Origin of the sequence: Nesterenkonia sp. F (assembly GCF_000220985.1) — a bacterium.
In the GTDB taxonomy this organism is placed as follows: Bacteria; Actinomycetota; Actinomycetes; order Actinomycetales; family Micrococcaceae; genus Nesterenkonia.
In genome coordinates, this window is sequence record NZ_AFRW01000016.1 from 1 (window position 1) to 55429 (window position 55429).

At 72.1% G+C, this 55429-nt stretch carries 54 protein-coding genes, 1 tRNA gene and 2 pseudogenes (1 of these 57 cut by a window edge); 35 read left to right on the plus strand and 22 right to left on the minus strand.

Annotated features, from left to right (window positions below):
* The 4 genes and pseudogenes from GU5_RS0101605 to GU5_RS13480 all read left to right on the plus strand — a co-directional run.
* Positions 1–553, plus strand: a 553-nt coding sequence (locus GU5_RS0101605) for a molybdopterin-binding protein (protein WP_010523835.1), incomplete at its 5' end; no start/stop codon positions are given.
* Positions 541–1443: a formate dehydrogenase accessory sulfurtransferase FdhD gene (fdhD, locus tag GU5_RS13475; protein ID WP_010523836.1), complete on the plus strand. Its 903-nt coding sequence runs from the start codon at positions 541–543 to the stop codon at positions 1441–1443. The genes GU5_RS0101605 and fdhD, both read left to right, overlap by 13 nt.
* Before the next feature lie 69 nt (positions 1444–1512).
* A complete protein-coding gene (locus tag GU5_RS0101615) occupies positions 1513–3942 on the plus strand; it encodes an FdhF/YdeP family oxidoreductase (protein ID WP_050806548.1) in 2430 nt (809 codons plus the stop codon).
* A gap of 229 nt (positions 3943–4171) precedes the next feature.
* Positions 4172–4372, plus strand: a pseudogene (locus GU5_RS13480) (cold-shock protein); the annotation flags it as partial.
* A 293-nt stretch (positions 4373–4665) separates the two neighbouring features.
* Here GU5_RS13480 and GU5_RS0101625 read toward each other — a convergent pair.
* On the minus strand, positions 4666–6195 hold the full coding sequence (locus GU5_RS0101625; protein WP_010523839.1) for an MFS transporter: 1530 nt from the start codon (positions 6193–6195) through the stop codon (positions 4666–4668).
* 324 nt (positions 6196–6519) lie between these two features.
* On the opposite strand from GU5_RS0101625, the gene GU5_RS0101630 reads away from it, so the two are divergent.
* From GU5_RS0101630 to GU5_RS0101645, 4 genes are all read left to right on the plus strand, one after another.
* Positions 6520–7239: a fasciclin domain-containing protein gene (locus tag GU5_RS0101630; protein WP_010523840.1), complete on the plus strand. Its 720-nt coding sequence runs from the start codon at positions 6520–6522 to the stop codon at positions 7237–7239.
* Positions 7240–7376: 137 nt separating this feature from the next.
* Positions 7377–7979 (plus strand): sigma-70 family RNA polymerase sigma factor, encoded by a 603-nt coding sequence (locus GU5_RS0101635; protein WP_010523841.1) that lies wholly within the window; start codon positions 7377–7379, stop codon positions 7977–7979.
* Complete coding sequence (locus GU5_RS0101640; protein ID WP_010523842.1) at positions 7969–8760, plus strand: anti-sigma factor domain-containing protein; 792 nt, start codon at positions 7969–7971, stop codon at positions 8758–8760. Before GU5_RS0101635 ends, GU5_RS0101640 begins: the two co-directional genes overlap by 11 nt.
* Positions 8761–8806: 46 nt before the next feature.
* Positions 8807–10411, plus strand: a complete 1605-nt coding sequence (locus GU5_RS0101645; protein WP_237704643.1) for a molybdopterin-dependent oxidoreductase — start codon at positions 8807–8809, stop codon at positions 10409–10411.
* 25 nt (positions 10412–10436) lie between these two features.
* Here GU5_RS0101645 and GU5_RS0101650 read toward each other — a convergent pair whose 3' ends face one another.
* A complete protein-coding gene (locus tag GU5_RS0101650; protein WP_010523844.1) occupies positions 10437–11573 on the minus strand; it encodes an alkene reductase in 1137 nt (378 codons plus the stop codon).
* Positions 11574–11686: 113 nt separating this feature from the next.
* Positions 11687–12244: a MarR family winged helix-turn-helix transcriptional regulator gene (locus GU5_RS0101655; protein ID WP_010523845.1), complete on the minus strand. Its 558-nt coding sequence runs from the start codon at positions 12242–12244 to the stop codon at positions 11687–11689.
* Positions 12245–12310: 66 nt separating this feature from the next.
* Between GU5_RS0101655 and idi the strand changes: the two genes are divergently transcribed.
* The 9 genes and pseudogenes from idi (at position 12311) to GU5_RS0101700 (ending at position 19088) form a co-directional block, all read left to right on the plus strand.
* Complete coding sequence (gene idi, locus GU5_RS0101660; protein ID WP_010523846.1) at positions 12311–12886, plus strand: isopentenyl-diphosphate Delta-isomerase; 576 nt, start codon at positions 12311–12313, stop codon at positions 12884–12886.
* A complete protein-coding gene (locus GU5_RS0101665; RefSeq protein ID WP_010523847.1) occupies positions 12883–13776 on the plus strand; it encodes a squalene/phytoene synthase family protein in 894 nt (297 codons plus the stop codon). The genes idi and GU5_RS0101665 overlap by 4 nt, the downstream gene beginning before the upstream one ends.
* A complete protein-coding gene (gene crtI / locus GU5_RS0101670; RefSeq protein WP_010523848.1) occupies positions 13773–15341 on the plus strand; it encodes a phytoene desaturase family protein in 1569 nt (522 codons plus the stop codon). Before GU5_RS0101665 ends, crtI begins: the two co-directional genes overlap by 4 nt.
* On the plus strand, positions 15326–15661 hold the full coding sequence (locus GU5_RS0101675; RefSeq protein ID WP_010523849.1) for a lycopene cyclase domain-containing protein: 336 nt from the start codon (positions 15326–15328) through the stop codon (positions 15659–15661). Before crtI ends, GU5_RS0101675 begins: the two co-directional genes overlap by 16 nt.
* Positions 15658–16014, plus strand: coding sequence for a lycopene cyclase domain-containing protein (locus GU5_RS0101680; RefSeq protein WP_237704644.1), 357 nt, complete (start codon positions 15658–15660; stop codon positions 16012–16014). The genes GU5_RS0101675 and GU5_RS0101680 overlap by 4 nt, the downstream gene beginning before the upstream one ends.
* Positions 16004–16852: a prenyltransferase gene (locus GU5_RS0101685; protein WP_010523851.1), complete on the plus strand. Its 849-nt coding sequence runs from the start codon at positions 16004–16006 to the stop codon at positions 16850–16852. Before GU5_RS0101680 ends, GU5_RS0101685 begins: the two co-directional genes overlap by 11 nt.
* A 52-nt stretch (positions 16853–16904) precedes the next feature.
* On the plus strand, positions 16905–18125 hold the full coding sequence (locus tag GU5_RS0101690; RefSeq protein ID WP_050806549.1) for a ferrochelatase: 1221 nt from the start codon (positions 16905–16907) through the stop codon (positions 18123–18125).
* Positions 18126–18127: 2 nt separating this feature from the next.
* A pseudogene (locus GU5_RS15760) lies at positions 18128–18587 on the plus strand (pyrimidine dimer DNA glycosylase/endonuclease V).
* A gap of 120 nt (positions 18588–18707) precedes the next feature.
* Positions 18708–19088, plus strand: coding sequence for a VOC family protein (locus GU5_RS0101700; protein ID WP_010523853.1), 381 nt, complete (start codon positions 18708–18710; stop codon positions 19086–19088).
* Between the two features lie 63 nt (positions 19089–19151).
* On the opposite strand, the gene GU5_RS0101705 is transcribed toward GU5_RS0101700, so the two are convergent.
* Positions 19152–19227: transfer RNA gene (locus GU5_RS0101705), tRNA-Arg, on the minus strand.
* Positions 19228–19307: 80 nt separating this feature from the next.
* Entirely contained in the window at positions 19308–19964 is a 657-nt protein-coding gene (locus GU5_RS13490) for a hypothetical protein (RefSeq protein WP_010523854.1), read from the minus strand.
* 166 nt (positions 19965–20130) lie between these two features.
* On the opposite strand from GU5_RS13490, the gene GU5_RS0101715 reads away from it, so the two are divergent.
* From GU5_RS0101715 to sucD, 3 genes are all read left to right on the plus strand, one after another.
* On the plus strand, positions 20131–22713 hold the full coding sequence (locus GU5_RS0101715; RefSeq protein ID WP_010523855.1) for a UvrD-helicase domain-containing protein: 2583 nt from the start codon (positions 20131–20133) through the stop codon (positions 22711–22713).
* Between the two features lie 161 nt (positions 22714–22874).
* A complete protein-coding gene (gene sucC, locus GU5_RS0101720; RefSeq protein WP_010523856.1) occupies positions 22875–24041 on the plus strand; it encodes an ADP-forming succinate--CoA ligase subunit beta in 1167 nt (388 codons plus the stop codon).
* Positions 24042–24057: 16 nt separating this feature from the next.
* Positions 24058–24969 carry a succinate--CoA ligase subunit alpha gene (gene sucD, locus GU5_RS0101725; protein WP_010523857.1) on the plus strand — a complete coding sequence of 304 codons (912 nt, stop codon included), beginning with the start codon at positions 24058–24060 and terminating at the stop codon, positions 24967–24969.
* Positions 24970–25073: 104 nt separating this feature from the next.
* On the opposite strand, the gene GU5_RS0101730 is transcribed toward sucD, so the two are convergent.
* The 3 genes from GU5_RS0101730 to GU5_RS0101740 form a co-directional block, all read right to left on the minus strand.
* On the minus strand, positions 25074–25733 hold the full coding sequence (locus GU5_RS0101730) for a hypothetical protein (RefSeq protein WP_010523858.1): 660 nt from the start codon (positions 25731–25733) through the stop codon (positions 25074–25076).
* Positions 25734–25814: 81 nt separating this feature from the next.
* Positions 25815–26936 (minus strand): VIT1/CCC1 transporter family protein, encoded by a 1122-nt coding sequence (locus GU5_RS0101735; protein ID WP_010523859.1) that lies wholly within the window; start codon positions 26934–26936, stop codon positions 25815–25817.
* Between the two features lie 158 nt (positions 26937–27094).
* Complete coding sequence (locus GU5_RS0101740; RefSeq protein WP_010523860.1) at positions 27095–28027, minus strand: inositol monophosphatase family protein; 933 nt, start codon at positions 28025–28027, stop codon at positions 27095–27097.
* Positions 28028–28207: 180 nt separating this feature from the next.
* Here GU5_RS0101740 and GU5_RS0101745 point away from each other — a divergent pair, with 180 nt between their 5' ends.
* Positions 28208–29374 (plus strand): App1 family protein, encoded by a 1167-nt coding sequence (locus GU5_RS0101745; protein ID WP_010523861.1) that lies wholly within the window; start codon positions 28208–28210, stop codon positions 29372–29374.
* A gap of 44 nt (positions 29375–29418) precedes the next feature.
* Here GU5_RS0101745 and GU5_RS0101750 read toward each other — a convergent pair whose 3' ends face one another.
* Positions 29419–30678, minus strand: a complete 1260-nt coding sequence (locus GU5_RS0101750; RefSeq protein WP_010523862.1) for a glycosyltransferase — start codon at positions 30676–30678, stop codon at positions 29419–29421.
* Between the two features lie 199 nt (positions 30679–30877).
* Between GU5_RS0101750 and GU5_RS0101755 the strand changes: the two genes are divergently transcribed.
* The gene (locus GU5_RS0101755; protein ID WP_010523863.1) at positions 30878–31636 is read left to right on the plus strand and encodes a TSUP family transporter; all 759 of its coding nucleotides are present in this window, start codon (positions 30878–30880) and stop codon (positions 31634–31636) included.
* Positions 31637–31749: 113 nt separating this feature from the next.
* Positions 31750–33273 carry a DUF6350 family protein gene (locus GU5_RS13495; RefSeq protein WP_010523864.1) on the plus strand — a complete coding sequence of 508 codons (1524 nt, stop codon included), beginning with the start codon at positions 31750–31752 and terminating at the stop codon, positions 33271–33273.
* 51 nt (positions 33274–33324) lie between these two features.
* Here GU5_RS13495 and GU5_RS0101765 read toward each other — a convergent pair whose 3' ends face one another.
* Both GU5_RS0101765 and purN read right to left on the minus strand, forming a co-directional pair.
* Positions 33325–34236: a DUF4031 domain-containing protein gene (locus GU5_RS0101765; protein ID WP_010523865.1), complete on the minus strand. Its 912-nt coding sequence runs from the start codon at positions 34234–34236 to the stop codon at positions 33325–33327.
* Between the two features lie 76 nt (positions 34237–34312).
* Complete coding sequence (gene purN / locus GU5_RS0101770) at positions 34313–34894, minus strand: phosphoribosylglycinamide formyltransferase (RefSeq protein ID WP_010523866.1); 582 nt, start codon at positions 34892–34894, stop codon at positions 34313–34315.
* Positions 34895–34998: 104 nt separating this feature from the next.
* On the opposite strand from purN, the gene GU5_RS0101775 reads away from it, so the two are divergent.
* Complete coding sequence (locus tag GU5_RS0101775; protein ID WP_010523867.1) at positions 34999–35445, plus strand: hypothetical protein; 447 nt, start codon at positions 34999–35001, stop codon at positions 35443–35445.
* 135 nt (positions 35446–35580) lie between these two features.
* Here GU5_RS0101775 and GU5_RS16165 read toward each other — a convergent pair whose 3' ends face one another.
* Positions 35581–36465: a pilus (MSHA type) biogenesis protein MshL gene (locus tag GU5_RS16165; RefSeq protein ID WP_010523868.1), complete on the minus strand. Its 885-nt coding sequence runs from the start codon at positions 36463–36465 to the stop codon at positions 35581–35583.
* Positions 36466–36836: 371 nt separating this feature from the next.
* Here GU5_RS16165 and GU5_RS0101785 point away from each other — a divergent pair, with 371 nt between their 5' ends.
* The 7 genes from GU5_RS0101785 to GU5_RS0101815 all read left to right on the plus strand — a co-directional run bounded on the left by GU5_RS0101785 (position 36837) and on the right by GU5_RS0101815 (position 42920).
* Complete coding sequence (locus GU5_RS0101785) at positions 36837–37544, plus strand: histidine phosphatase family protein (protein WP_010523869.1); 708 nt, start codon at positions 36837–36839, stop codon at positions 37542–37544.
* 350 nt (positions 37545–37894) lie between these two features.
* Positions 37895–38494: a TlpA disulfide reductase family protein gene (locus GU5_RS0101790; RefSeq protein WP_029513929.1), complete on the plus strand. Its 600-nt coding sequence runs from the start codon at positions 37895–37897 to the stop codon at positions 38492–38494.
* Positions 38491–39246, plus strand: coding sequence for a cytochrome c biogenesis CcdA family protein (locus tag GU5_RS0101795; RefSeq protein WP_010523871.1), 756 nt, complete (start codon positions 38491–38493; stop codon positions 39244–39246). Before GU5_RS0101790 ends, GU5_RS0101795 begins: the two co-directional genes overlap by 4 nt.
* Positions 39246–41036 (plus strand): cytochrome c biogenesis protein ResB, encoded by a 1791-nt coding sequence (locus tag GU5_RS0101800; RefSeq protein WP_010523872.1) that lies wholly within the window; start codon positions 39246–39248, stop codon positions 41034–41036. The genes GU5_RS0101795 and GU5_RS0101800 overlap by 1 nt, the downstream gene beginning before the upstream one ends.
* Before the next feature lie 11 nt (positions 41037–41047).
* Positions 41048–42187 carry a c-type cytochrome biogenesis protein CcsB gene (gene ccsB, locus GU5_RS0101805; RefSeq protein ID WP_010523873.1) on the plus strand — a complete coding sequence of 380 codons (1140 nt, stop codon included), beginning with the start codon at positions 41048–41050 and terminating at the stop codon, positions 42185–42187.
* A gap of 87 nt (positions 42188–42274) precedes the next feature.
* A complete protein-coding gene (locus GU5_RS0101810) occupies positions 42275–42502 on the plus strand; it encodes a DUF2795 domain-containing protein (RefSeq protein ID WP_010523874.1) in 228 nt (75 codons plus the stop codon).
* A gap of 40 nt (positions 42503–42542) precedes the next feature.
* Positions 42543–42920, plus strand: a complete 378-nt coding sequence (locus tag GU5_RS0101815; protein ID WP_010523875.1) for a DUF2267 domain-containing protein — start codon at positions 42543–42545, stop codon at positions 42918–42920.
* Between the two features lie 64 nt (positions 42921–42984).
* Here the strand turns inward: GU5_RS0101815 and GU5_RS13505 are convergent, their stop codons facing one another.
* Positions 42985–43374 (minus strand): DUF4229 domain-containing protein, encoded by a 390-nt coding sequence (locus GU5_RS13505; RefSeq protein ID WP_010523876.1) that lies wholly within the window; start codon positions 43372–43374, stop codon positions 42985–42987.
* Positions 43375–43490: 116 nt separating this feature from the next.
* Here GU5_RS13505 and GU5_RS13510 point away from each other — a divergent pair, with 116 nt between their 5' ends.
* Positions 43491–44009 carry a PLD nuclease N-terminal domain-containing protein gene (locus GU5_RS13510; protein ID WP_010523877.1) on the plus strand — a complete coding sequence of 173 codons (519 nt, stop codon included), beginning with the start codon at positions 43491–43493 and terminating at the stop codon, positions 44007–44009.
* A gap of 36 nt (positions 44010–44045) precedes the next feature.
* Here GU5_RS13510 and GU5_RS0101830 read toward each other — a convergent pair whose 3' ends face one another.
* The 3 genes from GU5_RS0101830 to GU5_RS0101840 form a co-directional block, all read right to left on the minus strand.
* The gene (locus GU5_RS0101830; protein WP_010523878.1) at positions 44046–44921 is read right to left on the minus strand and encodes a 1,4-dihydroxy-2-naphthoate polyprenyltransferase; all 876 of its coding nucleotides are present in this window, start codon (positions 44919–44921) and stop codon (positions 44046–44048) included.
* A 51-nt stretch (positions 44922–44972) separates the two neighbouring features.
* The gene (locus GU5_RS0101835; RefSeq protein WP_010523879.1) at positions 44973–46238 is read right to left on the minus strand and encodes an AMP-binding protein; all 1266 of its coding nucleotides are present in this window, start codon (positions 46236–46238) and stop codon (positions 44973–44975) included.
* A gap of 283 nt (positions 46239–46521) precedes the next feature.
* On the minus strand, positions 46522–47658 hold the full coding sequence (locus GU5_RS0101840) for an aldo/keto reductase (protein ID WP_010523880.1): 1137 nt from the start codon (positions 47656–47658) through the stop codon (positions 46522–46524).
* Positions 47659–47801: 143 nt separating this feature from the next.
* On the opposite strand from GU5_RS0101840, the gene GU5_RS0101845 reads away from it, so the two are divergent.
* Positions 47802–48008 (plus strand): hypothetical protein, encoded by a 207-nt coding sequence (locus GU5_RS0101845; RefSeq protein ID WP_033227718.1) that lies wholly within the window; start codon positions 47802–47804, stop codon positions 48006–48008.
* Entirely contained in the window at positions 48008–48376 is a 369-nt protein-coding gene (locus GU5_RS0101850) for a type II toxin-antitoxin system death-on-curing family toxin (protein ID WP_010523882.1), read from the plus strand. Before GU5_RS0101845 ends, GU5_RS0101850 begins: the two co-directional genes overlap by 1 nt.
* A 110-nt stretch (positions 48377–48486) precedes the next feature.
* Here GU5_RS0101850 and GU5_RS0101855 read toward each other — a convergent pair whose 3' ends face one another.
* Together GU5_RS0101855 and GU5_RS15765 are read right to left on the minus strand one after the other, a co-directional pair.
* Complete coding sequence (locus tag GU5_RS0101855; protein WP_010523883.1) at positions 48487–49482, minus strand: 1,4-dihydroxy-2-naphthoyl-CoA synthase; 996 nt, start codon at positions 49480–49482, stop codon at positions 48487–48489.
* Between the two features lie 50 nt (positions 49483–49532).
* Positions 49533–49883: a hypothetical protein gene (locus tag GU5_RS15765; RefSeq protein WP_237704646.1), complete on the minus strand. Its 351-nt coding sequence runs from the start codon at positions 49881–49883 to the stop codon at positions 49533–49535.
* Between the two features lie 300 nt (positions 49884–50183).
* Here GU5_RS15765 and GU5_RS0101870 point away from each other — a divergent pair, with 300 nt between their 5' ends.
* Positions 50184–51185 carry a DUF2332 domain-containing protein gene (locus tag GU5_RS0101870; RefSeq protein ID WP_010523884.1) on the plus strand — a complete coding sequence of 334 codons (1002 nt, stop codon included), beginning with the start codon at positions 50184–50186 and terminating at the stop codon, positions 51183–51185.
* A 21-nt stretch (positions 51186–51206) separates the two neighbouring features.
* On the opposite strand, the gene GU5_RS13520 is transcribed toward GU5_RS0101870, so the two are convergent.
* From GU5_RS13520 to GU5_RS16170, 4 genes are all read right to left on the minus strand, one after another.
* Entirely contained in the window at positions 51207–52109 is a 903-nt protein-coding gene (locus tag GU5_RS13520) for a class I SAM-dependent methyltransferase (protein ID WP_010523885.1), read from the minus strand.
* A gap of 78 nt (positions 52110–52187) precedes the next feature.
* A complete protein-coding gene (locus GU5_RS0101880) occupies positions 52188–54413 on the minus strand; it encodes a S9 family peptidase (RefSeq protein ID WP_010523886.1) in 2226 nt (741 codons plus the stop codon).
* 73 nt (positions 54414–54486) lie between these two features.
* Entirely contained in the window at positions 54487–55158 is a 672-nt protein-coding gene (locus GU5_RS0101885) for a response regulator transcription factor (RefSeq protein ID WP_010523887.1), read from the minus strand.
* 62 nt (positions 55159–55220) lie between these two features.
* On the minus strand, positions 55221–55429 hold the final stretch of the coding sequence (locus GU5_RS16170; protein WP_010523888.1) for a sensor histidine kinase. The gene runs 853 nt beyond the window's last position; 209 of the gene's 1062 nt are visible here — the last part of the coding sequence; its start codon lies off the right edge, out of view; it ends in the stop codon at positions 55221–55223.

The following is a 55429-nucleotide window of genomic DNA, read 5'->3' on the forward strand; positions in this document are numbered from 1 at the left end:
ACGGCGACGACGTGCCGAGGGCGCGGCGGACGAGGACCGCGCGGCCCCGCGCCTGATCCTGACCACCGGCGGCACGGCCGGCTCCGCGGCCGACGCGCTGCACCCGGCGCTGGGACGGCTCGACGCCGAGATGCTCGTCGACGGGATCGCCATGCGGCCCGGTCATCCGACGGTCCTCGCCCGGCTCGGCGGGAGCCTCGTGCTCGGGATGCCCGGAAACCCGCTGGCCGGCTTCGCCGCGCTGCTGGGTCTGGGACGCGTGGTGCTCGACGGGCTCGCCGGCCACGAGCACCCCGAGGAACGCGGACTGGGGATCGATCGCGTCGCCGAGGAGCTGCCCGGAGCCCGGCGCGGCACCCGGCTGCTGCCGGTGGTCCGCGACCGCACCGGCGTCGTGCCCGCCGGCCGCGACGGGTCGGCGATGCTGCGCGGGCTCGCCGCCGCCGATGCGCTGGCCGAGGTCCCCGCGGGAGGCGCGGCCGCCGGGTCGACTGCAAGACTGCACCTGCTGCCCTGGACCGCCGACCGAGGGGAGGCCGCATGGGACGCCTGACCCAGCGCCACCGCGTGACCCGACTGAGCCGCGACGGCGCGGTGCGCACCCGCGCCGACGTCGTCGCCGTGGAGGAGCCCATGGAGCTGCGCCTGGCCGGCGAATCCTTCGTCGTCACGATGCGCACCCCCGGTCATGACTTCGAGCTCTGCGCCGGCTTCCTGGTCTCCGAGGGGATCATCGGAGCGGCCGAGGAGCTGCGCGGGCTGCGCTACTGCGTCGGCACCGACGAGGACGGGCTGCAGACCTACAACGTCATCGACGCCGCGCTGGCCCCCGGGCTGGAGCGCGTGCCGGTGGGCCGCCGCCGCGAGGTGGTGACCACCTCGGCCTGCGGCATCTGCGGGACCACCTCCATCGATGCGGTGGAGAAGACGCTGCCCGAGCGCCCCGCCGGGGGGCCTCGACTGCGCCTCGGCGCGCAGACGCTGATGGACCTGCCGGACACGCTGCGCGCGGCGCAGTCGATCTTCGATCGCACCGGGGGAGTCCACGCCGCCGGGATCTTCACCGGCGACGGCGAGCTGCTCTGTCTGCGCGAAGATGTCGGCCGGCACAATGCGGTGGACAAGGTCGTCGGCTGGGCGCTGATGGACCACCGTCTGCCGCTGACCGGCACTGCCCTGCAGGTCTCCGGGCGGGCCTCCTTCGAGCTGGTGCAGAAGGCCGCGCTCGCCGGCATGGAGCTGCTCGCCGCCGTCGGGGCGCCGTCGTCGACGGCCGTGGACCTCGCCGAGCGCGCCGGGCTGACGCTGGTCGGCTTCTCGCGCGGCTCGGGGGCGAACATCTACACCCATCCCGAGCGGATCGTGGAGCTCACGGACGAGCAGGCCGGCGGCGAGTCGGAGGGCGGCGCTTCGGACGCCGCCGCAGAGGCCGCCGACGGCTGACCCGGTTCCGGCGCCGTGAATCGCCGGTGAGGTATGTCACTGGACGGGGTCCTCTGGGACAATGGCGGCATGGGACTGATCCACGGACGTCACGGTGAAGCGACCTCCGACGAGCTCGAGGAGACCGGCGACGGCGTCCGCGGCCGTCGGGTCGAGGTCGAGGAGATCGACGAGGACGCGCTGAGCGTCTCGGCGCCGAAGCGCTCGGCGGCCGGGCTGACCGCCGTCGGAGTCTCCTTCGCCCGCGGTCTGACGCAGGGCGGCGTGAGCCGGACGGTGCGGTCCTTCTACCGGGTGAACCAGCCCGACGGCATCGACTGCCCCGGCTGTGCCTGGCCGGAGTCGATCAAGGGCGCGCGCAAGCATGTGGAGTTCTGCGAGAACGGCGCCAAGGCGCTCGCCGAGGAGAACACCCAGCGGGTGGCCACCCCGGAGTGGTGGGCCGAGCACTCGATCGCCGAGCTGGAGGAGGCCACCGACTACTGGCTCGGGCAGGCCGGCCGCATCACTCACCCGATGGTCCTGCGCGAGGGCGACACCCACTACCGGCCGATCAGCTGGGACGAGGCCTTCGCGACGATCGGCGAGCACGTCCGGGCGACGACGCCGGACCGCTGCGTCTTCTACACCTCCGGCCGCACCGCCAACGAGACCGCCTTCATGTACCAGCTGATGGCCCGGTCGCTGGGGACGAACAACCTGCCGGACTGCTCGAACATGTGCCATGAGTCCTCGGGCGCGGCGCTGACCCCGACGCTGGGCGTGGGCAAGGGGACCGTCACCCTGGAGGACGTCGAGCAGTCCGAGCTGGTGCTGGTCGTCGGGCAGAATCCCGGCTCCAACCACCCGCGCATGCTCGGCTCGCTGACTGAGGCGCGGAAGAACGGCGGCAAGGTCGTGGCCGTGAATCCGCTGCCCGAGGCCGGCCTGATGAACTTCAAGGACCCGCAGACCCCCAGCGGGCTGATCGGCGACGGCCACCGGGTCTCCGACGAGCATCTCCAGATCAAGGTCGGCGGCGACCAGGCGCTCTTCCAGGCGCTGGGGCACCTGCTGCTGGCCGCAGAGGAGGAGAGCCCCGGCACCGTGCTCGACCACCGGTTCCTGGAGGAGAAGACCCGCGGGTTCGCCGAGTACCGAGCCGCCCGCGCCGAGATCGACTGGGACGAGATCGAGGCCGCCACCGGGCTGACCCGTGCGGAGATCGAACGGGTCGGGCAGATGCTCCTCGACTCGAAGGCGACGGTGGTCTGCTGGGCGCTGGGGCTCACCCAGCAGCCCCACTCGGTGGACACCATCCGTGAGATCGTCAACGTGCTGCTGCTGCAGGGCAACATCGGCAAGCCCGGCGCCGGCCCCTGCCCGGTCCGCGGTCACTCCAATGTCCAGGGCGACCGCACCTTCGGCGTCTGGGAGCAGATGCCGGAGAGCTTCCACCAGCGTCTCGACGCGGAGTTCGGCCTCGAGACGCCGCGGAAGGTGGGGTACGACTCCACCGAGGCGATGCAGGCGATGGCCGACGGCGAGGTCGACGTCTTCGTCTCCATGGGCGGCAACCTGGCCCGCGCGAACTCCGACACCCGGATGATGGAGACCGGCATGCGCCGGACGGGACTGACGGTGCAGGTCTCCACCAAGCCGAACCGTTCGCATGTGGTGCACGGCGGCACGGCGCTGATCCTGCCGACGTTGGGCCGCTCCGACCGCGACGACAAGCACCCCGGCGGCCGGCAGTTCCTCTCGGTGGAGAACTCGATGTCGGTCATCAGCTCCACCCAGGGGCGGCTGGAGCCGGTCTCCGACCACCTGCTGGCCGAGCCGGTGATCATCTCTCGGATGGCGCAGGCGATGCTCGGCGAGGACCACGTCGTCGACTGGCGGGCCATGGGCGAGGACTATGACGTCATCCGCGACCACGCCTCGCGAGTGATCCCCGGCACCGAGGACTTCAACCGCCGGATCCGGCAGAAGTACGGCTTCGTGCTGCCCAATGCGCCGCGGGACAGCCGCTCCTTCGACACCGAGGACGGACGCGCGGCGTTCACCGTCTCCGGCCTCGAGTACCTGGCCGCGCCGGAAGGCCATCTGGTGCTGCAGACGATGCGCTCGCACGACCAGTACAACACCACCATCTACGGCCTCGACGACCGCTACCGCGGCATCTCCGACGCGCGCCGGGTGATTCTGATCCATCCCGACGACCTGGCCGCCCTGGGCTTCGCCGACCGGGACCTGGTCGACGTCGTCTCGGTCTTCCGCGGTCGCGAGCTGCGCGGCGAACGCTACCGGCTGGTGGGATATCCGACGGCGCGCGGCTGCGCGGCGGCCTACTACCCGGAGGCCAACGAGCTGGTCCATCGGGAGCTGGTGGCCCGCGAGTCGAACACCCCCGGGTTCAAGGCGATGATGGTCCGCTTCGAACGGCATCGCGGGGGATCGGCCGAATCCGCGGAGACTGAGGAGGGCTCGGTCATCGACTCAGCCGGTGTGATGGCGTAGGCTGGTGAGTAGCGCATCGCCCGCCGCGGCGGGAGGGTGTGCCGATGATTGACCACTCAAGACTTTCCACGACGTCGCGCGCAGGTTGCGCGTACGCTGATCAGACGCACAGCAGACGTCGTTCCCCACAGTCCAGCGGCCTTCATGAACGCCGCGTCCGGCCCGGCCAGGGTGGGCGCGGGACAAGCATCGTGAGATCGGTGCATCGGAAGTAGAGTAAGGAAACACAATGGCCACTGGCACCGTGAAATGGTTCAACGCTGAGAAGGGCTACGGGTTCATCGCACCCGACGACAGCTCGGACGACGTCTTCGTGCACTTCAGCGCGATCCAGAGCTCCGGGTTCCGTACCCTCGAGGAGAATCAGAAGGTGGAGTTCGAGACCGCCCGCGGCCCGAAGGGCCTGCAGGCGGAGGACGTCAACCCCCTCCTGAACCCCAGCGGAGACTCCCGCCCGTGCCGCATGATGCGTGCACGACGGTGAGCTGAACCGCAGCAGACCGGCCCCCGACGATCGCCTCGTGCGATCGTCGGGGGCCGGTTCTGTGTGCGGGGCGAGGTGCGCGGGTTCGATCTGCGCGGGCCCGGGGCGTGTGGGGTCGGGGGTCTGCGGCGGTTCCGTGTCCGGAGGACCCCACGTGTCGCAGGGCTGTGAGATGTCGTAGTGCTATAGCGCCACGACATCTCACAGCCCCACGACAACCGACGCCGGACGGGGGAGGGTCAGCGACGGCGCAGCTGCGCACCCACCAGCACCGCGGCTGCGAGCACGAAGACCGCGGCGATCGCGCTGGTCAGGTGCACGCCGTCGATGAAGGCCGCCCGGGCCGCAGTCAGCAGGGCCTCGCCGGCCGAGCCGCCCATCTGCTCGGCGGCCGATACCGCCCCGCCCAGCGTCTGTGTCGCGGCCTCCGGCATCGGGCCGCCGAGACCCTCGACGTCGCCCAGATGGGCGGTGTAGCCGGCCGAGAGCACGCTGCCCAGCACAGCGACGCCCAGCGCACCGCCGAGCTCGTAGGCGGTCTCGGAGATCGCCGAGGCCGCGCCCGCCCGGTCCGGCGGTGCGGCGGTGAGGATGGCGTCATTGGTCATCGTCTCGGCCAGACCGGAGCCCAGTCCCAGCAGAGCGAAGGCGCAGAGCGCGACGACGGCGCCGTCGGCGGTCGGCACCAGCGCCAGCACGACGAACCCGGCGGCGTTGATCAGGATGCCGCCGACGATGGCGGTGCGCAGCGAGGTGCGTCGCGCGATCGGGATGACGATGAAGCTGGCGACCACGGAGATGATCAGCCCGGGCACCAGCACCAGCGAGGCGTGCAGCGGACGCATCCCGTAGCCCAGCTGCAGCAGCTGGGAGAGGAAGAACAGTGAGCCGACCATCGCGAAGACCAGCAGGAAGTTGCCCATCACCCCGGCGCGGAACCGGGGCACGGCGAAGAGCTCGAGGTCGATCAGCGGATCCGTCAGCCGCTTCTGCCGCCGGACGAAGAGCGTGACCAGCCCGACACCGGCCGCCAGGGCGGCGATCGGCAGGACGCCGACCTCGCCCTCGGCGAGCTTCTTCAGGCCGAAGACCGCCGCGAGCATGCCGACCAGCGAGAGCACCACGCTCAGCGGATCGAGTCCGCCCGGCGTCGGTGTGCGGGACTCGCCGACCAGCAGGGGCACGGTCACCAGCAGGAGCGCGACGACCGGGACGTTGATCAGGAAGACCGAGCCCCAGTAGAAGTGCTCCAGCAGCACCGCCCCGACGATCGGCCCCAGGGCCGCACCGGCGGAGAAGGCCGAGCCCCAGACGGCGATGGCGACGGTGCGCTGCCGCTCGTCGGGGAAGAGGTGGCGGATCAGCGAGAGCGTCGAGGGCATCAGCGTGGCTCCGGCCAGGCCGAGCACCGCGCGGGCGGCGATCAGCACCTCCGGGTTCGGGCTGAGCGCGGCGGCGGCCGAGGCGACGCCGAAGGCGGCCGCGCCGACCAGCAGCAGCCGGCGTCGTCCGATGCGGTCGCCCAGCGAGCCCATGGTGACCAGCAGGCCGGCGAGCATGAAGCCGTAGATGTCGACGATCCACAGCAGCTGCTCGCCGCTCGGGGCCAGTGCTTCGCTGAGGTGCGGCACGGCGAAGCTGAGCACGGTCATGTCGATGGAGATCAGCAGCACCGGCAGCACGAGGGTGGCCAGGCCCAGCCACTGGCGGGCTCCGGCTCGGGATGCGCGCGACGGCGCGTCGAGGTTCTGATGGGGATGCGAGGACATCGTCCCTGGACCTTCCGCATCGCTGCGCGGGACGGCGGGGCGCAGCGGGATCATCTCGTCAGATGGGCCGCCTGGGGCATATCGGCGGCGGAGGCGCTGACCGTCCTTCCGGGCCGTTCGCGGCCCGGCGAAGCCATCGTAGCACTGAACATTACATCTGTAATGTTTCGGGATCCGGAGGCGTCTCCGCGCAGCGTCGACCAATCCGACGGGCCCGATGCTCCGAACACCGGGACACAGCGCGACGAGGAGTCGCCGCTGACCGTCCGGGGGAGAGGCCTCCGGCGGATCCGACCGTGAGGGAGACCCACGATGAAGACTCAGATGCGTTCCACGACGACCCTGCTCGGCATCGGCGCGGTCGCGCTGCTGGGGCTGACGGCCTGCGGCGACGGCGGCGGCGACGGCTCCGCCGACGGCGGCGACGAGATGACTCAGGAGGAGAGCTCGATGTCCGGCGAGGAGTCGCAGGACATGGAAGGCTCGGAGAGCCCGTCGGAGGACATGGAGTCCTCCGAAGACTCCGCCGAGATGGACCCGGCGGCGAATCTGGTCGGCTCGCAGTGCTCGGACTATGCCGAGCAGGTGCCGGACGGCGACGGCTCGGTCGAGGGCATGGCCCAGGACCCGGTGGCCACCGCAGCCTCGAACAACCCGATGCTGACCACGCTGACCGACGCAGTCTCCGGCGAGCTGAACTCGGACGTCGACCTGGTCGACACCCTGAACGGCGACGAGTTCACGGTCCTGGCGCCGGTCGACGACGCCTTCGCCGACGTCCCCGAGGAGGACCTGAACGCACTCGCCGAGGACTCCCAGGCCCTGACCGACGTGCTGACATACCACGTCATCCCCGGTCAGCTGTCCCCCGATGAGATCGCCGGCGAGCACGAGACCGTCAATGGCGCCACGGTGACGATCGACGGCGAAGGCGAGGAGCTGATGTTCGACGACGCCGGCCTGGTGTGCGGCGGAGTGCAGACGTCCAACGCCACCGTCTACATGATCGACGGTGTGCTGATGCCCGAGGGTGCCGAGCAGTGACCTTCGGTGCTGCCGGTTCTCAGCAGAAGCCTGCGGGCGCTTCGGCGTCGCACGGTCGGCATCGGGGCACGACGCCATCGCCGACACACGGCGCCGCGTGCGTCGTGCCCCGGGCGCTGACCTGGCATGCTTGACCCATGCATGAGTCCAGATCGTCCGCCGATCCGCCGCAGACGGACGCGGACAGCGGCGACATCTGCGGTTCCCTTCTGTGTCGCGTCGCCGCAGGCGACGTCGCCGCGTTCGAGGACCTCTATCGGCACCAGGGAGCGATCCTGCTGGCTGTCGCCATGCGCGTGCTGCACAATCGCTCCCTGGCTGAGGAGGTCCTCCAGGAGGTCTTCACCGACGTCTGGTCCGATTCCTCGAGCTACGATCCCGGCCGCGGAAGCGGTCGGGCCTGGTTGACGACCATGTGTCGCCGCCGGGCCATCGACCGCGTCCGGTCGGTGCAGTCCCAGCAGGACCGCGACTACTCGGAGGGAATGCGTGCGGCCCACTCGGAGGTGCCCGACGCCTCGTCGGCGGCGCTCGACCGCGTAGAGTCCGCCCGCGCGGCGACGGCCCTCCGAGGGATCCCGGAGGATCAGGCGCAGGCGATCGCCCTGGCCTACTACCAGGAGTTGAGTCACCGGGAGGTCGCCGCGCGTCTCGGGGTTCCGCTCGGGACGGTCAAGACGAGGATCCGTGACGGGATGAGACGACTGCGAGCAGACCTGGGGGTGGCCGATGGACGCTGATCGCGAATACCTTGCCGCCGGCCGTGTGCTCGGCGGTCTCTCCGAGTCGGAGCAGGCCGAGGCCGACCGACTGTGGGCCCAGGACGAGTCCTTCCGCGAGGAGGTCGCCTCCTTCGAGGAGACCATGGGGCTGCTGGCCGCGACCGATGAACCCGTCGTACCGTCCGACGACGTCGAGCGGGCCATCCTGGAGATCCCCGCGGCGACCGGGCAGACGGCCGCTGAGCCCGGCGCGGTCCGGGAGCAGGGCACTTCCGCCGCCGACGAGGCCTCCGCCGGCACCGTCGGGGCCCGGACGCGCCCTCCACGCCGTGGACCCGCCATGCTCTTCGCCCTGGCCGCCTCGGTGCTGCTGCTGGTCGCCGTCGTCCTCGGCGGCGTCGCCCTCGACGCGCATCAGGATCGACAGGACCTGCAGGCGCAGGTGGAGGAGATGGAGTCCCAGCGGCAGCAGGCCGAGAGCCTCCTGGGTGCGCCCGACCTGGATACGCGGCGGATGGAGACGCCCGACGGTGCGCAGGTGACGCTCTCCTATTCGGTGGAGCAGCAGGCGATGATGGTCATGCCGCACCAGGTGGAGGACCCCGGAGAGTCCGAGGACCTGCAGATGTGGATCATCGACGAGGACGGCGCGCACGACGTCGGCCTGATGTCTGCCCAGGGTCCCTCCATGGTCACCGGTCAGGACTTCGGCGAGTCGGCGACCTTCGGAGTGACCCTCGAGCCCGAGGGCGGCTCCCCCCAGCCGACCAGCGATCCGGTGATGGTCGCTGAGCTGTGACGGCGGCGCACCCATCCGACCGCCGGACTCGGTCCGAACACCGAGCATGGAACATGTGACGAGCAGATCGACGACTGCAGGGCCCCGCCGCCGGATGCGCGGCGGGGCCCTGCGGCATGCGGCGGCCGGGGTGCTGGCCACTGTGGTGTTCCTCGGCGTCGCCGACGCGGCGGCGCGGTTCTTCGCGCCCACGGCCGCGCCGCTGGTGGCTCTGGGATCGACGCTCATCGAGGTGACGCCGCCGGCCCTGCAGGACTTCGCGATCTCCACCTTCGGCAGCGCGAACAAGACTGTGCTGCTCGTCGGGATGACCCTCGGCGGACTGCTGCTCGCCGTCGGCATCGGCGTGGTCGCCCGGCGGCGGCTCGGCCTCGCCGTGGCGGTCTTCACCGTCGCCGGGGCCGCGCTGGCCGCGCTGGTGCTCCGGCGACCCGAGACCGATCCGGTCGACGTCGTCCCCACGTTCGTGGGGTCGGCGATCGGCGTGACGACGCTGGTGCTGCTCGTCCGTCGTGCCGCGGCCGGATGGGCGTCCTCATCGTCTCCGGGCGAGGTGGACCCCGACGCCGTGCGCACGGCTCGGCGCGCCTTCCTCGGCCTGGCCGGCGCGGCGACGGCGGTCGGCGCGGCCTCGCTCGCCTTCGGTCGGTCGGTCAGCATCGTCGGCCGAGAGATCGGCGGTCGCGCAGTGCGCATGGTGCTGCCGGATCCCGTCGTGCGTGCTGCGGCGATTCCCGACGGCGCCGCCGTCGACGTCGACGGCGTGGTGCCCTTCGTGACGCCCACCGACGACTTCTACCGCATCGACACGGCCCTGGTGGTCCCCGAGCTGCTCCCGGAGGAGTGGACGCTGCGGATCACCGGCATGGTCGAGCAGGAGGTCGAGATCGACATGGCCGAGATGCTCGAGCTGCCGATGGAGGAGCACCACATCACCCTGGCCTGCGTCTCCAACCCGGTGGGTGGGGAGCTGGTGGGCAACGCCACCTGGCTGGGCCATCCGGTGCGCCGACTGCTGGAGCGCGCCCGGCCGCTGCCCGAGGCCGACATGGTGCTCTCCCGCTCCGTGGACGGATTCACCGCCTCGACGCCGCTGGAGGCGCTCGCCGACGAACGGGGGTCGCTGCTGGCGGTGGGCATGAACGGCGAGCCGCTCCCCCGCGAGCACGGGTTCCCCGCCCGTCTGGTCGTGCCCGGGCTCTACGGCTTCGTCTCGGCGACGAAATGGGTCGTCGAGCTGAAGGTGACCCGCTTCGACCGGGAGACCGCCTACTGGACGGACCGGGGATGGGACGCGCGGGCGCCGATCCTGGTGGCCTCGCGCATCGAGGTGCCCGGTGCGCTCGAGGAGGTCCCCGCCGGCACGGTCGTCGTGGCCGGCACCGCCTGGGCTCAGCATGTCGGCGTCGCGCGCGTGGACGTCCGGCTCGACGACGGCGGCTGGCAGGAGGTGGAGCTCGCCGAGGAGGTCTCGATCGACACGTGGCGGCAGTGGCGCCATGAGTTCCGCGACGTCGAGCCGGGACAGCACGCCGTCACCGTGCGCGCGATCGATCGCGCGGGCACGGTGCAGACCGCCGAGCGGACCGAGCCGATCCCCAATGCGGCCACCGGACACCACCGGATCACCTTCACCGTGGTCGAGCGATGATCCCGCCGCGGTCGGACCCCGGCGATCAGTTCTGCAGGGTCTCCGCCGTCTCCGCCGTCTCCTCGAGCGTCGGGTAGTCGGTGTAGCCGCGCTCGCCGCCGACGTAGAAGGTCTCCGGCACCGGAGCGTTCTCCTCGGCGTCGAGCTCCCACCGGCGGGCCAGGTCAGGGTTGGCGATCGCCGACCGCCCGACGCCGACCGCCTCGGCGACGTCGTCGGCGACCAGCGTGATCGCCTCCTCGCGGGTGGTCTGCACGCTGAAGCCGGTGTTGGCGACCAGCGGGGCGCCGGAGACGCGACGGATGGCCTGGACCAGCTCGCCGGCCGGCTCGGCGTGGAGCACGTCGACGTGGGCCAGACCCAGCGGCGCCAGCCCCTCGGCCAGCGCGCGGTAGGTGGCCAGCGCGTCGTCGGCGTCCTCCTCCAGCGCGCCCTGGATGTTGTGCTGCGGGGAGAGCCGGATGCCGGTGCGGTCGGCCCCGATCGCCGCGGACACTGCGGCGGCGACGTCGACCGACAGCCGAGCACGGTTCTCCGGGGAGCCGCCGTACGGGTCGGTGCGGGTGTTGGTCGAGGGGGCGGTGAACTCGTGCAGCAGATAGCCGTTGGCGCCGTGGATCTGCACCCCGTCCATGCCGGCGGCGATCGCGTTCCGGGCGCCGGCGACGAACTGCTCGATCGTCTCGCCGACCTCATCCGTGGTCAGCGCATGCGGCACCGGGTGCTCGTCCTTGCCCTCGGGCGTGCGGATCTGACCGGGGGCGGCGAGCGCCGAGGGGGCGGTGACCCGGCCGGTGGTGGAGACCAGAGGGTGGCCGATGCGGCCGCCGTGCATGAGCTGCATGACGATCGTGCCGCCGGCGGCGTGGACGGCGTCGGCGACCTTCCGCCAGCCGGCGATCTGCGCCGACGTCTCGATGCCGGGCTGGCCGATCCAGGTGCGGCCCTCGCCGACGGGGAAGGTGCCCTCGGTGACGATCATCCCCAGCGAGGCGCGCTGGGCGTAGTAGCTGACCATCGCCTCGGTGGGCACGCCGTCCTCGCCGGCGCGGATGCGGGTCAGCGGTGCCATCACCAGGCGGTTGTCCAGCTCGACGGCGCCCAGGCGGGCGGGGGAGAAGAGCTTCTGCGCTGCGGTCTGCTCATCGACGGGGGTCGTCATCCGGAGGTCCTTTCGCGAGGGTCTGCCGGGCGCCTGCCCGGTCTCACTCGACGGGGCAACGGGCCGACGGCGTCGCTGATTCCGCGGTGTGCCCGAGGTCACGCCGTCGGAGATCACGGCGGAGGCGGGGCCTCGGACGAGGAGAGGGCGTCGAGGAACCTGATCACGACGTCGCGCTCTTCGGGGGCGAGGTCCGCCGCGGCCCGGAATCGGGCGGCGTGGGTGCGTCCGACGGACCGTCGCGCCGCGCGGCGCGTCTCCTCGGCGACCTCGACGGCGGTGCTTCGTCGGTCGTCGGGGTGGGGGAGACGTCGGATGTGATCCTGCGCGGCCAGCCGGTCGAGGAGCTTGGTCACCGAGGCCGTCGAGATCTCCAGGTGCCTCGCGAGGTCGCTGGGCGTGGCCAGCGTCTCGTGGCGCTGTGCGGAGATGAGGAAGCGGAGCGCCCGCATGTCCGTCTCGCCGAGCTGCATGTAGCGGCGCGACGCCTCGTTCATCCGGCGCTCGGCGAGACGCCAGCGCCGCAGGGCTTCGAGCACGTCGACGATCTGGTCCATCTCGTGCGTCGGGAGGTGCCCGTGCGGGGCCAGATCCTCCTCCGGATCCATCACCCGCGGGTCGAGCATGGAGAACCCTTCGGCGTCGTCCGCTGGGTCAGGGTGGTGCGCCATGAGACTTCCTTGAGTTATTATCAGCTGAGTTGATTACTAGCTAGGCTAAACGAGTGAGGTCGGTCCATGGGAGACGAGAGGCCCGACGAGGTCGTGCTGCTGACGCGCGACGGGCACCCGTGCGGGGCCGCGCCCAAGCACACGGTGCACTCCGAGCAGACGCCCCTGCATCTGGGCTTCTCCTGCCATGTCCTGACCTCGTCGGGGCAGATCCTCCTGACCCGCCGGGCGCTGCACAAACGTACCTGGCCGGGAGTGTGGACGAACTCCTTCTGCGGTCACCCCGCGCCGGAGGAGGCCGTGGAGGACGCCGTGCGTCGGCATGCTCGGCACGAGCTGGGCCTGACGGTCGACGGCCTCGAGGTCGTGCTGCCCGACTTCCGCTATCGTGCCACCGACGCCTCCGGGGTGGTCGAGCATGAGATCTGCCCGGTGGTCCGTGCGACGACGAATGCCGACCCTCGGCCGAACCCCGACGAGGTCGCCGAGCTGACCTGGACCACGCCCGAGCGGCTCCGCGCCGCCGTGGAGGCCGTACCGCAGGTCTTCTCCCCCTGGCTGGTCGAGCAGGTCGCGCAGATGGATCTCTACCAGGCGGGCGGCGCGGGTGCCGTCCCCTCGACCTCGGGAGGTGCGCCATGACCGCCGTGTCTGCCATGACGCCGCTGAGCCTCTACTCGCGGACCGCCGAGTCGGCGGCCGCACGGGTCATCCGCGGGTATTCGACCTCCTTCGGGCTGGCCGCGGCCCTTCTGCCTCCGGACGAGCGCGTCGGCATCCGGAGCGTCTACGCACTGGTCCGCGTGGCCGACGAGCTCGTCGACGGCACTGCTGAGGAGGCGGGGCTGGACCCTTCGGCTCGTCGGGCCGCGCTCGACGCCCTCGAGGCCGAGGTGCTGTCCGCTCGGCGGTCGGGATACAGCGCCGATCTCATCGTCCACGCCTTCGTGACCACCGCTCGCTCGGCGGGGATCGAGGATTCCCTCGTCGAGGCCTTCTTCCGCTCGATGCGTCGCGATCTCGAGCCGGTGCGCTCGTTGAGCGAGGAGCAGTACCGCAGCTACGTGCACGGATCGGCGGAAGTCGTGGGGCTGATGTGTCTGCGCGTCTTCCTGCGCGGTCATCGGGCCGCTGAGGTGGAGCAGGAGCCTCTCGAGGCGGGAGCCGCACGGCTGGGCGCGGCCTTCCAGAAGATCAACTTCCTCCGTGACCTGGGCGAGGACGCCCAGCTGCTGGGACGCGCGTATTTCCCCGGCACCGAGCCCGGCGAGCTGGGAGAGGCGCGAAAGTCCGAGATCCTCGCCGACATCGACGCGGACCTCGTCGCCGCGCGCCGGGCCATCGCCATGCTTCCCCGCGGATCTCGTCGTGCCACCGCCCTGGCCGCGGGGCTCTTCGAGGAGCTCGCCGTGCGCCTGCGCCGCACCTCTGCCGCCGAGCTGCAGCGTCGTCGGGTCTCGGTGCCCCGCCGAGCCAAGGCGCGCATCGTCCTCGGGGCTCTGGTCGACGGTGCGGTCGGGGGCGCCCGATGAGCGCGCCGCGCGGCCGGCGTCCGCGCACCGCCGCAGTGGTCGGCGGAGGGTTCTCGGGGCTCGCCGCCGCCGCGCTGCTGGCCCGCGAGGGGCTGGACGTGACCGTCTTCGAGGCGCGCGACGCGCTCGGCGGCCGCGCCGGCGAATGGACGCACGACGGCTTCCGCTTCGAGACCGGTCCGTCGTGGTATCTCATGCCCGAAGTCTTCGATCGCTTCTTCGCCGAGTTCGGCACCACGGCGGCCGACCAGCTCGAACTCCTCCGGCTCGACCCGTCCTATCGGGTCTTCTTCGAGGGGCGCGACGAGGCGTTCGACCTCCCGGCCGACGGTGCGCGCGAGGCCCTGCTCGAGCTGACGGGCCCCTCGGACTCGCTGGACACGTATCTCGACTCCGCGGCGGAGACCCACCGGCTCGCCGTCGACCGTCTGCTGCATACGCTCTACGATTCGCCGCGGGACTTCCTCGATCCCGCGCTGGTGCGACGACTGCCGCGGCTGCTGCGGCTGCTGGGCGAGCCGCTCGACAGGTTCATCGCCCGTCATGTCGGCGACGAGCGGCTCCGCAAGATCCTGGGGTATCCCGCGGTCTTCCTCGGCACGTCCCCGTCGGACGCCCCCAGCCTCTATCACCTGATGAGTCATCTCGACGTCGCCCAAGGCGTGCTGCACCCGCGCGGGGGATTCAGCGCGGTGGTGCGGGCGGTGGCACGGATGGCCGAGGAACAGGGCGCGGTGCTGCGCACCGGATGCCGGGTCCGGCACATCGCCGAGTCCGGCGGGCGCGTCACCGGAGTACATCTGATCGCCGACGACGGCCGGCGGGAGTTCGTGGAAGCCGACGTCGTGGTCTCCGCCGCGGACATGCACGTCACCGAGACCGAGCTGCTCCGGCCCCGGCACCGGACCCGCTCCGCCCGCCGGTGGCGACGTCTGGACCCCGGCCCGGGTGCGGTGCTGGCTCTGCTGGGCGTCGAGGGCGAGCTGCCGGAGCTGGCCCATCACTCGCTGCTGTTCACCGACGACTGGCAGCGCGGGTTCGACGAGATCGCCGGACGGCGGCCGTCCGGCGGGGCGCCGCGGTCGATCTACGTGTGCCGTCCCAGCGCCACCGACGACGTCGCGCCGCCGGGCCATGAGAACCTCTTCGTGCTCATCCCCACCCGCGCCGACGTCGGCCTCGGATCCGGGGGCGTCGACGGGGCCGGGGACGCGGCGGTGGAGCGCATCGTCGACGAGGCGATCGAGCAGATCGGAGACTGGGCGGGCATCGACGACCTCGCCGGACGCGTCGTCGTGCGCCGCAGCATCGGGCCGGAGGACTTCGCCCGAGACTTCGGCGCGTGGCGCGGCGGAGCTCTCGGGCCGGCTCATACGCTGCGGCAGAGCGCCTTCCTGCGCGGTCCCGTCCGTTCGCCGAAGCTCGGCGGGCTGTACTATGCCGGGGCGACGACGATGCCCGGCATCGGCGTGCCGATGTGTCTGATCAGCGCGGAGCTGGTGCGCACGGCGCTGCGCCGGGACGCGCACGGCGAATCGGGAGGCGGAGCATGGGGGAGGCGATGATGAGCGTCCTCTACCTCGCCGCGCTGGTCCTCTCGACTGCGGGAATGCTGCTGATCGACCGACGCTTCGAGCTCTTCATCTTCCGGGACCCGCGGCGTGCGGCGGTCGTGCTGGCCGCCGGCCTGGTCTTCTTCCTGGCCTGGGATCTCGCCGGCATCTCCCTGGGGGTCTTCCTCCATGGAGACGGTCCGTACATGACGGGAGTGATGCTCGCTCCCCAGCTGCCGCTGGAGGAGCTGTTCTTCCTGCTCTTCCTCTGCCACCTGACGATGGTGCTGACGTTGGGCGCCCAGCGCTTCCTGCGGGGTGCTCGCCGATGAACCCGACGACGTATCCGCTGCTCTGTGCGATGTTCCTGGTCGCCGCCACGCTGGTCGCGGGGGCGGCCGCCGTCGTCCACCGCCGCGGGGACGGACGGCGCCGAGCGGCCGCCGTGATGCTCCCGGCGGCCGGGCTGGCCGCCGTCGTGCTGCTCGTGCTCACCGCGGTCTTCGACAATCTGATGATCGCGGTCGGCCTGTTCAGCTATGCCGAGGAGGTCATCTCCGGCGTGCGCCTCGGGCTGGCGCCGGTCGAGGACTTCGCCTATCCGGTGGCCGCGGCGATCCTGCTGCCGGCCCTGTGGGTGCTGCTCGAGCCTGCGACGTCGCGCAGGAGGTCGCATGATCGCTGACCTGCTGAGATCCTCGCGACCGCTGAGCTGGATCAACACCGCCTACCCCTTCGCCGCCGCCTGTCTGCTGGGCGGCGGGAGCGTGGACCTCGCGCTGATCGTCGGCACCGTGTTCTTCCTGATCCCCTACAACCTGGCGCTGTACGGGATCAACGATGTCTTCGACCATGCCTCCGACCTGGCCAATCCGCGCAAGGGCGGCGCCGAGGGTGCGCTGCTGTCTCCGCGGCTGCACCGTCCGATGCTGGTGGTCAGTGCTCTGCTGATGCTGCCCTTCGTGGCGGCGCTGGTCCTGCTCGGCGATCCGGCGTCGTGGGCCGTGCTCGCGGTGAGCCTCGTGGCCCTGGTGGCCTACTCCGCGCCCCCGCTGCGGACCAAGGAGATCCCGGTGCTGGACTCGCTGACCTCCAGCCTGCACTTCGTCACCCCGGCGGCCTACGGGCTGGCCCTGGTCGACGCCGAGGTCGACGCCGTCGTCGGCTGCGCGCTGGGCGCCTTCCTGCTCTGGGGCGTCGCCAGCCATGCTTTCGGCGCGGTGCAGGACATCGGCCCGGACCGCGAGGCGGGGATCAGCTCCATCGGCACGGCGCTGGGCGCCCGCCGGACCGTGCGGTTCGCCCTGACGCTCTGGACGGCGTCGGGGATCCTGGTGATCGGCGCCGGCTGGCCCGGTGCTCTGGCCGGGCTGCTCGTGCTGCCGTACCTGGCCGCGGCGTTCCCGCACCGCAGCCTCACCGACGCCCAGGCCGACCGCGCGCATCGGGGCTGGCGCCATTTCCTCTGGATCAACTACGCGGCCGGCGCCGCGCTGACGATCCTGCTGATCCTGGCGGCATGATTCCGCCGCCGACCGTCGCAGACAGCTGACCGACAACGAGAGGACCGACACCATGTCAGATTCGATTCCAACAGCCGGGGGCTCCCGGCCCGACGACGTCCAGCACGCCGAGGTGCCCTTCGCCACGGAGGCCTCGGCCCCCGGCGCGCCGCACGTCTCCTCCGCACAGGAGTACGATGCGATCCTGCTGGCCGGCTTCGGCGGGCCCGAGGGGCAGGACGACGTCCTGCCGTTCCTGCGCAACGTCACCCGCGGGCGGGGCATCCCGGACGAGCGCCTGGAGGAGGTCGCCGTCCACTACCGCCACTTCGGCGGCGTGAGTCCGATCAACGAGCACAACCGGCAGCTGCGGGCGGCGATCGAGGCCGAGATGCGGCGCCGCGGTCTGCAGCACCCCGTCTACTGGGGCAACCGGAACTGGACGCCCTACCTCGAGGACACGGTGAAGGAGGCGGCCGAGGCCGGGCACACCCGCCTGCTGGCCGTGGCGACCAGCGCCTACAGCTCCTACTCCAGCTGCCGCCAGTACCGGGAGGACTTCGCCCGAGCGGTGCTGGACACCGGACTCGCCGGGACGGTGCAGATCGACAAGGTCCGCCAGTTCTTCGACGTCCCCGGGTTCGTCCAGCCCTTCGCCGAGGGCGTGGCCGATGCGCTGCGCGGATTCGCGGAGGAGGGCCTGGCTCCGGACGAGATCCGCGTGCTCTTCGCCACCCACTCGATCCCGACCGCCGACGCCGAGCGTTCAGGCCCGCAGGGGCTGGGCCTGGGCGAGGGCGGCGCCTATGCGGCCCAGCATCGGGCCGTCGGCGGGCAGATCATCGAGCAGCTGCGGGCCGACGGGCAGGCCGGTGCGGAGACCGGCTGGGAGCTGGTCTACCAGTCCCGCTCCGGTCCGCCCTCGCAGCCGTGGCTGGAGCCGGACGTCTGCGACCGCATCGCCGAGCTGCCCGCTGAGGGCGTGAAGGCCGTCGCCGTGGTCCCGCTGGGCTTCCTCAGCGACCACATGGAGGTGCTCTGGGACCTGGACGAGGAAGCGATGGAGGCCGCCGGCGAGGCCGGGCTGCATGCGGTGCGGACCCGGACTCCGGGTGCGCACGAGGCCTTCGTGACCAGCCTGGTCGACCTGCTCGAGGAGCGCATGCAGGCGGTGGAGCCGGAGCGGCGCCCGCACCTGACCGATCTGGGCCCCTGGTACGACGTCTGCCGTCCGGGGTGCTGCGAGAACGTCCGGCGCGGCTTCAGCGCTGCCGCGGCGGGGGTGAAGCCCTAGGCATGCGCATCTGGTCGCTGCACCCCTCGGTCCTGGACCGGCAGGGGCTGATCGCCTGCTGGCGGGAGACTCTGCTGGCCCAGGCCGTCCTGCTGGGCCGCACGCGCGGCTACACCCGCCACCCGCAGCTCGAACGGTTCCGCGCTCATCCGGACCCGGTCGCCGCCGTCGGGGCGTACCTCTCCGGTCTGCACGAGGAGGCGACGGCGCGCGGCTACCGGTTCGACGCCGGCCGTATCGAGAGGCCGCCGGAGCCCTATGCCGTCGTCGAGCCCATCGCGGTGACGACGGGGCAGCTCGCCGTGGAGGGGGAGGCACCTGCGGGCCAAGCTCGCCCGACGCTCGCCGGAGGTGCTCGAGGCGCTCGAGGCGCGGTTCGTCGACGCGACCTCGACGGCTCATCCGCTGTTCCGCGTGGTGCCCGGCGACGTCGAGCCTTGGGAGCGCGGGGCGAGTCGGTGACTGGCGCCGTGGTGACCGGGGTGCGGGTCGGGGTTCGTCCCCGACGTCGCGGAATAATCGGCATCGAACGCAGGTTCGACCGTCCGACCGAGAGGTTCCGCCTCATGAGGAGGGGACGCGATGACCACGACGCCGCCGATCACACTGGGTGCATGGAACGTGGAGGCCGACGATCCGGAGGGACTGGGCAGCTTCTGGGCCGGATTCCTGGGGGTGACGCCGCACCTCTATGCGGGGATGGCCTATCTGCCGGCCGATGAGGCCGGAGGGGTGCCGATGATGTTCCACCCGCGCGGCGGGCCCCGCCCCGAGCGTCAGGACGCGCATCTGGACCTCACCGTCCCCTGGGGCCGGCGCGTCGCGGAGGTCGAGCGGGCCGTCGCCCTCGGGGCGGTCCATCGGTGGGACGTCCTCGACGAGCACCCTCATGTGCGGTGGTCCGTCGTGGCGGACCCCGAGGGCAACCTGTTCTGCGTGGCTGAGCACCCTCCCGCGGAGTAGGCGCGGAACAGGCGCGGACGGACCTCGTCTCCGACGCGCGCCCGGCGCCCTCGGCACGTCACCTGGTGCCCCCGGCAGGATTCGAACCTGCGACACCCGCTTTAGGAGAGCGGTGCTCTATCCCCTGAGCTACGGGGGCCGGACCGGGACCATCCTACCGCCTGGATCGGCGTGCACCGCATCGCCCGGACCGTCCGGGTGGGCGCGGGGCGTCGGGGGTCAGTCTCCGCGCTGCGTGGTCGGCTCGATCACGGTGCGGCGGAACAGCCGGGTCAGCACGGAGACCAGCACACAGAGCCCGACGACGACCAGCAGCGCCCAGCCGGTGACGGTCAGCGTCGAGGCGGTCGTCACAGCGGCCGTCGACGGCGCGTCGGCGGCCAGCAGCCGGTCGATGAGCACGTTGTCGACGATGTCCACCACGGCGAAGGCCGCCGCGCCGACCAGCACCAGCCAGCGTGCCCTCCGCCGCATGACCAGGCCGACGGCCGCCCAGGAGGCGAGCAGCACCGCCAGCGGGAACAGCGTGCCGGCGGTCTTGTGCACGAAGCTCAGCTGCCCGCGGGCGTCGGCGTCCATCACGTGCTGGAGTCGCTCGACGTCCTCGAGGCCGTAGCCGAGGACCCGGGCGTCGGGCATCGCGAAGCCGCCCGAGAGCTGGGTCATCTGCGGCAGCACGAGCAGGTGCAGATAGCCGAAGAGGAAGACCGCGGTGACGACCAGCGCGCCGACGAGCATCATGGGCTGGGACTGTGCGGCCGCGCGCTGCGCGGCGGAGCCGGCGACGGGCGAGGCGGAGGGCCCGGCCGACGTCCTCGAGCTCCTGTCCGCGGACGACTGCGGTGCGCCGCGGGGCTTCTTCCGCCGTGTGGACATGCTGCTTCCTCACCCCGTGTGGTCGGTCCGTCGTCGAACCGGGCCGTGGTCGGCCCCGTCGTCGTCGATTCTTCCAGAGTGCGCCGCCGGCCGCCCGTCGCGGGCTCCTGCACACCTCTGGCCGCGGGCGGCGCGCGTCGTCGCCGATCCGTAGACTGGGACGATCATGGAGTTTCTCTTCACCCCGCCGTCGGACCCTGCCGAGAACGCCCGCACCGCCGGGCGCCGCGCCGCCGGGCAGTCCCCGGACGCCGCGTCCGAGACCGCCGACGACGGCGGCGCGGCCGTGCTGCACCGGGCCCCGGCCGCCGCGCCGTCGGGCGAGGCCGTCGACGCCGTGGCCGGGCTCAACCCGCCGCAGCGCGAGGCCGTGCTGCACACCGGCTCGCCGCTGCTGATCGTCGCCGGCGCCGGCTCGGGAAAGACCAGCGTGCTGACCCGGCGCATCGCGCACCTGCTGCAGTCCGGCGCCGCCCGGCCGCATCAGATCCTGGCGATCACCTTCACCAATAAGGCCGCCCGGGAGATGAAGGACCGCATCGCCCAGCTGGTGGGCCCCGCGGCCGAGCGCATGTGGGTCTCCACGTTCCACTCCTCCTGCGTGCGCATCCTGCGCAACGAGGCTCCCCATCTGGGGCGGAAGTCGACCTTCACCATCTACGACGCCGCCGACTCGCTGCGGCTGATCACCACGATCGCCAAGCTGCACGACCTGGATCCCAAGCGCTTCGCCCCACGGGCGATCAAGAACAAGATCTCCTCGCTGAAGAACGAGCTCGTCGACGCCGACGAGTTCAGCAGCACGGCGGCGAACGAGCCGTTCTCCGAGGCGGTGGCCACCGTCTACCGCGAGTACACCCAGCGGCTGCGGGCGGCCAACGCCTACGACTTCGACGACCTGCTGGCCGAGACCGTCCACATGTTCGACGCGTTCCCGGCCATCCTGGACACCTACCGGCGGCGCTTCCGCCACGTGCTGGTCGACGAGTACCAGGACACCAACCACGCCCAGTACCGGCTGGTCCGCCAGCTCACCGGCGCGCCCGACGCCGACGCCGGGCTGCAGACCCCGGGCGCGGAGGTGACCGTCGTCGGCGACTCCGACCAGTCGATCTACGCCTTCCGCGGCGCCGACATCCGGAACATCGTCGAGTTCGGGCGCGACTACCCGGATGCCACCACGATCAAGCTCGAGCAGAACTACCGCTCGACGCAGACCATCCTCGACGCCGCCAACGCGGTGATCTCGCAGAACCCGGGGCGCACCGAGAAGAAGCTCTGGACCGAGGAGGGCTCCGGCGAGATCATCCGGCTGCACGCGGCCGCCTCGGAGTCCGACGAGGCCGACTGGATCGCCCGGACCATCGACGAGCTCGGGGACCGCGAAGGCGTCCGTCCGGCCGACGTCGCCGTCTTCTACCGCACCAACGCCCAGTCGCGCTCGCTGGAGGAGCGGCTGGTCGGCCGCGGCATCCCGTATCGGGTCGTCGGCGGCACGCGGTTCTACGACCGCAAGGAGATCAAGGATGCGCTGGCCTATCTCCACGTGCTGAACAATCCCGACGACGACGTCAACCTGCGGCGCATCCTCAACGAGCCCAAGCGCGGCATCGGCGATCGCGCCGAGGGGGCGGTCGCGGCGCTGGCCCAGCGCGACCGGACCACCTTCTTCGAGGCGCTGCGCCGGGCCGACGAGGCGCCGGGCATGGCGACCCGCTCGGTGAAGGCGGTGACCTCCTTCGTGCGGATGATGGACGACCTCGCCGCGCTGGCCGAGGAGGAGAAGCCCTCGGTGGTGCTGGAGGCGGTGCTCGAGCAGACCGGCATGATGGAGGCGCTGCGCCAGTCGAAGGATCTGCAGGACGAGTCGCGGGCGGACAACCTGGGCGAGCTGGTGGCCATGATCAAGGAGTACGAGGCCGGCCAGGGCCCGGCCCCGCAGCCGGGCGCGGCCGGCGACGCCGACGGCGAGGCCGCGGAGCCCGCACCGGCGGCCACGCTGGGCGGCTTCCTCGAGCAGGTCTCGCTGGTCGCCGACGCCGACCAGATCCCCTCCGCCGGCGACGCCGAGTCCGAGCAGCTGGCCGCCGAACAGGGCCAGGTGACGCTGATGACGCTGCACACTGCGAAGGGCCTGGAGTTCCCCGTGGTCTTCCTCACCGGCATGGAGCACGGGATCTTCCCGCATGCGCGGACGATGACGGATCCCGAGCAGCTCGCCGAGGAGCGTCGGCTGGCCTACGTCGGGCTCACCCGGGCGCGTCAGCGGCTCTACCTCTCGCGGGCGGAGTCGCGGCATCTGTGGGGCCAGCAGCAGTACAACCCGCCGAGCCAGTTCCTCGGCGAGATCCCCGAGGATCTGCTGGAGGTCGGGGGCGTCGGCGGCTCCGGGGCCTCACCGCTGCACGCCTCTCCCGGCTTCGGCTCGCTCTCCGGCGGCTTCGGCGGCTCCGCACGCGGATCCGGCCGTCCCGGCGGCGGGGGGCCGACGGCCTACGGTGCGCCCGACAGCACCAAGACGTCATCTGCGCTGCCCGGATCCGGCTCCTCCGGACCGCGACGCCAGGTCGATCCGGACCGGGCGGTGCCCGACCTGAAGCCCGGTGACCGGGTCTCGCACCGGAAGTTCGGCGTCGGCGAGGTCCTCGCCGTCGAGGGGTCCGGCGACAAGAGCGTGGCGAAGGTCAGCTTCGCAGGATCCGAGAAGCGCCTCCTCCTGCGATATGCTCCCCTGGAGAAGGCAGACTGAGCCGATCGATCGGCCGCGTCGCCTTCCCCGGCTCGACGCTGCGCCCGGACCCTTCCACGGCTCTGCGGGGCGGCGTGTGCCGCTCAGCCTCCCGGGGCGTCTCGTCGTCTCGGCCGCGCTGAGGATGTCAGAAACGACTTCGACGCAGAAGGACACCACCCGTGGACCTGTATGAGTACCAGGCGCGCGATCTGTTCGAGGCACACGGAGTTCCCGTGCTGCCCGGCATCGTGGCGCACACCCCGGAAGAGGCGAAGGCGGCGGCCGAAGAGATCGGCGGCGGCATCGTCGTCGTGAAGGCTCAGGTGAAGGTCGGAGGCCGCGGCAAGGCCGGCGGCGTGAAGCTCGCCAAGAGCCCCGACGAGGCCTACGAGCATGCGCAGGCCATCCTCGGCATGGACATCAAGGGCCACACCGTCCACCGGCTGCTGATCGCCGCCGGCGCCGAGATCGCCGAGGAGTACTACTTCTCGATCCTTCTGGACCGTGCGAACCGCGACTACCTCGCCATGTGCTCCAAGGAGGGCGGCGTCGAGATCGAGCAGCTCGCCGTGGAGTCCCCGGAGAAGCTGGCTCGGGTGAACTTCGATCCCAACGACGGGATCGACGCCGCCAAGGCCGCCGAGATCGCCGAGCAGGCCGGCTTCGACGCCGACGAGGTCCCCGCCCTGGCCGAGGTGTTCCAGCAGCTGTGGACCACCTTCCAGAAGGAGGACGCCACCCTGGTGGAGGTCAACCCGCTGGTCAAGACCGCCGAGGGCACGATCATCGCCCTCGACGGCAAGGTCTCCACCGATGACAACGCGGACTTCCGCCAGCCCGGGCACGCCGAGCTCGTCGACGAGCAGGCCGAGGACCCGCTGGAGGCCAAGGCCAAGGCCAACGACCTCAACTACGTCAAGCTCGACGGTCAGGTCGGCATCATCGGCAACGGCGCCGGGCTGGTCATGTCCACCCTCGACGTCGTCGCCTACGCCGGCGAGGACCACGGCGGCGTGAAGCCGGCGAACTTCCTGGACATCGGCGGCGGCGCCTCGGCCGAGGTCATGGCCAACGGCCTCGACGTCATCCTGGGCGACGACCAGGTCGAGTCGGTCTTCGTCAACGTCTTCGGCGGCATCACCTCCTGCGACCAGGTGGCCGCCGGCATCGTGAAGGCTCTGGAGATCCTGGGCGACGCGGCGACCAAGCCGCTGGTCGTCCGCCTCGACGGCAACAACGTCGAGGAGGGCCGGCGCATCCTCGCCGAGGCGGACCACCCGCTGGTCACCACCGCCGACACCATGGACGCAGGCGCCGACAAGGCCGCCGAGCTGGCGAACAAGTAAGGACTGGGACTCGAGAATGTCTATCTACCTGAACAAGGACTCCAAGGTCATCGTCCAGGGCATCACCGGCGGTGAGGGCACCAAGCACACCCGCCTGATGCTGAAGGCCGGGACGAACATCGTCGGCGGCGTCAACGCCCGCAAGGCCGGCACCACGGTGGCGCACCAGGACAAGGACGGCGTCGACGTCGAGCTGCCCGTCTTCGGCTCGGTCTCCGAGGCCATGGCCGAGACCGGCGCGGACGTCTCGGTTGCCTTCGTGCCGCCGAAGTTCGCCAAGGCCGCGGCCGAAGAGGCCATCGAGGCCGGCATCGGCCTGCTGGTGGTCATCACCGAGGGCATCCCGGTGCAGGACGCCGCGGAGTTCTACAACCTCTCGCTGGCCAGGACCGACGCCGACGGCAAGCCGGTGACCCGGATCATCGGCCCGAACTGCCCGGGCATCATCACCCCCGGCGAGGCGCTGGCGGGCATCACCCCGGCCTCGATCACCGACGCCGGCCCGATCGGCCTGGTCTCGAAGTCCGGCACGCTGACCTACCAGATGATGTACGAGCTGCGGGACATCGGGTTCTCCACCTCCATCGGCATCGGCGGCGACCCGGTCATCGGCACCACGCACATCGACGCGCTGGAGGCCTTCGAGAACGACCCGGAGACCAAGGCCATCGTGATGATCGGCGAGATCGGCGGCGACGCCGAGGAGCGGGCGGCCGAGTACATCAAGGACCACGTCTCCAAGCCGGTCGTCGGCTACGTCGCCGGCTTCACCGCCCCGGAGGGCAAGACCATGGGCCACGCCGGCGCCATCGTCTCCGGCTCCTCCGGCACGGCCGACGCGAAGAAGGAGGCCCTGGAGGCCGCGGGCGTGAAGGTCGGCAAGACCCCGTCCGCGACCGCGGACCTGCTGCGCGAGGTCATCGGCTGACGCTGATCTCCTGAGCCGGGGCGGTCGGAAGCTGTTCCGGCCGTTCGTCGAAGAGCCCGCCTCCGACTGCGCGTCGGCGGCGGGCTCTTCCGCGTCCGGGGTGGTCAGGCGTCGTCGTCGCCGGCGTCGTCCGCGTCGTCATCCTGGTCCTCGTTCCGCCGGCGCATCACCACGAAGGTGGCCCCCGCCAGCACGATCCCCGCGATCAGCGCCGCGGTGGTGCCGCCGGTCCGGCCGATGAGGCCCTCGATGATCGCGCGCGTCTGCGAGGTCGGATCGGAGAGCACGACGGCGACGAAGGCCGCCACGAGCACCGAGGCCAGCACTGCGGGCACGCGGGACCACCGGCCGGTCAGCCCCATGCGCTCCTGCAGGATGCGGCCGGCCTTGATGATGCGTCCTGCGCGGATGATCCGCAGCGCCCCGACGATCCGCAGCAGCCGCAGCAGCTGGACGGGACCGACGGCGAAGACGACGGCGACGACCACAGCGACGGTCAGCGCCACCAGCCACTTGTGGCGACGGACCCAGTCGATCTTGTCGCCGGAGACGGCGAAGAGCACCACGGTCTCGGCGATGAGCACTCCGCCGGCGATCCAGTTGATCACCGTGCCGGCCGTCGCGTACGGCTGGTCGAACAGGGTGAGGAAGACCGCCGGGACCGAGGCGAGGGCGGCGACGAGCACCGGGACCGCCAGCCGGCGCTCCCACTGCTCCTCGCGTGCCTGCGCGGCGTGCTGACGGTCGTCCCTGCTCTGATCCACGCGCACAGCCTATGGGCAGGACGTGATGGGTCGCCACGGCGTCGGCGGTTCGCAGCGGCGGAGCTGTGCGGAGGGCGGCCTTCAGGCCACGTTCACACCGAGCAGCGTGCCGAGCAGGTAGGTCACCCCGGCGGCGCCGAAGCCGATGAGCAGCTGGCGCAGCCCGCGGGACAGCGGCGAGGCCCCGGAGAGCAGGCCGACCAGCGCGCCGGTGCACAGCAGCGCCAGGCCCACCAGGGTCAGCGAGACGACGACGGCGGCCGTCGCGGTCAGCCCCAGCAGATAGGGCAGCACCGGGATCAGCGCCCCGGCGGCGAAGCAGCCGAAGCTGGACAGCGCCGCCGTCCAGGCGCCGCCGACGACGTCGTGCTCGTCCTGCTCGACGTCCTCCTGCGGATGGTGGGACAGCGACGGGTCGCAGTCGCAGTCGAAGAGCCCGAGCCGCTCCATGGCCCGGTGCTCGGCGTCCTCGCGGCTCATCCCGCGCGCCCGGTAGACCAGCACCAGCTCGTTCTGGTCCATGTCCAGATCCGGGGCCGCGCGCAGCGTCGCCTGGGTCGGGCGGGTGGCGTCGAGCAGCTCCCGCTGGCTGCGCACGGAGACGAACTCGCCGGCGGCCATGGACAGCGCACCGGCCAGCAGGCCGGCGATGCCGGTCAGCAGCACCACCGAGGAGGAGACTCCGGTTCCGCCCATGCCCATGATGAGCGCCAGATTGGAGACCAGCCCGTCGTTGGCTCCGAAGACCGCCGCGCGGAAGCCGCCGGAGAGCTTCTCCCTGCCGCGGGTGGCCAGCGCGCGGACGACCTCCTCATGGACGACCTCGTCGGCGGCCATGCCGGCGGTGGCGTCGTCGTCGCGGGCGTAGGGGGAGTCGCTCTCGGCCCGCTGGGCCAGCGCCAGGATGAACACCGAGCCGAAGATCCGCGCCAGCCAGCTCAGCAGCACCCGGTGCGCCGACGGCGACGGCAGCCGCTCGGCGTGCTCGCCCAGCAGCTCGCGCCAGTGTGACTGATGGCGCTCCTCGGCACGGGCCAGCCCGAGCAGGATCTGCCGCTCCTCGCCGGACTTGCGGGACGCGAGGTCGGTGTAGAGCTTCCCCTCGGCGATCTCGTCGGCCAGGTACTTCCGCCAGCGGCGGATCTGGCGCGGCGTCGGATCGGCGGCGGGCTGCTGCGGCGCGGAGGCGTCGTCGGAGGTCACGACTCGATTCTTCCGTCGCGGCCGGCGCCGCGGGAGGCCGAGCTCCTCCTGTGACGAGGTTCAGGCATGCCTCATGCGACGTCGCGTCCCCGTCGGGAGGAACGGCGGCGCCCGGAGTCGTCGCTCGAGCGCGACGACGGCGCAGGGTTCAGTGATGCCTAAACTGTGTGCTCGCCCGCAGGCCGCCCGACGTGCTCGCCGGGGAGCTCGCCGCCCCGGGCGGTGATCTCGGCCAGCGCCCGCCGCGCCGTCGGGGCCTCCACCCCCGGAGCCAGCCCGAGGTAATGCGGGGCGAGGTGGTCGGCCGCTCCCGGGGCGCCGCCGTCGACGAGGTATCGGCCGCCGGCCCGCCGCAGGATCAGCATCCCGGCGGCCACGTCCCAGGGGCTGGTGTCCGCACCGAGGACGACGTCGGCCCAGCCGGCCGCGGCGTGGCAGAGCTCCAGAGCCCCGGAGATCAGCCGGCGGACGGCCGAGTACGTGGTCACCAGCGTCCCGAAGGTCTGCAGGGCGGCCGGACCCGCGGACTCGACGATCTCGGCCGAGGGGTAACTGGTGACCAGGTTCAGCGTCTCCTCCGCCCGCGGACGTCGCCGCGCGCCGTCCTCGCCGGCGGGGCCCAGCGCGCGCTCGCCGTCGCCGTCCTGCAGCCAGGCGCCGGAGTCGTCGGCGGAGAAGGTCAGTCGGCCGATCGGATCGTGGACCACGCCGGCGACCACCTCGCCGTCGACGGCGGCGGCGATGGAGATCGAGAACATCGCGAAGCCGTGGGCGAAGTTGGAGGTGCCGTCGATCGGGTCGATGATCCACTCCACGGCGCCGGAGCCGTGGGAGCCGCCCTCCTCGCCGGTGAACTGCGAATCCGGCACGGCGGCCGTCAGCGCGGCGACCAGACGTTCCTCGGTCGCGGTGTCGAAGGCCGTGACCAGGTCATGGCTGCTGGACTTGGTCGCCACGTCCATCTGCGAGCGGAAGGCGTGCACCAACGGTGCGCCGGCGTCGAGAGCGGCGTCGACCGCGAGGCGGCGCAGCTCGGAGGGCGAGGGTGCGGCGTCGGTCCGTCGGTCGGCGGCGTGGGCGCGTGAAGTCACGGCTCCAGCCTACGAGACGTCGGCCGGTGAGGCGCGGGCCATGGGCGCCGGCCCGCATCGAGTGGGCGATGTGTCGAGGTTCTCCGCCGAGATCGGCGCCGAAACCTCGACATATCGCCCACTCGATGCCGCGGTGTCCGAACGACCCGGCGACGGCCGTCTCCGTGGCAGGATGGTCCCGTGACTGAGGTGGCACAGGATGCGGCGGCGGCAGGTCGTCACTACGCGGACGCCGCGCGCAACCGAGCGATGAAGACCGAGGACCGCTGGCATCAGCTCCGGCTGCGCCTCGCCCGGCGCCGACGGCAGGACGTCACCGTGCTCTCCATGGTCGGCTACGGCACCCAGCACTGGGTCCGGGTCTTCTCGCGAGTCGTCATGGCCCCGGACTCGCACTTCGTCAACGGCCGCCGCGTCACCAAGCTCATCGCCGACGGCTTCCGCGGCTGGCGCAACTTCATCTCCGCACCGGTGCCCTTCGCCGAGGTCACCATCACCGCCGGCGGACGGACCTTCGACGTCGTCGCCGACCGCGGCGGGATCGTCGACGCGGTCATCGCCGTCGAGCTCGAGCCCGGCTGGCGGCGGGTCACCCTGCAGGCCGACGGCGCCCAGCCGGCCGCCGCCGACGTGCGCATCATCTCCGACGCCGCACGCACCGGGGTGGTCTGCGACGTCGACGACACCGTGGTGGTCACCCGCCTGCCGCGTCCGCTGCTGGCCGCCTGGAACTCCTTCGTCCTCGACGAGCACGCGCGCACCCCGACGCCGGGCATCGCGGTGATGATGGAGCGGCTGATGGGCCGGTTCCCGCAGGCGCCGGTGCTCTACCTCTCGACCGGCGCGTGGAACGTCGCCCAGACGCTGACCCGCTTCCTGACGCGCAATCTGTATCCGCGCGGACCGCTGCTGCTGACCGACTGGGGGCCCACCGACGACCGCTGGTTCCGCTCCGGGGCCGAGCACAAGGTCGCCGAGCTCGAGCGTCTGGCGGTGGACTTCCCGGAGATGTCCTGGCTGCTCATCGGCGACGACGGCCAGCACGACCCGGCCATCTACGCCGACTTCGCCCGCCGTCACCCGCAGAACGTCCGTGCGGTGATCATCCGGCAGCTGACCTACTCCGAGGCGATGCTGGCCGGCGGCCGTGCCAGCGACCCGGACGCCGGATCGCTGCTCGCCGGCGTCGACGAGCGCGAGGACGCAGCGCGAGTCGCCGGCGGGGTCGGCGGATCGGCCGAGCTCGCCGGAGTCCAACGGGTCGGCGGCCACCGCATCCCGTGGATCTACGGGCCAGACGGCAAGGACATCGTCGCCAAGCTGCAGCGCCACGGCCTGCTCGGCTAGGCTCACTCCTCGGCAGGACCGCTCCCTGCGGCGCTCGGCGGCGTTCAGCGGCGCGGCAGGAACTGGTCGCCGAAGGACTCCCAGTCGCCGAGGTCGGCGAACAGTCCGGTGAACCGGCTCTGCTGGTGGAGGAAGGACTTCGCGTGCAGCCGCCGCAGCTTCTCGTTGGCCTCGACGGCTCGGGCGTAGTGGCCGATCAGCTGGTTGCAGACCGCCTCCCAGGAGCGCTCGGACACCGTCTCGTGGGCCGCGGCGCCGAAGCGGTCCCGAGCGGCGGCGTCGCCGACCAGGTGCTCGACCGCCGAGCGCATCCCGTCCAGGTCGCCGGGGCGGTACAGCCATCCGGTGCGGCCGCCGTCGACCAGGTCCAGCGGACCGCCGCGTCCGACGGCGACCACCGGCACGGCCGCGGCCATGGCCTCCTGGATGGTCTGGCAGAAGGTCTCCGAGGCGCCCGGGTGGACGAAGACGTCCAGGCTGGCCACGTGGCGGCCGAGGTCGTCGCCGCTCTGGAATCCGGCGAAGTGCGCATCGGGCAGTCGCCGGCGCAGCTGAAGCTCCTGCGGGCCGGAGCCGATGATCACCAGGCGTGCGCCGTCCAGCGCGTCGATCGCCTCCAGGTCCTCGATCTGCTTCTCCGCGGCGAGCCGGCCGACGAAGCCGACCAGCCGCTCGCCGTGCGGGGCGATCTCGGCGCGCAGGGACTCGTCGCGGCGGGTCGGGGAGAATCTCTCGCCGTCGACGCCGCGGCGCCAGGTCTTCAGCCGACGGATGCCGCGGTCGCGCAGCTGCTGCTTGCAGAACGAGGAGGGCACCAGCGTCAGCGTCGACGCCCGGTGCATGCGGTCGACGTGCTGCCAGAGCAGCTCCTCGGCCCAGGGCAGGCGATAGCGCGAGGCGTAGGTGGGCACCTCGGTCTGGTAGACCGAGACGGTCGGCAGGCCGAGATCGCGGGCGGCCTGGATCGCGCGCCAGCCGAGCACGAAGGGCGAGGCCACGTGGACGACGTCGGGCCCGATCCGGTCCAGCAGCTGACGGATCCGCATCACGAACCCCGCCGCCACGCGCACTGTGGGGTAGTCGGGAAAGGGCAGCGAGGGCACCCGGACCACCGGGAAGCCCTCGACCTGCTCCTCGCTGCGCTCGACCGCGTCGGAGGTCGGCGGGACCAGCAGCGAGCTGCCCGGGGCGACGACCACCGCCTCGTCTCCGCGGCGGCGCAGGTGGGCCAGCACATGAAGCACGGAGTTCGTCACGCCGTTCATGTGCGGAAGGAATGATTCAGCGACCACGACGACCTTCACGATCCCCAGCTTGGCGCGGGGATGTCACCGGCGTCGGACCGTCGCGTGAGGACTCGATGAACCCGAGAGGAACAGTGCGAAGCCCGGCGCTCTCCGCGTAGAGTCGTCCAGTGCGTCTGCGGCGGAGATCGCCGCGAGGGCGCACATGACGCGCGTCACGTCGGGCGCGCGGCGGATCATCAGCACAGGAGGCGGAGCATTGGACATCGCACTGACGGCCGGCATCGTGGGGTTCGTCCTGCTGGCGGCCACAGTGCAGCGGATCGCCGGGATGGGCTTCGGGATGATCATGGCTCCTTTCATGGTCGTCCTGCTCGGGGCTCATGAGGGTGTGATGCTGGTCAACTTCATCAGCATCCTCGCCCCGGTCCTGGTGCTGCCGCGTGTCTGGCGTTCCATCCGCTGGGACAAGGTCCTCTGGATCAGCGTGCCCGCGGTGCTGGCCATGGCTCCCTCGGCCTGGGTCTCGGTGAACTCTCCGGCCGGCCCGCTCTACGTCCTCGTCGCCGCGCTGGTGCTGCTCGGGCTGGCCAGCTCGGTGGTGCTCAGCCGCGTGGCCACCCGCGTCGACGGCGAAGGGCGCGCCGCCCAGGCCGTCACCGGCGTCGGCTCCGGCGTCGGCACCGTCCTCGGCGGCGTCGGCGGCCCGGCGGTGACCATCTACGCGGTGCTCTCCCGCTGGCAGGTGCGCGAGATGGTCGCCACGCTGCAGCCGGTGTGGATCCTGCTCTCGCTGTGCTCCTTCCTGATCAAGCTCTCCCTGGACGACGGTCAGCTGCCCGACATGCCGCTCTGGGGCTGGGGCGGCGCGGCCGTCGCGATCGTCGCCGGCATCCTGGCCGGCGAACGCATCCAGCGCCGGGTGCGCGAGCAGTCGGTGCGCCGCTTCGTGGTGCTGCTGGCTTCGCTGGGCTCGGTCCTCGCGCTGGTCACCGGCGTGCAGCTGATGCTCGCCTGACGTCGGACAGGAGGCCCGCCGGACCCCGGCGGCGGCGCCGCCATCCTGGGAGTTCGGTGAACGCCGGTCTGTCCGCCCGCAGGCGGGGTCGGCGGCCTGGCACGATGGGGACGATGACCCGCACCGACGTGGACCCGACCTCCGCCGGCGACGCCGGTCGGCGCACGCGCACCCTCCGCCTCCCGCCGCCCCCGCTGTGGCTTCTCGGCCTGATCGAGGCCGTCCAGGTCCTGCTCGCCGGCGCCCTGACGGTCGCGGTGCCGGTGCTGGCCATCGGGCTGGCCGGCGGGCTCTCCGCCGTCGACGTCGAGTCGCTGGCCACGCTCGCCGCCCGCATCTGGCTGGTGCTCCACGGCACTCCGGTGGTGCTGAGCCTCGAGGCCGGCGCGCTCGGCGGCGGTCTGGAGGCCTCCGCCGGCGGATGGTTCCATCTGCTGCCCATGGGCCTGACTGCAGTGCCCCTGGCGCTGGCCTGGCGCGCCGGGGCACGGGTGGCCCGCGGCGCGTGGACGCGCCAGCTCTGGCAGGGGATGATCACCCTGGTCGTCGGCTACGCGGTCGGCGGCGCCGGCATCGCGGTGCTGGCCGACGACGCCGCGTTCGGCGTGCGGCCCGGTCTCGCCGCGGCCTTCGCGGCTCTGGTGATGGGCATCGGGTCGCTGGCCGGGGGATACTCCGAGGCGCAGTCCTGGGCGCGACTGGTCGGCGTCGACCTGGAGGCCCGGGTCGCGGCGTTCTCGCAGAAGCTGCGCTGGGCCGGCTCCTACCTCTGGGCCGTGGTGCGAGCCGGCACGCTGGCGGTGGTCGCCGCCGTCGGGCTCTCGGCGCTGCTGCTGGCCGTCCAGGTCGTCCGGCACTGGATGGACGTGGCCAACATCTACCAGGAGCTCGACCCCGGGGTGCTGGGTGTGATCGGACTGACCCTGGTGCATCTGGGCCTGCTGCCGAACCTGGTGCTGTGGACGCTCTCCTACGCCGCCGGGGCGGGCTTCTCCGTCGGCGCCGGCACCCAGGTGGCCCCGCACGCCGTCGACGTCGCCAGCCTGCCGGCGGTGCCGATGCTCGGCGCACTGCCGACCGGCTCCTCCGCGCTGTCGATGATCGCCCCGGCGCTGGTGGTGCTCGCCGGGGTCGCCGCCGGCTGGTGGCTGATGCGCGAGGGCGAGAACCACCTGGACGACTGGTTCGCGCTGCGGATCGACTGGCGGCCGGCCTCGCTGATGCTGTCCTCGCTGGTGCTGGCGGTGCTGACCGGACTGACCGCCGGGCTGATCCTGCTCGGGCCGCTGTGGCTCTCCCGCCTGTCGCTGGGCGTCGGGCGGATGACCGAGATCGGCCCGCCGGCGCTGCTCGCCGCGGCGATGGTGGCCGCCTGGGTCGCGGCCGGCACGCTGGTCGGCTACCTGATCTCGCCGCTGCTGCACCGGCTCGCCCCCGGGGCGACGACCGGTCGTCGACGGTCGCCCCGACGGAGCGATGCTCGGCGGGAGAAGCATGAGGAGCGTGAGCGGCGGCGGATCGAGAAGCAGGTCGCCCGGCGGGAGGCGAAGCGCGCGAAGAAGCAGGATCGGCGTGCGACGAAGCGCGCGGACCGCGACGGAGACGACGAGAGCTTCGGCAGCGACGACGGTCGCTGACGTTCTCGCGCGCCCGGATCCTCCAGCCTTCCAGCTCGGCCGCGCTCCGACTCACCCCTCCAGCCGCTGCAGCTCCTCCCGGAGGTTCCGCCGGGCGGACTCCTCCCAGAGTTCGCGCCCGCTCGCCGTGCGGTACAGCCGGGGCCGGTCCAGCAGTCGATGCAGCACCGCCGCCCGTCCGCGCCGGAAGGCGTCGTCGGACACGTGGTCGACGTCGCGCCGCACCTGCTCGGCGTAGCGGGCATAGGCCGTCGGCACGCGGCCGAGCACCTCCAGATCGGCGTCGACGAGCACCGCCCCGGCGACGTCGCCGTCCTCCGGATCGTGCGAGGCGGTCAGTCGCACGAGCCGGGCGACCTCGGCGACCTCGGCGGCGTCCAGCAGCGGTGCCAGCCGTTCCTCGGCCAGGACGGCGGAGGCCTCCTCGTCCTCCCCGGCGGCGCCCGCCCCCTCATAGACGGCGTCGTGGAACCAGACGGCCAGCCGCACCGTTCGGGCGGCCGCGTCGCCGTCCGGGGCGGCGTCCAGCTCGCCGGCCCGCTGCAGGCGCGCGACGGCGGCCAGGACCGCAGCCAGGTGGGTGGGGGAGTGATAGTGCCGATGCGGCTCGGCCCAGCGGTCCAGCAGCTCCTCGCCGAGGTCCGGCGCCGCGGGCAGCAGTCGCTCCCAGGCCAGGGCGAGTCGGCCGCGGACCTTCTCCGGCCGTTCGATGCTGCGCACGCGCAGCCCGCTGCGCGCGAGGAGGCGCACCAGCTGCGACCCGGGGACCGGCACGGCCCCGTGGGCGACGAGGGCGTCGTGCCGATGCGCGGGCACGTCGTAGTGGTCGCGGTCGAAGGCGCGGGGGCTGATCCCGGCCCGCTCGGCGGCTGCGTGCAGCTCGTCGAGCGAGACGTCGGAGATCAGGTGGGAGAACAGCGTCCCGTGGGCGGGCCAGGCGGGCGGGTCGATGTAGATCGTCATGGGTTCGTCGAAGTCCGGGGCAGGCGGGTGCGAGATAGGAGGCCGGGGCGGTCGGGCCGGGCGCCGGAGGGGCCGATCAGCTGGTCGGCGGCCGTCGGCCGGCGGCGAGCTCGGCCAGGGTGTCGATCAGCAGACGCCGCTCGACGCGCTTGATCCGTTCATGCAGGGTCTGCTCGTCGTCGCCGTCGAGGATGCGCACCGGCTCCTGGGCGATGATCGGGCCGGTGTCCACGCCGGCGTCGACCAGGTGCACAGTGCAGCCGGTGACGCGCACGCCGTGCGCCAGCGCGTCGCGGACGGCGTGGGCGCCGGGGAAGGACGGCAGCAGCGCCGGATGCGTGTTGATGATCGGCGCGTCGACGCCGTCGAGGAACGTCGGCCCCAGGATGCGCATGAACCCGGCGGAGACCACCAGATCCGGAGCGTGGGCGACGACGGCGTCGCGCAGCGCGGCGTTCCAGCCCTCGCGGTCGTCGCCGCGGGCCAGCGGGACGGAGAAGGTCGTCAGCCCCGCCTCCTCGGCGCGGGCGAGGCCGCCGCAGTCGGGCACGTCGGAGCCGACGGCGGAGATCTCCACGGGCAGCTCGCCGGCGTCGCCGGCGTCGATCAGCGACTGCAGATTCGTCCCCGAGCCGGAGACCAGGACCACGATGCGCATGGAGGCCAGCCTACTGGTCCGTTTCCGATGACCGCGCGTCGACCGGCGGTTCGGGGCCTGTCCCGGATGAGCCGACGACGGCGCGACGCGTAGGCTGGTGTGCCATGAGCACTGCACCGCCGAACGGCTCCGGGCCGGGGTCCCAGGAGAGTCGTCCCGTCGAGACGGACCCGGAGGTCCTGCGTCGTTGGTCACGATCCACCGGCTGGCTGGTGCTGGCACTGGTGCTGGCCTACATCGGACTCCAGGTGCCCCTGCCGTGGCGGCTGATCACGCCGATCGCCGGACTCGCCGGCGTCGTCGGCGGAATCGTCCTGCTGGTGGCGGCCATCCGGCATCGCCTTCCGGCGATGATCCGCCTCAGCTCCGTGGTCGCGATCCTCTGCTGCGGGCTGTTCGGGCTCACCGGCGCCGCGCAGGCGATCTTCTGGGAGGCGACGGCGACCTACGACGAGTGCCGCGCCGAGTCGTTGACCCAGCGGTCCAGCGACCAGTGTCTGAGCGACTACGAGGAGGACATGCTCTCCACGATCCCGGGGATGTCTCCCTGATCTCCTCCTGAGATGCGCCGGGCCCGTCAGGACGGGGCCGAGGGTCGAGTCCGTCACAACGAGCAGGGGCCGCACCGTGGACTCACGGCGCGGCCCCTGCTCGTCGTCGCGGCTCCGGCTGTGGGCTCTGTCCGCTCAGCGGGGCGCGTCGTCCCCAGGGTTCTGCGGGTCTTCATCGGACGGGCGGGACGGATCGGTCGAATCGGGGCGCGGGGACGCGGGGTCCGGCGATCCGTGCTGCGGCGGGGCGTCCTGCTGAACGGAGGTCGACTGTCCGTAGCCCGGCTGGACCTGAGGCTGCTGGCCGGACGGCTGGCCATACGGCGGCTCGTGCGGCTGCTGGCCGTAGGGCTGGGAGTATCCCTGCTGGCCATAGGGCTGGCCATAGGGCTGGGCGTAGCTCTGCTGGCCGGACGGCGCGTGGTATCCCTGCTGGCCGTAGGGCTGGCTGTAGCCCTGCTGCCAGGCCTGCGGTGCTGCGGGCTGCTGCCACGTCTGCTGCGGATAGGCCTGCACCGGGTAGGCCCCGGCCGCCGCGGCGGGAGCCTTCTCGGCCCGCACCCGGCGCACGTATTCGGTGCTCTGCGGCACCCACAGCAGCACCAGTGCGGCGATGCTGGGCGCGACCACCAGCAGCAGGTTCCACGGGGTGAAGATCAGCGAGGCGAGGCTGAGAGCCAGGTAGATCGTGGCGAGGATGCGTCCGACCTGCGAGCCCATCGTGCCGAAGAAGGCCAGCGCATAGTACGGGGCGGCGAAGGCCACTGCGCCGAAGAGGGCGAGGACGCCGACGGCCGTGAGCATGCTGGCACGTTCGTCATAGGGCATCTCGGTGTAGGGGTACCCCAGGTCGCCGACGAGGGTCGCCGGGTTCGCGGAGAAGAGGTTCATCGCGACGACGACGCCGCCGATCAGCAGCAGCGTGCCGGCCACCAGCTGCAGGATCATGCTGAGCACCAGCGTGATCGGCCGGGATCCGCGCGCCGGTCCCTGCTGGTCGGACGACTGCTGGGTGGTCATCGGCTGTCCCTGAGGCGGACCCTGAGACGGATCCTGAGACGGATCCTGATACTGAGCCTGTGCCCAGTGCCGCGCGTGCTGGGGCGACTGCGCCTGCTGGTGCCAGCTCTGCTGGTCCTGATCTTGCTGGGTCCAGCTTGGCTGCGCCCACCCCTGCTGCGACGGGGATTCTCCGGAGGGGCGGTCGTACCGCTGTCCGTACGCCGGCTGTCCGGATGTCGACTGCCGGTACGTCTGCTGGTCGTGCTCGTCCGGAGAGCTGGTCATGGCTCCGGTCCTCCTCATGCCGGTGGGAACGGTCTCTGATCTCGGCGCTCAGCCTATCGTCCGGCGATCCGCGCAGACAGATGCCGTCTGCCAGACTGGTGCCCATGGCATCATCGAGCATCCCCGTCCCGGGCGGCGCCGTCCCACGGCCGACCTCGGCCACCGTCCACCTGGTCCGCCACGGCGAGGTCGAGAACCCCGAGAAGGTCCTCTACGGACGGCTGCCCGGCTACGGGCTCTCCGCGCTGGGTCGCCGCATGGCCGACGGCGTCGCCGATCACTTCGGCCGCCGCGCCGACGCGGGGCGGCCGGTGCATCTGCTGGCGGCCTCGCCGCTGCTGCGCGCCCAGCAGACCGCCGCGCCGATCGCCGAGCGGCTGGGTCTCGAGACCGTGGGCGAGGACCGTGTGCTGGAGGCGGAGAACGCCTTCGAGGGGCTGTCGAACGTGCGGCGGCACCTGCGCAGCCCGCGCCGCTGGCCGCTGCTGGTCAACCCGCTGCGGCCGTCCTGGGGCGAGCCCTACACCCAGCAGGTCACTCGCGTGCTCGCCGCGGTGAAGGACCTCTCCGACCAGGCGGTCGCCGAGCACGGCGACGGCGCGGAGGTCGTCGTCGTCTCCCACCAGCTGCCCATCTGGGTCACCCGGCTGTGGGCCGAGGATCGTCGGCTGTGGCACGACCCGCGCACCCGCGAGTGCTCGCTGACCTCGATCACCTCGCTGCACATCGGCCCCGAGGGCGTCGAGGCGGTCAGCTATGAGGAGCCGAACCGCGAGCTGCTCAAGGACGCGACGGCGCTGCCCGGAGCCTGAGGTCGACGCCCGACGGCGGCTGGTGATCGTCTGGTGAGCGGCCGGTGAGCAGGTGGTCAGGCCGTACCGAGCTTCCCCTGGTACGGTCCGGCGACGGCGCCGCGCGACGGTGTGCTGTGCGCGCCGTCGGTCACACGAGGACGCCGTCGGTCGGCCGGCCCTACTACGCGCTGTAGAATTGTGCCGGCGGAGCCGGCCCGCGGCTCCGTCCCACGTCGGCGCCGTCGACGTGGGTGACCGCCTGCCGGCGCCCCGCACTGCAGCCCCGCTCTCCCGAGGAACGCTCCATGACACCTTCGCAGGCTTCGCCGCACGAACCCGCCCCGCAGGGCGGCGCCGCGCGACGGACGATGGGTCGTCGCGCCGTGCTCGGCGGAGCCGGGCTGCTCGCCGGACTGCTGGCGCTGAGCGCCTGCGGCGCCGACGACGACGGGCTCGCCCAGCAGGCCGGCGACGACGGCAAGAACTACGTCGCCGGCGACGGCTCGGTGCAGGAGTTCGCCCCCGCCGAGCGCGGCGAGCCGGTCTCCTTCGAGTCCGAGACCTTCTCCGGCGAGACCGCCGGCCCCGCCGACTGGCGCGGCGACGTCGTCGTGCTGAACTTCTGGTACGCCGCCTGCGCCCCCTGCCGGCTGGAGGCCCCGGACCTGGCCGAGCTCCACGCGCAGCACGCTGACCAGGGCGTGCAGTTCTACGGGGTCAACACGCGGGACTCGAAGAGCACCGCGGCGGCCTTCGAGCGGAACTTCGGCATCGAGTACCCCTCCTTCGAGGACCGCGACGGCGAGGTCATGCTCGCGATGACCGACTACGTGCCGCCGTCGGCGGTGCCGACCACGCTGGTCCTGGACTCCGAGGGCCGGGTGGCCGCCCGCATCCTCGGCGCCGCCGAGCCGAACATCCTCGACGAGCTGATCTCCACTGCGCTCGAGGAGCGCGCGGAGGCATGAGCGGCAACCCCTTCGCCGAGATCGTCACCGACGGCTCGCTGCTGCTCTCCCTGCCGGTGGCCCTGCTCGCCGGTCTCGTCTCCTTCCTCTCGCCCTGCGTGCTGCCGCTGGTGCCCGGCTGGCTCGGCTACGTCACCGGACTCTCCGGAGTGCAGCTGCAGGACCGTCGGCGCGCCCGTCTGGTGCTCGGGGCCGTGCTCTTCGTGCTCGGCTTCTCCGTGGTCTTCCTGCTCGTCGGCTTCCTGTTCTCCCAGGCCACCGTGTGGCTGCGGGTCGAGGGCGGCTGGCTGACCCAGGCCCTCGGCGCCGTCGTGGTGCTCATGGGCCTGGTCTTCATGGGGGTCTTCTCCCCGCTGCAGCGCGAGCGGCGCATCGAGCGCCGCCCGCCCGACGGGCTGCTCGGCGCCCCGCTGCTGGGCGCGACCTTCGGGCTGGGCTGGGCACCGTGCATCGGCCCCACGCTGGCGGCGGTGCTGGCGATGTCGACCCCCGTCGGCGGCGATCCCGCCCGCGGCGCGCTGCTGGTCTTCGTCTACTGCCTGGGCCTGGGCATCCCGTTCATCCTCATCAGCATGGGGCTGACTCGCGGCATGCGGGCCGTGGACTTCTTCCGACGGCATCGCGTCGTCGTCGCCCGCGCCGGCGGCGGCATGCTGATCCTCATCGGCGTGCTCATGCTGACCGGCGTGTGGAACCTGTGGGTCTATGCTCTGCAGGACTGGTTCGCCAACGAGGTGAGGTTGCCCATCTGATGACCCAGCCGTCCGCCCACCGTGACAACGCGCGCGAGGACGCGCTGACCGAGGCCACGTCCACCGCCGACGGCGGTGCCGACGGCGGCCCCGGCGCATCCGCCTCCGGCCGGCGCCGCGGCGACGTCGCCGTGCCCGCGCTGGGGCCGGTCGGCATGCTGCGCTGGGCCTGGACCCAGCTGACCAGCATGCGCACCGCTCTGATGCTGCTGCTCCTGCTCGCCGTCGCCGCAGTGCCCGGTTCGCTGTTCCCGCAGCGCGTGCAGGGGCAGGCCGCCGTCGAGCGCTGGCTCGACGACCATCCGACGGCCGGGCCGATCCTGGACTCGCTGCAGGTCTTCGACGTCTACTCCTCGTTCTGGTTCTCGGCGATCTACCTGCTGCTGTTCACCTCGCTGGTGGGCTGCATCATCCCGCGGGCGAAGAAGCATCTGCAGCAGATGACCTCCCCGCCGCCGCGGACTCCGCGCCGGCTGGAGCGGCTGCCCGAGCACGGCGCCGTGGAGCTCGACGACGGCGGCCCGGCCCCCGAGCAGGCGGTCCGGGAGGCGGCGCGGATCCTCAAGGGGCGGCGCTACCGCGTCGACGTCCGTGCGGCGAGCACCGACGCCCGCGGCCGCGAGGTGCCCGCCTCGGTGGGAGCCGAGAAGGGCTATCTGCGCGAGATCGGCAACCTGCTCTTCCACGTCTCGCTGGTCGGGGTGCTGATCTGCGTGGCCGCCGGCTCGATGTTCAGCTACAGCGGGCAGAAGATCGTCACCGAGGGGGAGAGCTTCGTCAACGCGCTGGTCTCCTACGACAACTTCGTGCCCGGCACCGCCTTCGACGAGTCGCAGATGGAGCCGTTCTCGGTGACCCTGGACAACTTCGAGCGGATCTTCGACCGGCAGAATCCCAGCCACTACGGCCAGCCGCTGGACTTCACCGCCGACGTCACCGTCCGCGACGAGCCCGGCGCCGAGCCGGAGGAGCACGAGCTGAAGGTCAACCACCCGCTGACCTTCGGCGGCGCGCGGGTCTTCCTGGTCGGCAACGGCTACGCCCCGGAGATCACCGTCCGCGACGGCGCCGGCGACGTCGCCTACTCCGGGCCGGTGGTGGCGCGGGCGCAGGACTCGGTCTACACCTCCACAGTGGTGATCAAGGCCCCCGACGCCCGCCCGGAGCAGCTGAGCTTCGTCGGACTGCTGCTGCCCACCGCCCAGGAGGGCGATTCCGGCGCGGCGATCTCGGTGGACCCGGCGCTGCAGAATCCGCAGCTGCAGCTGAACTCCTACGCCGGCGACCTGGGGCTGGACTCCGGCGAGCCGCAGAACGTCTACGTGCTCGACACCGAGGGGCTGACCGAGCTGAACTCCCGGACCTCCGAGTCCGGGGGCCTGTCGCTCGGCGTCGGCGAGACCGCCGAGCTGCCCGACGGGCTGGGGTCGATCAGCTTCGACGGCGTGACGAATTACATCGGCATCGACATCCACTACAACCCGGGCAAGACCGGCGTGCTGATCTTCGCGCTGGCCGCGCTGGCCGGGCTGATCCTCTCGCTGTTCCTGCGCCGGCGTCGCGCGTGGGTGACGGCGACGACGAACGACGCCGGCCGCACGCTGGTCTCCTACGGGCTGCTGGCCCGCGGCGAGGACTTCCGCCTGCGCGAGGAGACCATCGCGCTGCGGTCCCGATTCGAGAAGCAGTGGCCGGTGCGCGCGCCCGACGCGGCGCAGGACGAGACGCCGACCGACGAGCAGGACGGGCCCGGCCGACGCGGCCGCGGCGCGTCCCGACGAGAGAAGTGACGAGGTTCGCCATGCCCACCTTCACCGGTTCGATCGATCAGGAGCTGGCGCAGTACAGCGACCTGTTCATGCTCATCGCCGCACTGATCTACACCGCCGCCTTCCTGATGTTCGCCCTGGACATCGCGCGCAGCTCGGTGACGATCCGGCGCCTGGAGGCCGAGCTCGCCGCCGAGCAGGAGGCCGAGCGTGCCGAGCGCTCCGAGCGCGTCCGCGCGACGGCGTCCGCAGGCGCCGGTTCCGCCGGAGCCGGCTCCTCCGACGCCGGGGAGCCCGGTGCCGGGGACTCCGACGCCGGGGGCTCCGACGCGGCGCCGCGCGCCGTCGAGGCCTCCGCCGAGGACCTCGTCGACGACGAGATGACCTACACCGGCCTCGCCCGTCCGTTGGCCAATGTGGCGGTGGCGCTGACCATCCTCGCCGCCCTGGCCCACGGCTTCGCCGTCGGCGCCCGGGCGACGGCGGCCGGCCGCGTGCCCTGGGGCAACATGTACGAGTTCCTCACCACCGGCGCGTTCGTCGTCGCCGCGGTCTACCTGGTCTCGCTGCTGCGCAAGGATCTGCGCTTCCTGGGGACCTTCGCCGTCGGGCTGGTCGTGGTGATGATGACGGCGGCGACCATCGGCTTCCCGACGCCGCTGGGCCACCTGCAGCCCTCGCTGCAGAGCCCCTGGATCGTCATCCACGTCTCCGTGGCGGTGTTCTCCATGGGGCTGTTCACGCTGACCTTCGCGATGAGCGTGCTGCAGCTGATCCAGCATCGTCGCGAGGCCAAGCGCGCCGCCGGGATGCTGTCCGACACCGGCGGCTGGCAGTTCATGCGCATGGTGCCCTCGGCGATGGCGCTGGAGAACCGGGCCTACCGGATCAACACCATCGGCTTCGTGACCTGGACGCTGACGCTGATCTTCGGCGCGATCTGGGCGGAGGAGGCCTGGGGCCGCTACTGGGGCTGGGACACCAAGGAGGTCTGGACCTTCGTGGTCTGGGTCGTCTACGCCGGATACCTGCACGCCCGCGCGACGCGCGGCTGGACCGGCTCGCGCTCGGCCTGGCTGTCGATCATCGGCTTCGCCTGCGTGATCTTCAACTTCACCGTGGTCAACACGCTCTTCGCCGGCCTGCACTCCTACGCGGGCCTGCCGGAGTGAGGAGCACCCTGACCCTGCGAGCGCGGAGGCTGGCCAGACGCTCTGCGGGCGACTAGCGTCGGGGATCCCGGACGAGAGGAGACCCGCATGACTGCGCGTGACGATCTCAGAGCACAGAAGGCGCTGCAGGGAGTCGACTTCCCGGCGTCGAAGGGCGACCTCGTCGCCTATGCCGAGGAGCGCGACGTCGACGCCAAGTCGCTCCAGGCCCTGCGAGCGCTGCCCGATCAGCGATTCGAGAACATGGACAGCGTGGTCGAGGCCGTGCCCCAGGAGCCCGAGGGACAGGACGCGCCGGGCGGCACCGAGCGCTGATGCCGTCCGGGGACCGGACGCAGGAAGGAGCAGACCGCCCATGAACACCGACGACGTGACCGAACTGGTGCGGCGGCGCGGAGACTACGCCTCCGAGGAGGAGGCCCGGCGGGTCATCACCGAGGTGCTGACCGTGCTGGGGAGCCGCGATCTGGGAGGAGAGGCCGCCCGTCTGGCGGCCCAGCTGCCGAGCGGATTCGCCGAGCTGCTGACCGATCCCGGGGAGGACGCCGGGCGATTCGGCGAGGACGAGTTCATCGAGCGTCTCCGGGGCCGGCTCGACCAGACCGCCGCCCAGGCCCGCGACGCCGCGCATGCGGTGCTGTCCTCGATCGCCGAAGCGGTCAGCGAGGGGGAGCGGACCGACTTCATGGCCGCCCTGCCGACCGACCTCTCCGGCTACGCGCGCTGGAACTGACTCCCGAGGCGACGCGCGGACGAGCTGGACGAGCTGCGGCGCCGCGGCTCCGAACGCGGGTCCGTCACCTGTGCGGTCGGTCGTCGTCCGCGCCGTGGTCCGGCCCGTCCACGTCCCGGCGGCCGCCCTGGTCCCGACGCACCTCGCCGGACGGCCGAGCGTTCTGCGGGCGGCCTTCTGCGGCGTGGTACTGCTCGGCCAGCGCGTCCTCGGCGTCGGCGTCGGCCTGCTGCCGGGCGCCGGTCCTGCGGCGGCCGGAGAAGATCGCGGCCAGCTGCTCGCCGGCGGCCAGCCGCAGGCGGTCGAAGAAGAGATAGGCCACCGCCCAGGAGACCAGCAGCCCCACCAGGACCGCGAAGGCCAGCGTGAAGCGGCCGAGGTCCAGGAACATGCACGCGGCGAAGACCAGGCAGAAGGTCGCCAGGCGGATCAGGGAGTACTTGAGGAGCGCCACCCTTCGATTGTAGGTCGCCGGTCCGCCGTTCGGCGCATCGGGCGGCTCCCGTGCAGTCCCGGATGCCGCTCGACGTGGAGTGAGCCGACCTGCGCCGATGAACTAGGGTGGCAGGTATGAGGCTGATCATTCCGCTCGGGATCGTGGGCCTCGGTCTGGTCATCTACAGCCTGATCGAGTGCGTCCAGACCCCGCGCCATCGCCTGCGGGTGATGGGCAAGGCCGCGTGGCTCGCGGTCATCGTGCTGGTGCCGGTCATCGGGGCCGGCCTGTGGCTCGGCTTCGGCCGCCGCCGCGGCGACGCGGGCGCCGGCCCGACGGCGCCGAAGGGCGCCCCCGACGACGACCCGAACTTCCTGCGCACCCTGGAGGTCCAGCGCCGCCAGCGCCAGCGCGAGGAGGAGCTGCGCCGGAAGGAGCAGGAGCTCGAGGCCCGCGAACGGCGCAAGAAGCCGGACGCCGACCGAGGCGACGCCGACGGTGGCTCGCCGGGCGGCACGGACGCCACGGACAGTTCGGCCGGCACGAATGACTCGGGCAGCACGGACGGCTCGAGCGACGACGCCGACGGCACGGACGACGCCGACGACACCCCCGACGCCCCGGGCTCGGACGCGCCGGACCAGCCCCGCTGAATCGGCGCGTCGGCGTCGCCCGCGGGCTGCGGAGCCTCAGCCGAGCAGCAGCGCCGCCGAGTGCAGCGCGGCGAAGACCAAGCCGATCTGGCCGGTCAGCTGCAGCACGGTGATCAGTGCGCCTCCGGTGTGCCGGGCGGAGAGCATGATCCGCGCCGGGCCGAGGGCGAACGGCAGAGCCAGCAGCACCAGCAGGAACCACAAGCTCTGCCCCAGCAGCGTCAGCGGCAGCAGCAGCGCCAGCCCGATCATCACCACGTAGCTCGCCCGGGCGGGACGCTCGCCCAGCCGCACCGCCAGGGTGCGCTTGCCGGACTCGCGGTCGGTGGGGATGTCGCGGACGTTGTTGGCCATCAGCAGCGCCGCGGCGATCAGCCCGTGGCTGACCGCCCCGACGACGGCGCCGGCGCTGAGCTGAAGGGCCGTCGCCCAGGTGGTCCCCAGCGTCGCGGCCAGGCCGAAGAACAGGAAGACCATCACCTCGCCCAGACCCAGGTAGCCGTAGGGCGTCGAGCCTCCGGTGTACCACCAGGCCGCCAGCACGCAGACCCCGCCGAGGGCGAGCATCCACCACTGGCCGGAGAGCACCACGATGACGATCCCCGCCAGGCCGGCGACGCCGAAGCTGGTGAAGGCCGCGGCCTTCACCCGGCCCGGGGCCGCGGTGCCGGTGGCGGTCAGCCGCATCGGGCCCACACGCTCGTCGTCGGTGCCGCGGACGCCGTCGGAGTAGTCGTTGGCGTAGTTCACCCCGACCTGCAGCGCCAGAGCCACCACCAGGGCGAGCACCGCGATCCGCAGGTCGAAGGCGCCCAGCGCGGCGGCCGCGGCCGCGCCGATGACCACCGGGGCGACGGCCATCGGCAGCGTGCGCGGGCGGGAACCGGCGATCCAGTCATTCGGGGTGGCCATGATGCTCCTCACGGGGATGCGAGTCGGACGGAGAGGCGGGGCGAGGACGGCTCACGGCCGGTCCTCGGCCAGCAGGGCCAGCAGTCGTCGGCGGTCGGGCTTGCCGGTGGGCAGCAGGGGCAGCGCGGGCAGCACCTGCAGGCTCTTCGGGACCGCGGCGGGGCCGAGGCGCTCGCGGACGCCGGCATGCAGAGCGTCGAGGACGTCGTCGGTGCGCGAGACCGCACCCAGCACCACCGCCGCACGGACTGTCTGGCCCCAGTCGCGGTCGGCGACGCCGCCGACGAAGGCCTCGGCCACGCCGGGATGCTCGAGCAGCACCGCCCGGACCTGTTCGGCGGAGACCTTGACCCCGCCGGTGGTGATCACGTCGTCGACGCGGCCGGTGATCGTCAGACGCGGCACGATCGACGTGGTCACCCCCGACGGCGCCGGGCTGGCGTGGGTGCCCGCGGCGTCGTGGGCGACGGTGCTCAGCGCGCCGAGGTCGTCGGTGAGGAAGCGGCGGTGCCCGGTGGCCGGGTCGACGTCGAACCGGTCGGCGGTGATCCCGGCGTCGACGTATCCCACCGCGACCATCGGTCCGGAGAGGCTGATCCGGCCGTGCTCGTCGGCGGAGACGCCGACGCCGGGCAGCGGGTGGCCGTCGTAGACGCAGCCGCCGCAGGTCTCGCTCATCCCGTAGGTGCGCACCACGCGGAGTCCGGCCGCGGCCGCACGGTCGAGCAGCTCGGGCGAGGAGGCCCCGCCGCCGAGCAGGATCATGTCGAAGCGGCGCAGTGCGGCCGTCGCGCGGTCGTGGTCGGCGTCGAGCAGCCGGGTCAGCTGGGTGGGCACCAGGGAGACGAAGCGTCGCTCGGCGGTGAGCTGCTCGGCGGCCTCGGCGAAACGGTCGGGGTCGGTGGTGCCGGTCAGCAGCGGCACCGGCGTCGTGCCGGCGACCAGGCTGCGGGAGAGCACCGCCAGGCCGGCGACGTAGCTGGGCTGCAGGGTCAGCAGCCACTGGCCGTGCCCGCCGAGCGCGTCGGCGGTGGCCTCGGCGGAGGCGCGCAGCGCGGCGGCGGAGAGCAGCGTCTGCTTCGGCGTCCCGGTGGAGCCGGAGGTGCGCACCACGACGGCGGGGGGCTCGGCCGACGCGTCGGCGTCGTCGCCGTAGTCGAGGTGGGGCAGGTCGGCGACGTCGGGCCGCGGCGTCCAGGTCGGGACGCCGTCGTCGGCCGGGCGGAACTCCACGGGTGCGGCGACGCCGCGCAACGCGGCGTCCAGAGCCTCGAGCGCCCGCGACACCCGGCGCTCGGCGGATCCGGTCAGGTCCATCGGCGGCAGGAGGGGTCGGCGGCGGTCGTGAGCACCTCGGGACGGAAGGGCCGGACGCTTCCCGGACCGGTGCCCGCCTCGAGGACTGCGCGGCGGACGGGGCCTGCCCCCGAGGAGATCTCAGCCATGGCTCTCAGACTAGCACCGGCATCCCCGCAGACGCCGCGCGGCGTGAGCTCGGCGACGCTCCACGCCGCGCGGCCGCCCTGCTCAGGGCTCAGGAGGGCGTCAGGAGCGGCTCAGGAGCGGCTCAGGAGCAGCTCAGGAGCAGCTCAGGAGCGGGTCAGGAGCGGGCGCCGAACTGCTCGGCCACCTGCTCGCCGATGGTGCCGATGATGTCCTCGTCGGCCGGGCCGAGTCGCTCGGCGGCCATGTCCGCCTGATGCCAGTGCGGGTAGATGACCTCCGGCCGGCCGACCCGGTCGATGGTCGCCAGGTCCTCTGCAGTCAGCTGCAGCTCGGCATAGCCCAGCAGGTCCTCGAGCTGCTCGAGGTTCCGGGCGGCGACGGCGGCGTTGTGCACGCCGGGGCGGGTCAGCGTCCAGGCCAGGGCCACCTGCGGGATCGTGGCGCCGTCGTGCCTGCCGGCCACCTCCTCGAGCGCGTCGACGACGTCGTGGAGCCGGTCCCAGTCCGGCACCCGCATCTCCTGGCCGGTGCCGTCCTTGAGCCGCGAGGGGCCCTCAGGCTGTCGGCCCCGGCGCCACGTGCCGGTGAGCAGGCCCATGTTCAGCGGGCTCCACGGCTGGGTGGAGATGCCGGCGTCGAGGGCGGAGGGGATCTGCTCGTACTCGGCAGTGCGGGTGTAGGCGGAGTAGAGGATCTGCTGGGAGACGGGCTTGATGAAGCCGTTCGCCTCGCAGACCCGCAGGGCCTTCTGCAGCTGCCAGCCCATGTAGTTGGAGACTCCGTAGTATCGGATCTTCCCGGCCCGGACCAGGGTGTCCATGGTCTCCAGGGTCTCCTCCAGCGGGGTCTGGCCGTCCCACTGGTGCAGGTAGAAGAGGTCGATGTGGTCGCGGCCCAGCCGGGACAGCGAGCGGTCGACCTCGCGCAGCAGGTGCCAGCGGGAGGCGCCGCCGTCGTTGGGAGCGTCGCCGATCACCATGCGCGCCTTGGTGGCGATCAGGAAGTCCTCGGCGTGGTCGAGCTTCGTCAGGGCGTCGCCGACGACCTCCTCGGCCACGCCGTTGCCGTAGAGGTTGGCCGTGTCGATCAGATTCACCCCGGCCTCGCGGGCGCGGGCCAGCATCTCGGCGGCGCCGGCGGCGTCGACGTCTCCCATATGGGTCAGTTCCTCGCCGCGGCCGAAGGTCAGCGTTCCCAGGGCGATGGGGGAGACCCGCAGCCCGCAGGTGGGGGAGAGCTGGCGGTGGAACGGCTCGGATCCGGACGGTGCGTAGGGAGTCGGGGTGCTCACGAGGGTCCTCCTGGTGATCGGCGGAGCGTGTCCATGGGTGAATCTATACCTTCGTCGCGCCGAACTGAATCGTTTCTCCGGATCGATGCGCAGGTGCCGGCCGCGACCGTCGTCGCCGGCACCGCCGGTGATACCATCGTGGTATGGCTATGACGCTGCGGCTTCCGGAGGAGCTCGAGAAACAGCTGGAGGAGATCGCCTCCCGCAAGCACATCTCCAAGCATGCACTGATCACGCAGAGCGTCGAGCGGCTGGTGCGCAGCGAAGACGAGCAGCAGCAGGTCGACGAAGCCGTCGACTATGCTTTCGAACGCTACGGCGACGTCATCGAGCGCCTCGCCGACGCCTGATGAAGCGGGTCAGTCTGGAGGCGGCGCTCGGCGTCGTGGGCAGGCTGGGCTTCCACCGGCGGGACGAGGGGCTGTTCGAGTCCGCTCTGGCACGGCCCGTGACCGCCGTCTTCGGCCGGCCGGCGTATCCATCCCTCGAGCTCGCCGCGGCCGCCCAGACGGAGTCGCTCGCGAGGAACCATGCGTTGCGCGACGGCAACAAGCGCACTGCCTTCGTGCTGCTGATCGTCTTCCTCCGTCGCAACGGCGCTCAGCTGATCGCCGACGACGATGCGGCCTTCGACCACATCCTCGACGTCGCCCAGGGGAATCTGACCCTGGAGGAGTCGGCCGCCTTCCTCGAGGCGAACACCCGGCGCTGGCCGTAGGCGATCTGTTCCGGCCCGCTCCGACTCGGGGCGGGCGGGGATGACTCTGTGGCATGTGTGGGAAAGCCGGGCCATTCCCACCCGTGCCACGGCGTCATCGTTAGTCATCGCTAGTAGTAGTACGGGAAGTCGGCCCAGTTCGGCTCGCGCTTGGCCAGGAAGGCGTCGCGGCCCTCGACGGCCTCGTCGGTCATGTAGCCCATCCGCGTGGCCTCGCCGGCGAAGACCTGCTGGCCGGCCATGCCGTCGTCGACGGCGTTGAAGGCGAACTTCAGCATCCGCACCGCCTGCGGGGACTGGCGGGCGATGTCGTCGGCGTACTCCAGGGCGACCTCCTCCAGTCGCTCGTGGTCGACGGCCTCGTTCACCGCCCCGGCGGCGACCATGTCCTCGGCGGAGTGTTCGCGGGCGAGGAAGAAGATCTCCCGGGCCTTCTTCTGCCCGATCTGCCGGGCCAGCAGCGCCGAGCCGTAGCCGGCGTCGAAGGAGCCGACGGTCGCGTCGGTCTGCTTGAACTTCCCGTGCTGGCGCGAGGCGATCGTCAGGTCCGCGACGACGTGCAGCGAGTGTCCGCCGCCGGCCGCCCAGCCGTTGACGACGGCGACGACGACTTTGGGCATGGTGCGGATGAGCCGCTGGACCTCCAGGATGTGCAGCCGCCCGGCGCGGGCGGGGTCGATGGTCTCGGCGGTCTCGCCGGCGGCGTAGTGATAGCCGTCGCGGCCGCGGATGCGCTGGTCGCCGCCCGAGCAGAAGGAGTGCCCGCCGTCCTTCGGCGAGGGACCGTTGCCGGTGAGCAGCACCGCGCCGACGTCGGGCGTCATCCGGGCATGGTCCAGGGCGCGGTGCAGCTCGTCGACGGTGCCCGGGCGGAAGGCGTTGCGCACCTCCGGGCGGTCGAAGGCGATGCGCACCGCCGGCAGATCGCGGAGGACGCGACCGTCGGCGTCGCGCTCCACGCGGCGGTGGTAGGTGACGTCCTGCAGCTCGAAGCCCTCCACGCGGCGCCACTGCCACGAGTCGAAGAGATCCGAGACCTGATCGGGGAGCGGCGGGGTCGAAGCGGCAGAGTCCTGGCGGTCCTGGGAGTCCTGGGCGTCGGTCACGGCCTCGAGTCTATCGCGCGTCGGGCGACCGGTGATCCGGCCAGGGTGGCTCAGAGGCCGAAGGGCCGAGCGTACCGGATGCGGCCCGACGGCAGGTTCCCGCCGTCGAGGTTCAGCACCATCAGGGACTCGTCAGGGACGTCGAAGCCGACGTCGATGTCGTACGCGGAGGCGCGTGAGAATCCGAATCGGGGATAGTACCCGGGGTGGCCGAGCACGACGACGGCGCGCTCGTCTGCGGCGGCCGCGGCCTCCAGCGCGCCGCGGATCGCCGCGGAACCGGCTCCATGGCCTTGGAGATTCGGCGACGCAGCACAGGGCGCCAGGGCCAGCGCCGGCGTCCTCCCGATGTGACACCGAGTCAGCAGGGCATGGGCGACAGGAGCGTCATCGGCCGTCACCGCGAGGAGTGACAGTCCCGGCAGCCAGGGGGGGGTCCCCGCGCAGGGCGTCGACGAGGTCGGCCTCCTGGGCGGTCTCGAAGGCGGCGAGATGGATGGAGCGCACAGCCTCGGCGTCGGCGGCACGCTCTATGCGAGTCGTCCACAGATCGGGCACGTCGGCTCCGTTCGTCGAGGATGCTGTCCCCGCGAGGTCATAGGGTTCGCCGGTTCAGCGTACCCGAGGCGGGGCCGCGGTGGTCGGGAGGGCAGCGGCAACCGCCTGTTCCCTCCATGGACGCCCGTCCGTAGGGTGAGGGTATGCAGGACATCCCAGCCGACGGCGGACTTGACCGCCTGCGCGAGTATTTCCGCCACTTCGCCGAGGTGGAGGCCGCGCCGGTCTCGGTGCTCTACGAAGACTGGGGCCTCGGCGTCGCCGCCGACGACGAGATCCTCGAGCGGCTGCTCTCCCTGCCGGGGGAGAAGCGGCAGGCGAATCTGCTCTTCGCCGCCGCCCGGCTGCACGGCACGCCGCTGAAACCCTGGTCCGACGCTCGGGCCCAGGTGCTGGCCCGTTGGCACGACGTCGCCGAGACCATGCGGCTCCGGCGCACCCAGACCAACGAGCCCGGGCGAAGCGCGGTGACCAATCTGGCGCTGTCCCGCATCGAGGGGCCGGTCGCGCTGATCGAGGTCGGCGCCTCCGCCGGGCTGTGCCTCTACCCGGACGCCTGGACCTTCCGCTATGGCACCCCGGACGGGCCGGTTGAGCTGGTCCCGCGCGGGCCGGTGACCACGGATCTGGAGATCGACTGCGGCCTGGAAGGCGTGGATCCGCCCCAGGCGCTGCCGGAGATCGTCTGGCGCGGCGGCGTCGACCTCAACCCGCTGGACCTGACCCGCGAGGAGGACCTCGCCTGGCTCGAGACGCTGGTGTGGCCGGGCATGGAGCACCGGCTCGAACGCATCGACGCCGGCGCCCAGCTGATCGCCGCCCGGCAGCCCGAGCTGGTCGGCGGCGACCTCAACGCCGAGCTGCCGGATCTGCTGGCCCGCGTGCCCGAGGGCGTCACGCCGGTGATCATGCATTCGGCGGTGCTCGTCTATCTGTCGCCCGAGGAGCGCCGGCGTTTCGTCGAGCAGGTGCGGGCGGCCGGAGCGCGCTGGATCAGCAACGAGGGCCACCGCGTGCTGCCGGAGATCGCCGAGCAGCTGCCCGAGGAGGACCCCGACGCGACCGGCTTCATCCTTGCCCTCGACGGCGAGCCGATCGCCCGGACCGGCCCGCACGGGCAGTACGCGCGGCAGCTGGTGCGCTGAACGGCGGACCGATCCGGCCGCTCAGCGCTTCCGAGCCAGCACGATGATCTCCGGGGAGTCCGCGTCGAGCTCCTCGCGGTCCCAGTCGCCCCAGAGCTGTTCGATCACGAAGCCGGCCTGCTCCAGCGAGCCGCGCAGCACCTCCAGCGGGCGGAAGCGCAGCGTCTCCTCCGTGGTGACGTGGCGGCCGTCGGGCAGGACCATGTGGCCGCGGTGGGTGACCAGCGGACCGTCGTCCTGCTCTCCCACGACGCTGACCAGCTCGATCCACGAGTCGAAGGTTCCGCCGTCGGGGTGCTCCTGGGTCTCGCGGGTGTGCTCCTCATCCCAGACATCGAGCTCCAGGCCCTCGGGGTTGCGCGATTCGAAGGTCAGCGCGCCGCCGGGGACCAGGGCCCGATGCGCGTGGGCGAGGACCTCGTCCCAGGCCGAGCGCTCCAGGAAGTACTGGGCGACGTGGCCCTCCATGAGCACGACGTCGACGCTCGCCGTCGGCAGGCGGTCGGCGAAGCCGTGGTGCCAGGTCACCAGCTCATCCAGGTCCGAGCCGGCGGTGCGCGCCTCGGCGGCGGCGATCATCGCTGCGGACGGGTCCACGCCGGTGACCCGGATCCCCGCGGCGGCCAGCCGCAGCCCGAGCACGCCGGTGCCGCAGCCGATGTCGGCGACGTGCGGGGTGCGGGGGTCGTCGCCGTCGTCGGCCGCGCCAGGTCCGCCGGACCGCGCGCCGTCGTCGACCGGGACCCCGACCAGCTCGCCGATCAGCTCGGCGTAGAAGTCGTGGTCCCAGCCGCCGGCGTTCTCGACGTCGTAGACCCGCACATAGTCGGGGTCCTCGGTCCAGGCGTGCTCGGGGAGCGGGGCGACGACGGCGTCGTCGGACGCAGCGGCCGCCGTGCCGCCGTCGGGGGTCTCCTCAGTCATCGGTCTCCTGCCGTGAGTGGTCACGAATGACCGGATCTCGGAGTCGACACGCCGTGTGTCACCGTCAGAAGTGACCACTCAGCGCGTGGTGGTGGCGTCGACGCCCAGGTGGTGCGCGATGAAGGCGTAGTCCCAGGCGCGGTCCTTCCAGGCCTCGTACCGGCCGGAGGCGCCGCCGTGGCCGCCGTCCATCTCGATCTTGAACACGATCGGCGCCTCGCCCTGCTGGTGCTCGCGCAGCCGCTGCACCCACTTGGTCGGCTCCACATAGAGCACGCGGGTGTCGTTGAGCGAGGTCACCGCCGCGATCGCTGGGTAGGCGGTGTCCCGGACGTTCTCATACGGCGAGTAGGACTTCATGCACCAGTAGACGTCCCCGTCGGTGATCGGGTTGCCCCACTCCTCCCACTCCAGGGCCGAGAGCGGCAGGTCCGGATCCAGGATGGAGGTCAGATTGTCCACGAAGGGCACCTGCGCGACGATCGCGACGTACTTCTCCGGCGCCAAGTTGGCCACCGCGCCCATCAGCAGCCCGCCGGCCGAGCCGCCCCAGGCGGCGATGCGCTCGGCGTCGGCCCAGCCGGTCTCGACCAGGTGGTCGGTGGCGGTGACGAAGTCGCGGAACGTGTTGGGCTTGGCCAGCTTCTTGCCGTCCTCGTACCAGCGGCGGCCCAGCTCGCCGCCGCCGCGGACATGGGCGACGGCGACGACGATCCCGCGGTCCAGCAGCGACAGGCGCGGCACCGAGAAGTGCGGATCCATGCTGATCTCGTAGGAGCCGTAGCCGATGACCAGCGTCGGGTTGGTGGCGTCCGGGGTCACATCGCGGTGGTGCAGGACCGTCACCGGCACCTGGACCTGATGTCCGGAGGCGCCGACGTCGTCGGTGGGCGCCCAGATCCGCGTGGCGCGGTAGGCGTCCAGGTCGACGTCGTGCACCGGGGTCTCGCGGCGCAGGATCGGCTCCGGCGCGCCGTCCCCCTCCGCGACGTGGGGGACGTCGTAGATCCGCGGCGGGGTGAGCCAGGACGTGTAGACCACGCGGAATAGCGGCGCCTCATAGCGTGCGGAGGCGAGGAAGCAGCTGTAGAGCTCTTCGTCGAAGATCAGCCCGTCCAGCTGCGAGGTCGGCGTCGGGGCCGCGCCGTCGCGCACGGCCCGCAGCGTGGCCAGCGGCAGGCGCTGGACCGACTCGATGGTGTCACGCCGGGCGCTGACCAGGACCTGCGCGGCGGTGACGGCCACACCCTCGAGCTTCACCGTGTCCTCGTGCGGCAGCACGGTGGTGCCCAGGTCCAGCGTCTCGGCCTCGACCTGAGCGCGCAGGGCCGCGGCGGACGTCAGCGAGAGCGCGTTGTTCGGGCCGGACTGGTTATGTGTGACCAGCAGCAGGCGCTCGCCGTCGAGCTCGATCGGCTCCACGGTGTGCAGCAGCCGGCGGGCGGCGCTGATCAGCAGCTGCGGCTCGGCGTCGGGATCGGTGAGGTCCAGCAGGCGCGTCTCGTCGTACTCGGCGTTGCCGGAGACGATCAGCAGCTCCCGCTCGTCGGCGGAGGCCTCGACACCGGTCCAGAGCTGCTCGTCGTCGATCTGCAGCAGCAGCCGGTCCGAGCTGGCCGGTGTGCCGACAGCGTGGACCCAGAGCTGGTGGGGGCGCCAGGCGGCGTCGGCGACCATGTAGTAGGCGCGCTCGCCGGCCGGGTCCAGCACCGGGCCGCCGTGGACGTTCTCCACCGCCTCGTCCAGCGTCTCGCCGGTGGTCAGGTCGCGGAAGCGCAGCGTGTGGTGCTCGTCGCCGGAGGTGTCCTCGCTGTAGGCCAGCAGCCGCCCGGCGCGATCAGCGCCCAGGCCGCCGAGCTGATAGAAGGGGTGCTTCGCCGCCTCGGCGTTGGTGTCGAAGTAGGTCTGCTCGCCGTCCAGCGCGACGCCGGGCTCGATCTCCGGCGGCGTCCAGGCGGCCAGGCCGCCGTCGTCGGGCTGGGCCGGCACCCGGCAGAAGACCGGGTGCTGCTCGCCCTCGATGGTGCGGGTGAAGTACCACCAGTCGCCCTGGCGCGAGGGCACCGACAGGTCCGTCTCCACGGTGCGGTGCGTGGTCTCGGCGAAGAACGCGTCGCGCAGCGGCTGCTGGTCGGCGGTGACGGCCTCGGTGTAGGCGTTCTCGGCGTGCAGGTGGTCATGGACCTCCTGCGACTCCTTGTCCCGGAGCCACTCGTACGGATCGACGACGGTGTCGCCGTGGTGGGTGCGCTCGACGGGGACCTGCTTCGCCCGCGGGGGAGCGGGGGTGGTGGCGTCAGACATGGCCCCATTCAATCAGGTGGGGCGCAGGCGGGGCGTCGCCTCTGAGTCGTCGCCCGATCCCTCACCTGATCCGTCATCTCGCGTCGGGGGCGTCCAGCCGGGCGCGGGCGACGATGACGGCCAGCTGAGCGCCGGTGTCGGCGCCGACCTTGTCCATCGCGCGGCGGACGGTGGACTTCACCGTGCTGGGGGAGAGGTGCAGCGTCTCGGCGATGTCCTGATAGGTCCTGCCGTCGCCGATCAGGCCGGCCACCTGGACCTCGCGGTCGGCGAGGTCGGCGGCCTGGCGGCGCGCGTCCTGGCACACCTGGTCGGTGGTCGGGGTGACATAGCTGGCGATCAGCCGCGAGGTCATCGCCGGCGAGATCATCGGGTCGCCGTCGTGGGTCATGCGGATCGCAGTGGCCAGCAGGTCCGGGGCGTCGTTCTTCAGCAGAAAGCCTGTGGCCCCGGCGTCGAGGGCGCCGCGCAGGTAGTGGTCGGTGTCGAAGCTGGTCACCGCCAGCACCGTCGGCGGGGTCAGCAGCCGGCGGAGCCGCCGGGTGGTCTCGACCCCGTCCAGGGCCCCGCGCAGGTGCAGGTCCATCAGCACGACGTCGGGCTGGTGGGCCCTGACCGCCTCGACGGCCTCCGGCCCGGAGCCGGCGGTGCCGACGACGTCGACATCCTCCTCCGGCTTCAGGATGTTCTGCAGCGAACCCAGGACCAGGGGGTCGTCGTCGACTGCCACCACGGAGATCTGCACCCGGGCAGTCTACCAACGGGGTGTCGACCAGCGTCGCGAGCAGGCAGGCTCCGGGCCGCGGCTCAGGCGTCGGCGTCGTCCGCCGCCCACGGCAGGTGCACAGTGAGCGTGAACAGACCGTCGGCGTGCTGGACGTCCGCGGTGCCGCCCAGCAGCTCGGCCCGCTCCCGGATGCCGGTCAGTCCGGTGCCGGAGCCTGCGGTGAAGTCGGGCGAGTCCGCGGCGCGGTTGCTGATCCGCAGGTCGAAGCCCCGGCCGGGAGCGCCGGAGA

Coding starts and splice junctions, on each gene's coding strand:
- fdhD (WP_010523836.1), top strand. CDS start 541: ATGGGACGCCTGACCCAGCGCCACCGCGTGACCCGACTGAGCCGCGAC.
- GU5_RS0101615 (WP_050806548.1), top strand. CDS start 1,513: ATGGGACTGATCCACGGACGTCACGGTGAAGCGACCTCCGACGAGCTC.
- GU5_RS0101625 (WP_010523839.1), bottom strand. CDS start 6,195: ATGTCCTCGCATCCCCATCAGAACCTCGACGCGCCGTCGCGCGCATCC.
- GU5_RS0101630 (WP_010523840.1), top strand. CDS start 6,520: ATGCGTTCCACGACGACCCTGCTCGGCATCGGCGCGGTCGCGCTGCTG.
- GU5_RS0101635 (WP_010523841.1), top strand. CDS start 7,377: ATGCATGAGTCCAGATCGTCCGCCGATCCGCCGCAGACGGACGCGGAC.
- GU5_RS0101640 (WP_010523842.1), top strand. CDS start 7,969: ATGGACGCTGATCGCGAATACCTTGCCGCCGGCCGTGTGCTCGGCGGT.
- GU5_RS0101645 (WP_237704643.1), top strand. CDS start 8,807: ATGGAACATGTGACGAGCAGATCGACGACTGCAGGGCCCCGCCGCCGG.
- GU5_RS0101650 (WP_010523844.1), bottom strand. CDS start 11,573: ATGACGACCCCCGTCGATGAGCAGACCGCAGCGCAGAAGCTCTTCTCC.
- GU5_RS0101655 (WP_010523845.1), bottom strand. CDS start 12,244: ATGGCGCACCACCCTGACCCAGCGGACGACGCCGAAGGGTTCTCCATG.
- idi (WP_010523846.1), top strand. CDS start 12,311: ATGGGAGACGAGAGGCCCGACGAGGTCGTGCTGCTGACGCGCGACGGG.
- GU5_RS0101665 (WP_010523847.1), top strand. CDS start 12,883: ATGACCGCCGTGTCTGCCATGACGCCGCTGAGCCTCTACTCGCGGACC.
- crtI (WP_010523848.1), top strand. CDS start 13,773: ATGAGCGCGCCGCGCGGCCGGCGTCCGCGCACCGCCGCAGTGGTCGGC.
- GU5_RS0101675 (WP_010523849.1), top strand. CDS start 15,326: ATGGGGGAGGCGATGATGAGCGTCCTCTACCTCGCCGCGCTGGTCCTC.
- GU5_RS0101680 (WP_237704644.1), top strand. CDS start 15,658: ATGAACCCGACGACGTATCCGCTGCTCTGTGCGATGTTCCTGGTCGCC.
- GU5_RS0101685 (WP_010523851.1), top strand. CDS start 16,004: ATGATCGCTGACCTGCTGAGATCCTCGCGACCGCTGAGCTGGATCAAC.
- GU5_RS0101690 (WP_050806549.1), top strand. CDS start 16,905: ATGTCAGATTCGATTCCAACAGCCGGGGGCTCCCGGCCCGACGACGTC.
- GU5_RS0101700 (WP_010523853.1), top strand. CDS start 18,708: ATGACCACGACGCCGCCGATCACACTGGGTGCATGGAACGTGGAGGCC.
- GU5_RS13490 (WP_010523854.1), bottom strand. CDS start 19,964: ATGTCCACACGGCGGAAGAAGCCCCGCGGCGCACCGCAGTCGTCCGCG.
- GU5_RS0101715 (WP_010523855.1), top strand. CDS start 20,131: ATGGAGTTTCTCTTCACCCCGCCGTCGGACCCTGCCGAGAACGCCCGC.
- sucD (WP_010523857.1), top strand. CDS start 24,058: ATGTCTATCTACCTGAACAAGGACTCCAAGGTCATCGTCCAGGGCATC.
- GU5_RS13495 (WP_010523864.1), top strand. CDS start 31,750: ATGACCCGCACCGACGTGGACCCGACCTCCGCCGGCGACGCCGGTCGG.
- GU5_RS0101765 (WP_010523865.1), bottom strand. CDS start 34,236: ATGACGATCTACATCGACCCGCCCGCCTGGCCCGCCCACGGGACGCTG.
- purN (WP_010523866.1), bottom strand. CDS start 34,894: ATGCGCATCGTGGTCCTGGTCTCCGGCTCGGGGACGAATCTGCAGTCG.
- GU5_RS0101775 (WP_010523867.1), top strand. CDS start 34,999: ATGAGCACTGCACCGCCGAACGGCTCCGGGCCGGGGTCCCAGGAGAGT.
- GU5_RS16165 (WP_010523868.1), bottom strand. CDS start 36,465: ATGACCACCCAGCAGTCGTCCGACCAGCAGGGACCGGCGCGCGGATCC.
- GU5_RS0101785 (WP_010523869.1), top strand. CDS start 36,837: ATGGCATCATCGAGCATCCCCGTCCCGGGCGGCGCCGTCCCACGGCCG.
- GU5_RS0101790 (WP_029513929.1), top strand. CDS start 37,895: ATGGGTCGTCGCGCCGTGCTCGGCGGAGCCGGGCTGCTCGCCGGACTG.
- GU5_RS0101795 (WP_010523871.1), top strand. CDS start 38,491: ATGAGCGGCAACCCCTTCGCCGAGATCGTCACCGACGGCTCGCTGCTG.
- GU5_RS0101800 (WP_010523872.1), top strand. CDS start 39,246: ATGACCCAGCCGTCCGCCCACCGTGACAACGCGCGCGAGGACGCGCTG.
- ccsB (WP_010523873.1), top strand. CDS start 41,048: ATGCCCACCTTCACCGGTTCGATCGATCAGGAGCTGGCGCAGTACAGC.
- GU5_RS0101810 (WP_010523874.1), top strand. CDS start 42,275: ATGACTGCGCGTGACGATCTCAGAGCACAGAAGGCGCTGCAGGGAGTC.
- GU5_RS0101815 (WP_010523875.1), top strand. CDS start 42,543: ATGAACACCGACGACGTGACCGAACTGGTGCGGCGGCGCGGAGACTAC.
- GU5_RS13510 (WP_010523877.1), top strand. CDS start 43,491: ATGAGGCTGATCATTCCGCTCGGGATCGTGGGCCTCGGTCTGGTCATC.
- GU5_RS0101830 (WP_010523878.1), bottom strand. CDS start 44,921: ATGGCCACCCCGAATGACTGGATCGCCGGTTCCCGCCCGCGCACGCTG.
- GU5_RS0101835 (WP_010523879.1), bottom strand. CDS start 46,238: ATGGACCTGACCGGATCCGCCGAGCGCCGGGTGTCGCGGGCGCTCGAG.
- GU5_RS0101845 (WP_033227718.1), top strand. CDS start 47,802: ATGGCTATGACGCTGCGGCTTCCGGAGGAGCTCGAGAAACAGCTGGAG.
- GU5_RS0101850 (WP_010523882.1), top strand. CDS start 48,008: ATGAAGCGGGTCAGTCTGGAGGCGGCGCTCGGCGTCGTGGGCAGGCTG.
- GU5_RS0101870 (WP_010523884.1), top strand. CDS start 50,184: ATGCAGGACATCCCAGCCGACGGCGGACTTGACCGCCTGCGCGAGTAT.
- GU5_RS13520 (WP_010523885.1), bottom strand. CDS start 52,109: ATGACTGAGGAGACCCCCGACGGCGGCACGGCGGCCGCTGCGTCCGAC.
- GU5_RS0101880 (WP_010523886.1), bottom strand. CDS start 54,413: ATGTCTGACGCCACCACCCCCGCTCCCCCGCGGGCGAAGCAGGTCCCC.